This window comes from Deltaproteobacteria bacterium, assembly GCA_009692615.1.
In the GTDB taxonomy this organism is placed as follows: domain Bacteria; phylum Desulfobacterota; class Binatia; order UBA9968; family UBA9968; genus DP-20.
On record SHYW01000028.1, the window covers coordinates 1 to 52483 of the forward strand.

General features: G+C 56.8%; 61 protein-coding genes and 1 pseudogene. 41 read left to right on the plus strand and 21 right to left on the minus strand.

Translation table 11 applies throughout. From position 1 onward, the window contains the following. The 10 genes from EXR70_08915 to EXR70_08960 form a co-directional block, all read right to left on the minus strand. Positions 1-482: hypothetical protein (locus EXR70_08915; protein MSP38596.1), on the minus strand; the 482-nt coding region annotated here is incomplete at its 3' end. 64 nt (positions 483-546) lie between these two features. Further along, a complete protein-coding gene (locus tag EXR70_08920; protein ID MSP38597.1) occupies positions 547-1692 on the minus strand; it encodes a hypothetical protein in 1146 nt (381 codons plus the stop codon). Continuing rightward, entirely contained in the window at positions 1671-2969 is a 1299-nt protein-coding gene (locus EXR70_08925; protein ID MSP38598.1) for a hypothetical protein, read from the minus strand. Before EXR70_08925 ends, EXR70_08920 begins: the two co-directional genes overlap by 22 nt. Further along, the gene (locus tag EXR70_08930) at positions 2951-3988 is read right to left on the minus strand and encodes a hypothetical protein (GenBank protein MSP38599.1); all 1038 of its coding nucleotides are present in this window, start codon (positions 3986-3988) and stop codon (positions 2951-2953) included. The genes EXR70_08925 and EXR70_08930 overlap by 19 nt, the downstream gene beginning before the upstream one ends. Positions 3989-4015: 27 nt before the next feature. Further along, positions 4016-5047: a hypothetical protein gene (locus tag EXR70_08935; protein ID MSP38600.1), complete on the minus strand. Its 1032-nt coding sequence runs from the start codon at positions 5045-5047 to the stop codon at positions 4016-4018. A gap of 20 nt (positions 5048-5067) precedes the next feature. After that, a complete protein-coding gene (locus EXR70_08940; protein ID MSP38601.1) occupies positions 5068-6108 on the minus strand; it encodes a hypothetical protein in 1041 nt (346 codons plus the stop codon). Positions 6109-6139: 31 nt separating this feature from the next. Beyond that, on the minus strand, positions 6140-7186 hold the full coding sequence (locus EXR70_08945) for a hypothetical protein (protein ID MSP38602.1): 1047 nt from the start codon (positions 7184-7186) through the stop codon (positions 6140-6142). A gap of 30 nt (positions 7187-7216) precedes the next feature. Continuing rightward, positions 7217-8272, minus strand: coding sequence for a hypothetical protein (locus EXR70_08950; protein MSP38603.1), 1056 nt, complete (start codon positions 8270-8272; stop codon positions 7217-7219). Positions 8273-8552: 280 nt separating this feature from the next. Beyond that, positions 8553-9086 (minus strand): hypothetical protein, encoded by a 534-nt coding sequence (locus tag EXR70_08955; protein ID MSP38604.1) that lies wholly within the window; start codon positions 9084-9086, stop codon positions 8553-8555. After that, a complete protein-coding gene (locus EXR70_08960) occupies positions 9058-10080 on the minus strand; it encodes a hypothetical protein (GenBank protein ID MSP38605.1) in 1023 nt (340 codons plus the stop codon). The genes EXR70_08955 and EXR70_08960 overlap by 29 nt, the downstream gene beginning before the upstream one ends. A 146-nt stretch (positions 10081-10226) precedes the next feature. Here EXR70_08960 and EXR70_08965 point away from each other — a divergent pair, with 146 nt between their 5' ends. The 14 genes from EXR70_08965 to EXR70_09030 all read left to right on the plus strand — a co-directional run bounded on the left by EXR70_08965 (position 10227) and on the right by EXR70_09030 (position 22081). Continuing rightward, positions 10227-10943, plus strand: coding sequence for an acyl-CoA dehydrogenase (locus EXR70_08965; GenBank protein ID MSP38606.1), 717 nt, complete (start codon positions 10227-10229; stop codon positions 10941-10943). Continuing rightward, positions 10944-11423: a hypothetical protein gene (locus EXR70_08970; GenBank protein ID MSP38607.1), complete on the plus strand. Its 480-nt coding sequence runs from the start codon at positions 10944-10946 to the stop codon at positions 11421-11423. 103 nt (positions 11424-11526) lie between these two features. Further along, positions 11527-12648, plus strand: a complete 1122-nt coding sequence (locus EXR70_08975) for an acyl-CoA dehydrogenase (protein MSP38608.1) — start codon at positions 11527-11529, stop codon at positions 12646-12648. A gap of 247 nt (positions 12649-12895) precedes the next feature. After that, on the plus strand, positions 12896-14047 hold the full coding sequence (locus EXR70_08980) for a thiolase family protein (GenBank protein ID MSP38609.1): 1152 nt from the start codon (positions 12896-12898) through the stop codon (positions 14045-14047). Continuing rightward, entirely contained in the window at positions 14047-14466 is a 420-nt protein-coding gene (locus EXR70_08985; GenBank protein MSP38610.1) for a Zn-ribbon domain-containing OB-fold protein, read from the plus strand. The genes EXR70_08980 and EXR70_08985 overlap by 1 nt, the downstream gene beginning before the upstream one ends. A gap of 120 nt (positions 14467-14586) precedes the next feature. Continuing rightward, positions 14587-15579, plus strand: coding sequence for an ABC transporter substrate-binding protein (locus EXR70_08990; GenBank protein MSP38611.1), 993 nt, complete (start codon positions 14587-14589; stop codon positions 15577-15579). 205 nt (positions 15580-15784) lie between these two features. Continuing rightward, positions 15785-16216, plus strand: coding sequence for an endonuclease domain-containing protein (locus EXR70_08995; protein ID MSP38612.1), 432 nt, complete (start codon positions 15785-15787; stop codon positions 16214-16216). Further along, entirely contained in the window at positions 16213-17202 is a 990-nt protein-coding gene (locus EXR70_09000) for an ABC transporter substrate-binding protein (protein ID MSP38613.1), read from the plus strand. The genes EXR70_08995 and EXR70_09000 overlap by 4 nt, the downstream gene beginning before the upstream one ends. A 12-nt stretch (positions 17203-17214) precedes the next feature. Then, on the plus strand, positions 17215-18114 hold the full coding sequence (locus EXR70_09005) for an enoyl-CoA hydratase/isomerase family protein (protein MSP38614.1): 900 nt from the start codon (positions 17215-17217) through the stop codon (positions 18112-18114). Between the two features lie 269 nt (positions 18115-18383). Continuing rightward, positions 18384-19535 carry a DUF2235 domain-containing protein gene (locus EXR70_09010; GenBank protein ID MSP38615.1) on the plus strand — a complete coding sequence of 384 codons (1152 nt, stop codon included), beginning with the start codon at positions 18384-18386 and terminating at the stop codon, positions 19533-19535. Between the two features lie 78 nt (positions 19536-19613). After that, a complete protein-coding gene (locus tag EXR70_09015; GenBank protein ID MSP38616.1) occupies positions 19614-19985 on the plus strand; it encodes a hypothetical protein in 372 nt (123 codons plus the stop codon). Positions 19986-19997: 12 nt separating this feature from the next. Then, a complete protein-coding gene (locus EXR70_09020) occupies positions 19998-20330 on the plus strand; it encodes a hypothetical protein (GenBank protein ID MSP38617.1) in 333 nt (110 codons plus the stop codon). Between the two features lie 222 nt (positions 20331-20552). Then, complete coding sequence (locus tag EXR70_09025; GenBank protein MSP38618.1) at positions 20553-21611, plus strand: ABC transporter substrate-binding protein; 1059 nt, start codon at positions 20553-20555, stop codon at positions 21609-21611. Positions 21612-21661: 50 nt separating this feature from the next. Continuing rightward, complete coding sequence (locus EXR70_09030; protein MSP38619.1) at positions 21662-22081, plus strand: HIT domain-containing protein; 420 nt, start codon at positions 21662-21664, stop codon at positions 22079-22081. Positions 22082-22089: 8 nt separating this feature from the next. Here EXR70_09030 and EXR70_09035 read toward each other — a convergent pair whose 3' ends face one another. Then, positions 22090-22677, minus strand: coding sequence for a stage II sporulation protein M (locus EXR70_09035; protein ID MSP38620.1), 588 nt, complete (start codon positions 22675-22677; stop codon positions 22090-22092). 106 nt (positions 22678-22783) lie between these two features. Here EXR70_09035 and EXR70_09040 point away from each other — a divergent pair, with 106 nt between their 5' ends. The 26 genes and pseudogenes from EXR70_09040 (at position 22784) to EXR70_09165 (ending at position 42294) form a co-directional block, all read left to right on the plus strand. Further along, positions 22784-23875, plus strand: a complete 1092-nt coding sequence (locus EXR70_09040; GenBank protein ID MSP38621.1) for a mandelate racemase/muconate lactonizing enzyme family protein — start codon at positions 22784-22786, stop codon at positions 23873-23875. A 129-nt stretch (positions 23876-24004) separates the two neighbouring features. After that, a complete protein-coding gene (locus EXR70_09045; GenBank protein ID MSP38622.1) occupies positions 24005-24961 on the plus strand; it encodes an ABC transporter substrate-binding protein in 957 nt (318 codons plus the stop codon). A 33-nt stretch (positions 24962-24994) separates the two neighbouring features. After that, entirely contained in the window at positions 24995-25459 is a 465-nt protein-coding gene (locus EXR70_09050; GenBank protein ID MSP38623.1) for an MOSC domain-containing protein, read from the plus strand. Next, the gene (locus tag EXR70_09055; protein ID MSP38624.1) at positions 25450-25671 is read left to right on the plus strand and encodes a hypothetical protein; all 222 of its coding nucleotides are present in this window, start codon (positions 25450-25452) and stop codon (positions 25669-25671) included. Before EXR70_09050 ends, EXR70_09055 begins: the two co-directional genes overlap by 10 nt. A 3-nt stretch (positions 25672-25674) precedes the next feature. After that, positions 25675-25842 carry a hypothetical protein gene (locus EXR70_09060; protein ID MSP38625.1) on the plus strand — a complete coding sequence of 56 codons (168 nt, stop codon included), beginning with the start codon at positions 25675-25677 and terminating at the stop codon, positions 25840-25842. A 126-nt stretch (positions 25843-25968) separates the two neighbouring features. Beyond that, positions 25969-27117 carry a hypothetical protein gene (locus EXR70_09065; GenBank protein ID MSP38626.1) on the plus strand — a complete coding sequence of 383 codons (1149 nt, stop codon included), beginning with the start codon at positions 25969-25971 and terminating at the stop codon, positions 27115-27117. A 90-nt stretch (positions 27118-27207) separates the two neighbouring features. Then, a complete protein-coding gene (locus EXR70_09070) occupies positions 27208-27831 on the plus strand; it encodes a hypothetical protein (GenBank protein MSP38627.1) in 624 nt (207 codons plus the stop codon). Beyond that, a complete protein-coding gene (locus EXR70_09075) occupies positions 27831-28304 on the plus strand; it encodes a hypothetical protein (GenBank protein ID MSP38628.1) in 474 nt (157 codons plus the stop codon). The genes EXR70_09070 and EXR70_09075 overlap by 1 nt, the downstream gene beginning before the upstream one ends. Further along, complete coding sequence (locus tag EXR70_09080; GenBank protein MSP38629.1) at positions 28301-30010, plus strand: hypothetical protein; 1710 nt, start codon at positions 28301-28303, stop codon at positions 30008-30010. Before EXR70_09075 ends, EXR70_09080 begins: the two co-directional genes overlap by 4 nt. Positions 30011-30021: 11 nt before the next feature. Beyond that, positions 30022-30333 carry a hypothetical protein gene (locus EXR70_09085; protein ID MSP38630.1) on the plus strand — a complete coding sequence of 104 codons (312 nt, stop codon included), beginning with the start codon at positions 30022-30024 and terminating at the stop codon, positions 30331-30333. Next, positions 30330-31256 (plus strand): hypothetical protein, encoded by a 927-nt coding sequence (locus tag EXR70_09090; GenBank protein MSP38631.1) that lies wholly within the window; start codon positions 30330-30332, stop codon positions 31254-31256. Before EXR70_09085 ends, EXR70_09090 begins: the two co-directional genes overlap by 4 nt. 449 nt (positions 31257-31705) lie before the next feature. Further along, positions 31706-31939 (plus strand): hypothetical protein, encoded by a 234-nt coding sequence (locus EXR70_09095; GenBank protein ID MSP38632.1) that lies wholly within the window; start codon positions 31706-31708, stop codon positions 31937-31939. A gap of 9 nt (positions 31940-31948) precedes the next feature. Beyond that, on the plus strand, positions 31949-32155 hold the full coding sequence (locus tag EXR70_09100) for a hypothetical protein (GenBank protein ID MSP38633.1): 207 nt from the start codon (positions 31949-31951) through the stop codon (positions 32153-32155). A 14-nt stretch (positions 32156-32169) separates the two neighbouring features. Then, positions 32170-32562, plus strand: a complete 393-nt coding sequence (locus tag EXR70_09105) for a hypothetical protein (GenBank protein MSP38634.1) — start codon at positions 32170-32172, stop codon at positions 32560-32562. Positions 32563-32579: 17 nt separating this feature from the next. Then, positions 32580-33020, plus strand: a pseudogene (locus EXR70_09110) (EamA family transporter). Between the two features lie 114 nt (positions 33021-33134). Then, a complete protein-coding gene (locus tag EXR70_09115; protein ID MSP38635.1) occupies positions 33135-33617 on the plus strand; it encodes a DUF937 domain-containing protein in 483 nt (160 codons plus the stop codon). 131 nt (positions 33618-33748) lie between these two features. Beyond that, positions 33749-34225: a hypothetical protein gene (locus EXR70_09120; GenBank protein MSP38636.1), complete on the plus strand. Its 477-nt coding sequence runs from the start codon at positions 33749-33751 to the stop codon at positions 34223-34225. A gap of 2 nt (positions 34226-34227) precedes the next feature. Next, entirely contained in the window at positions 34228-34740 is a 513-nt protein-coding gene (locus EXR70_09125) for a DUF1648 domain-containing protein (protein ID MSP38637.1), read from the plus strand. A 14-nt stretch (positions 34741-34754) separates the two neighbouring features. Next, positions 34755-35369 (plus strand): DNA-3-methyladenine glycosylase I, encoded by a 615-nt coding sequence (locus EXR70_09130; GenBank protein MSP38638.1) that lies wholly within the window; start codon positions 34755-34757, stop codon positions 35367-35369. After that, positions 35366-35956, plus strand: coding sequence for a carbonic anhydrase (locus EXR70_09135; protein ID MSP38639.1), 591 nt, complete (start codon positions 35366-35368; stop codon positions 35954-35956). The genes EXR70_09130 and EXR70_09135 overlap by 4 nt, the downstream gene beginning before the upstream one ends. 441 nt (positions 35957-36397) lie before the next feature. Continuing rightward, positions 36398-36928 carry a pilus assembly protein gene (locus EXR70_09140; protein MSP38640.1) on the plus strand — a complete coding sequence of 177 codons (531 nt, stop codon included), beginning with the start codon at positions 36398-36400 and terminating at the stop codon, positions 36926-36928. Positions 36929-36939: 11 nt separating this feature from the next. Beyond that, entirely contained in the window at positions 36940-37497 is a 558-nt protein-coding gene (locus tag EXR70_09145) for a pilus assembly protein (protein ID MSP38641.1), read from the plus strand. A 27-nt stretch (positions 37498-37524) separates the two neighbouring features. Further along, the gene (locus EXR70_09150) at positions 37525-39027 is read left to right on the plus strand and encodes a VWA domain-containing protein (GenBank protein ID MSP38642.1); all 1503 of its coding nucleotides are present in this window, start codon (positions 37525-37527) and stop codon (positions 39025-39027) included. 142 nt (positions 39028-39169) lie between these two features. Beyond that, positions 39170-39769: a DUF2238 domain-containing protein gene (locus EXR70_09155; protein ID MSP38643.1), complete on the plus strand. Its 600-nt coding sequence runs from the start codon at positions 39170-39172 to the stop codon at positions 39767-39769. A gap of 42 nt (positions 39770-39811) precedes the next feature. Beyond that, entirely contained in the window at positions 39812-40141 is a 330-nt protein-coding gene (locus EXR70_09160; GenBank protein MSP38644.1) for a hypothetical protein, read from the plus strand. Positions 40142-40239: 98 nt separating this feature from the next. Beyond that, the gene (locus tag EXR70_09165; protein ID MSP38645.1) at positions 40240-42294 is read left to right on the plus strand and encodes a hydantoinase/oxoprolinase family protein; all 2055 of its coding nucleotides are present in this window, start codon (positions 40240-40242) and stop codon (positions 42292-42294) included. 166 nt (positions 42295-42460) lie between these two features. On the opposite strand, the gene EXR70_09170 is transcribed toward EXR70_09165, so the two are convergent. The 10 genes from EXR70_09170 to EXR70_09215 all read right to left on the minus strand — a co-directional run bounded on the left by EXR70_09170 (position 42461) and on the right by EXR70_09215 (position 51122). After that, complete coding sequence (locus tag EXR70_09170) at positions 42461-43684, minus strand: extracellular solute-binding protein (GenBank protein ID MSP38646.1); 1224 nt, start codon at positions 43682-43684, stop codon at positions 42461-42463. Between the two features lie 14 nt (positions 43685-43698). After that, on the minus strand, positions 43699-44814 hold the full coding sequence (locus EXR70_09175) for an extracellular solute-binding protein (protein MSP38647.1): 1116 nt from the start codon (positions 44812-44814) through the stop codon (positions 43699-43701). 161 nt (positions 44815-44975) lie between these two features. Continuing rightward, entirely contained in the window at positions 44976-46088 is a 1113-nt protein-coding gene (locus EXR70_09180; protein ID MSP38648.1) for an extracellular solute-binding protein, read from the minus strand. After that, a complete protein-coding gene (locus tag EXR70_09185) occupies positions 46085-46393 on the minus strand; it encodes a hypothetical protein (protein ID MSP38649.1) in 309 nt (102 codons plus the stop codon). Before EXR70_09185 ends, EXR70_09180 begins: the two co-directional genes overlap by 4 nt. Beyond that, complete coding sequence (locus EXR70_09190; GenBank protein MSP38650.1) at positions 46390-47244, minus strand: DUF692 domain-containing protein; 855 nt, start codon at positions 47242-47244, stop codon at positions 46390-46392. The genes EXR70_09185 and EXR70_09190 overlap by 4 nt, the downstream gene beginning before the upstream one ends. Before the next feature lie 459 nt (positions 47245-47703). Then, positions 47704-48153 (minus strand): TIGR04222 domain-containing membrane protein, encoded by a 450-nt coding sequence (locus tag EXR70_09195; protein MSP38651.1) that lies wholly within the window; start codon positions 48151-48153, stop codon positions 47704-47706. Positions 48154-48352: 199 nt separating this feature from the next. After that, positions 48353-48907: a nucleotidyltransferase domain-containing protein gene (locus tag EXR70_09200; protein MSP38652.1), complete on the minus strand. Its 555-nt coding sequence runs from the start codon at positions 48905-48907 to the stop codon at positions 48353-48355. A gap of 59 nt (positions 48908-48966) precedes the next feature. Continuing rightward, positions 48967-49155: a hypothetical protein gene (locus EXR70_09205; protein ID MSP38653.1), complete on the minus strand. Its 189-nt coding sequence runs from the start codon at positions 49153-49155 to the stop codon at positions 48967-48969. 117 nt (positions 49156-49272) lie between these two features. After that, positions 49273-50289: a hypothetical protein gene (locus tag EXR70_09210; GenBank protein ID MSP38654.1), complete on the minus strand. Its 1017-nt coding sequence runs from the start codon at positions 50287-50289 to the stop codon at positions 49273-49275. Between the two features lie 116 nt (positions 50290-50405). Beyond that, a complete protein-coding gene (locus EXR70_09215) occupies positions 50406-51122 on the minus strand; it encodes an RluA family pseudouridine synthase (protein MSP38655.1) in 717 nt (238 codons plus the stop codon). Positions 51123-51349: 227 nt separating this feature from the next. Between EXR70_09215 and EXR70_09220 the strand changes: the two genes are divergently transcribed. Next, positions 51350-51994, plus strand: coding sequence for a DUF374 domain-containing protein (locus EXR70_09220; GenBank protein ID MSP38656.1), 645 nt, complete (start codon positions 51350-51352; stop codon positions 51992-51994). The last annotated feature ends 489 nt before the right edge of the window (positions 51995-52483 follow it).

The following is a 52483-nucleotide window of genomic DNA, read 5'->3' on the forward strand; positions in this document are numbered from 1 at the left end:
CCCGTGAGGTTCCCGCCCGGCCGCGCCAGGCTATCGATCAGCCCAATCACAACCGGATCACCCCCACTCGTAAAAACGATAGGAATCGTCTTGGTAGCGTTCTTGGCGGCCAGGGCAGCGGGCGCCCCTGTCGCGACTATGACATCAACTTTGAGACGGACCAGTTCCTCAGCCACGGCCGGGAGTTGGTCGAGTTTGCCCTCCTCCGGGAATCGATACTCGAAAGCGATGTTTTTTCCTTCGATATAGCCAAGCGCGCGGAGGACATTTTTGTATCTCTCGAACTGGGCTGATCGACCAGGACTGGATGCGAGCCAGCCGATCTTAATTATCTTCGCCGGCTGCTGCGCCTCGGCCACAGTGCCACACAGCGCGAATGCGACAACGATGGCGACAAGCCCAATCAATTTTAGATTTTGGATTTTCGATTTTAGATTGTCGGAAAGAAAATTCTGAGTTCTCGCTGAATACGCATTGGCCATGATTTGCCTCCCAATCCAAAATCCAAAAGCGGCCCCGCAGACGAAAATCCAAAATCGATCTGATCTAATTTCCCAACACCCACTTCATCCGCTCGATCACTTCTTTGGGTTGATTGATAACCTCTTTCGCTAGCGTTTCAAGCTCGGCGCCGGTGTGCGGATCAACCTCCCAGGCGCGTTTGGCGGCTTCGGCGAGCAGCCCGGGATCTTTCATGGTCTTGGCGTAGGCATCGCGGAGAATTTGTACTAACTCGGCCGACATGCGCGGCGGGCCGCCGATGGGGCGGCCGAGGTTAGCGGCGGTCAAGACGACTTTGGCGAGACGGCGGCTGGCCTCGGGGGTTTTGTATTGCTGCATCAATTCATTCAGCGCCGGCACATCCTTCAGCCGTTCGTCGCGCTTGTTGCCGGTCTGGACGACGACGCGGACGAATCCGGTTTTGTGCCAGCGCTTGTACGGCTCGCGGCCGAAGTAGGTGGCGATCAGCGGTGTCCAGCAGACTATTTCATTGCGTTCGACGGCGAGGTCGATTTCTGAACCGCCTTGATAGCCGGTGACCTGGGTGGTTTTGATGCCGAGCGCGTCTTCGAGCAGTCGAGGAAAATAATGCGCGGTGGTGCCGCCGCCAGTGCTGCCGCATTTGGCCGGTTCCTTGGCGTTGCGTAGATCGTCGATCGATTTGTACGGCGAGTCGGCGCGAATGTAATGCAACGCGTCATTTTTTTCCGGCGAACCGATCCAACTATATTTTGTCCAATCGAACTTGCTCTCCGGCTTGCCGACCAGTTGTTCGAAATAGAGCGCGGGATTGAACGCGCCGAGGGTCAGGCCGTCGGGCTTGGCCATGCCATAAATAAAATTTCCGGCAACCAAGCCGCCGGCGCCGGGCAGGTTTTGCACGATGACGCTTGGATGACCAGGAATATGTTTGCCGATATGCTGAGCGAGTAGGCGTGCCCATTGATCGTAACCGCCGCCCGACGCCGAACCGACGATGATCTTGAGAGTTTTGCCGGCGTAGAAGGGGGTCTGGGCGCGAAGCGGAGCGTGTAGCAGCAAGAAGATAATCGCGACGAGACGAACAATTGGAGTGATGGAGTGTTGGAGTAATGGAGTGATGGTTACTGACGAGATCCGATTCCGAAAACCCATTACTCCAACAGTCCAGTACTCCATCATTCCAACTCCTATTCCCGTCCGAGCACCCATTTCATGCGCTCGATGATTTCTTTGGGCTGGGTCATGACTTCTTTCGACAAGGCTTGCAGCTCTTCGCCTTTGGTCGCATCGACTTCCCAGTTTTGTTTGGCGGCTTCGGCGAGCAGTTCCGGATCGGCGATCGCTTTGGCGTAGGCGTTACGCAGGATTTTTACCCGGTCAGCGGGAACGCCGGGGGCCGCGCCGATGGGCCGGCCTAAGGTTGCCGCGGTGAGAATTACTTTGGCGAGACGGCGCGCCGGCTCCGGTGATTTATATTGCTGCATCAATTCATTCAAAGTCGGACTGTCTTTCAATCTCGGATCGCGCTTGGCGCCGGTCTGCACGATGACGCGCACGTAGCCCGATTTATGCCAGCGCCGGTAAGGCTCGCGGCCAAAGTAGGTCGCCAGCAGCGGCGACCAGCAAAACACTTCGCCGCGCTCGATGGCGAGTTCGATATCCGGCGCGCCGGGATATCCGCTGACGATTTGCGTCTTGATGCCGAGGGTTTCTTCGAGCAGACGCGGAATGTAGTGGCCGGTGCTGCCGGTGCCGGTGCTGCCGCAGCGCGCCGGTTCTTTGCTGGTGCGCAGATCGTCAACGCTTTTAAACGGATGGTCGGCGCGCATGTAGTAGACGACGTCGTTTTTTTCCGGCGAGCCGATCCAATTGAATTTCGCCCAATCGAATTTCACTTCGGAGCGGCCGACAAGCTGATCGAAATAAAGCGCCGGATTGACCGCGACCATGGTCAGGCCGTCGGGCTTGGCGACGCCGTAGACGTAGTTGGCGCCGACGATGTTGCCGGCGCCGGGCATGTTTTGCACGAGGATCGATGGATTGCCGGGGATATATTTGACCATGTAACGCGCCGTCAGCCGCGCCCACAGATCGTAACCGCCGGCGGCGGTGGAGGCGACGACCATGGTAATCGTCTTGCCTTGATAGAAATTCGTTTGCGCGAATGCTCGTTCAAGACTTGCGCTCCAAAGTTCAAGGACGGAAAAAATCACAAGGCCGAGAACTTTGATCAATTTGCGCCTGAAACGTTTGCACGAATTAAGAAAATCACAGATCATCAACAGCCTCGTACTTAACGCACATCGAATTAAACTGTCAAATTCTTGTTGGGTCATTCCGGCGCAGGCCGGAATCCAGGAGCGGCGGTGGTCTTTTCGCCGTTCTGCTGAAAGCAGAGATGGACACCGGCCTACGCCGGTGTGACGGAATTTCTCGTTGTTGTTAACGTTAATCGACAGTCTTGAGGTTAGTTCCCCAACACCCATTTCATTCTCTCGATCACATCTTTGGGCTGGGCCATGACTTCTTTGGAAAGTTTCTCCATCTCCTCGCCGGTGAGCGGGTCGATGTCCCAGCGTTGGCGTTTGGTTTCGGCGATGAGCTCGGGGTCTTTCAAAGTTTTTTGATAGGCGTCGCGCAGGAGTTTCAAGCGCTCGGGCGCAATGCCCGGCGTCGCGGCGATGGGCCGGCCGAGTGTGGCGGCGACCAAGATCACCCGAGTGAGCCGCTTGCCGGCTTCGGGAGTTTTATGCTGATCCATCAATTCATAAATCGTCGGCACGTCGGGCAAGCGCGCATCGCGCTTGACGCCGAACTGTACGACGAGTTTTACGTAGCCAGTCTTTTGCCAACTGATGTAGGGTTCGCGGCCAAAGTAGGTTGCCACCAATGGCGACCAGCAGTGCACCTCGCCTCGCTGGACCGCCAAATCAATCTCGGCGCCGCCGGGATAGCCGCTGACGATGGTGTGCTTGGTGCCCAAGACTTCGTCGAGCAAACGGGGAATGTAAAATCCCGTGGTGCCGGTGCCGGAGCTGCCGCAGCGCGGCGGTTCTTTGGCCTTGCGGATGTCGTCGATGGATTTGTAGGGCGAATCGGCGCGCATGTAGTGCAGGATATCGTTCTGCTCCGGCGAGCCGATCCAGGGAATCTTGGTAAAATCGAACTGGACTTCTTTGCGCCCGACCAGTTGATCGAAATAAGTTGCCGGCAACAGCGCGCCGAGGGTCAAGCCGTCGGGCTTAGCGATGCTGTATAAATAATTGGTCGCGACGATGGACGCCGCGCCGGGCATATTTTGTACCAGGATCGTCGGATTGCCGGGAATGTACTTGCCGTAGTAGCGCGCCAAGACGCGCGCCCACAGATCGTAGCCGCCGCCAGTTGAGGAGCCGATGACGATGCGAATGGTTTTGCCCTGGTAGAAGGGCGTCTGGGCAGGCAGGTGATTGTAGAGTAATAGGACCGATATGACAGATAGGACCAGTGGTAATTTAAGGCGCATGTTTTTTCTTCGCGTCCTGGTTGTGAGTTACATGCCGATGAGTTTCTTTACCTTCGCGACGATGTCCGGTGTCGCGGTCATGACTTCTTTGGCCAATGAGTCGAGTTCTTCGCCAGTTGCCGGATCGATGTCGAGTCGGCGCTTTTCCGCCTCGGCCAAGAAGGCAGGGTCGTTGATCGTCTTGTTGAAAGCGTCGCGAATGATCTTCACCCGGTCGGCGGGAACTCCTGGAGGGAAGACGATCGGACGGCCGAATTCATCGGCGGCCAGCACCACTTTGACCAGTCGCCGGACGCTTTCAGCGGTCTTGTACCTGTCCATCAATTCAGTGAACAGCGGCACGTCCTTCAATCGCGCATCGCGCTTGCTGCCGGTCTGATAGAGCACGCGGACGAAATTTTTCTTGCGCCAAGTAATGAATGGCTCGCGGGAGAAGTAGGCATTGATCGTAAAAGCCCGGCACTGAACTTCGCCGCGCTCGACGGCGAGGTCGATATCCGACCCGGCGACATAACCCGAGACAATTTCGAATTTGGTGTCGATAGCGTCTTCCAAGAGTTTCGGCATGTAATAGGCGGACGAGGTTACGCCCGTGGCGCCGCACTTCGGCGGAGTGGTTGCGGTACGGACGTCTTCGATGGTTTTATACGGGGTGTCGGCGCGCATATACATGTGACTGGTGGAACTCACCGTGCTGCCGATCCAGATGAACTTGCTCCAGTCGAATTTGGCTTCGGCGCGTTTGGCGAGCTGCTCGAAGTAGAGCGCCGGATAAATCGCGCCGAGGGTTAGACCGTCGGGTTTGGCGAGATTGTAAACCTGATTGGTGCCGATCAACCCCGCCGCGCCGGCGACGTTTTGAATGATGATGTTCGGGTTTCCGGCAATGTGCCTGGACATGAATTCGGCGACCAGGCGTGGGTAAAGGTCATAGGTGTCGCCCGCCTTGGCGGCGGTGATGATGGTGATCGTCTTGCCCTGGTAAAAGGGCGTCTGAGCGTGGAGCGCTGAACCGGAGAATAAGATCGTCAGAATAGATAGGACAAATAGTTTTTTCATCGCAATCTCCTTTTTACTGCTTAGCCATCACCTAATAGTTTTTTCATGCGCGCGACAACATCAGGCGGTGTCGCCATCACGTCTTTGGCCAGCGACTCCATTTCCTCGTACCAAGTTGGGTCGATTTCCAATTTGCGTTTTTCCGCCTCCGCCAGGAACGCCGGGTCGGTGAGTGTCTTGCGAAAAGTGTCGCGCAGCAGTTTCAATCGGTCGGCGGGAATACCTGGTGAGGCGACGATGGGACGGCCGAAATCGCCGGAGGCTAAAATGACACGAACCAGCTTGCGCGCGGCGTCGCTGGTTTTGTACTTGTCCATCAGTTCCTGCATGGTCGGCGTGTCTTTGATTCTCGGGTCGCGCTTGACGCCGGTTTGAATCAGAACGTTGGTGAAGTTGCGTTTGCGCCAGGAAATAAACGGTTCGCGGGCGTGATAGGCTGTGATCGTGAACGCACGGCATTGCAACTCGCCGCGCTCCACCGCCAAGTCGATGTCTTGACCGGACTGGTAACCGGTGACGACATCGAACTTGGTGCCGAGAACCTCTTCCATGAGTTTGGGCATATGGTAGCCGGTCGAGGCGATGCCGGTGGAGCCGCACTTGGGCGCGACTTTGGCGTTGCGCACATCTTCCACCGATTTGTACGGCGTGTCGGCGCGCATGTACAAGAGATAGTTCGACGTCACGGTACTGCCGATCCACGGCATTTTCGCCCAGTCATATTTCGCTTCAGGTTTCTTGAGCAGCTGATCGAAATAGAGGGCCGGATAGATGGCGCCGAGGGTGAGGCCATCCGGCTTGGCGTTATTGTAGACCTGGTTCGCTGCGATCAATGACGCCGCGCCGGGGACATTCTGAATGATAATGTTGGGACTGCCGGGAATAAATTTACTCCAGTATTCGGCTACCAAGCGCGGGTAAAGGTCGTAAACATCGCCGGCTTTGGTGCCGACGATGATGGTGATGGTCTTGCCTTGATAGAAGGGGGTCTGGGCGTGGAGCGGCGTTCGGGGAAGGAATAGGACCGATAGGACCGATAGGACGAATGTCGTTTTTTTCATGTTGGCTTCTCCTGTTTCTGGGTGTGACTTCCTACTCCAAAATTTTCTTGACGCGCTTGAGCACGGCGGGGGGTTGATTCATGACTCGTTTTGCCAATGTTTGCAACTGTTCACCGCTGACCGGCTCCATGTCCATGCGAGATTTCTTTGCCTCGGCGATGAGCTCGGGATTATTCATCGATTTGACGTAAGCCTCGCGCAGGATATTCACCCTTTCGATGGGCGTGCCTGGGCCGACCAGCATGGGGCGGCCAAAGTCGCCGCCGCGCAAAATTACATCGGCGACCCGCCGGCTCTCATCGGCGGTATTTTCTTTTTCGAAGATTTCGTAAAGTGTCGGCACGTCGCCCATGCGTGGGTCGCGCTTCTCCGCGGTCTGGACGATATGGCGATCGAAGTTTTTTTTGTGCCAACTGTCGAAGGGCTCGCGGCCAAAGTGGGGTGCGATGGTCATGCCGCGGCACAGCACTTCGCCTTTCTCGACGGCGATGTCGATCTCGCTGCCGCCGGCGTAGCCAACCACCGAATTGATTTTCACCCCGAGTGTGTCTTCGAGAACTTTGGCGATCAGGTAATCGGCGCTGGCGGTGCCGCTGGCGCCGCACTTGGGCGGCTCGGCCAGCTTGCGCATCTCTTGTACCGTCTTAAACGGCGCGTCGGCGCGCGCGTAAAGCACTATATCGCTCTTCTCCGGCGAGCCGATGTAGAACATCTTGGTGACGTCGAAGCGAACTTCTTTGCGCCCCGCGAGTTGGTCGAGATAGACGCCATAGTTCGGCATCCCGAGGGTCATGCCGTCGGCTTTGGCGACGCCATAGACATGATTCATGGCGATCATCGAACCGGCGCCGGCCATGTTCTGCACGATAAAGTTGGGATTGCCCGGAATGTAAAGTGGCATGAAGCGCGCCAGCAGCCGTGCCCAGCGATCGTAAAACCCGCCCGGCGTCAGGCCGACGACGATGCGGATGGTTTTACCTTTGTAAAATGGTTCTTGGGCCTTGAGGTCGCCGGCGTCGAGGAGATTCCAAGCCAGCGCGCCGCAGAGAATAATAGTTCCGATCTTTGCCGATGTCATCGAGGCCTCCTTAGCATCTAACTAATTAGACTAGTCCGCGAGAATTTTCTTCACCCGGTCGATCGCTTCGCGCGGTTGGTTGAGCAGATCCTTCATCAAGTTTTGCAGATCCTCGCCGGAGGTATACTCCATGTCCATCTGACCTTTTTTCGCTTCTTCGATCAACGCTGGGTCGCGCATCGCCTTGGCGTAGGCGTCGCGCAGCAGTTTGATTCGTTCGGGCGGGTTGCCGGGGCCGGCGAGCATGGGCCGGCCGAAATCGCCGCTCGCCATGATGATGCGCGCGGCGCGGCGCACGGCGTCGGAAGTCTTGTATTGATCCATCAATTCAAACAGCGTCGGCGCATCGCCCATGCGCGGATCGCGCTTGGGGCCGCTTTGCAAAATATGCCGGTCGAAGCCTTTCTTATGCCAGCTATCGAACGGCTCGCGGCCGAAGTGCGGCGGGATGTCCATGCCGCGGCAGACGATTTCACCGCGTTCGGCGGCGATGTCGATCTCGCTGCCGCCTTGATATCCAGTGACGGTGGTCATCTTTGCCTTAAACGCTTCATCCATGATTTGCGCGAGTAAATACCCCGTGCTGGCGGTGCCGGTGGAGCCGCACTTGGGCGGTTCTTTGGCGTTGATGATATCGGTCAAAGTTTTAAATGTACTGTCGGCGCGGAAATAAAGCATCGTCGGAGTCTTTTCTTGACTGCCGATGAATTCGAACTTGCGCATGTCGAACTTCACTTCTTTGCGTCCCACTACTTGATCGAGATAGAGGCTATTGATCGGCACGAGCAGCGTCAGGCCGTCGGCTTTGCTTAGGTTGTAAACATAATTGGCGGCGATTACCGAACTGGCGCCGGGCATATTCTGCACCAGAAAGTTGGGGTTGCCGGGAACGTATTTCGGCATGTAGCGCGATAACAAACGCGCCCAGCGGTCGTAGAAGCCGCCGGGAGTGAAGCCGATCACGATGCGCACGGTCTTATCTTTGTAGAACGGTTCGCTTTGCGCTCTTGCCAGGGAGCCGGCGCAGCTCAAGCAAGCGAGGACGACAAATGCCGACAATCGGCAAACAGCTTGGTGCTTTTCCATGGTCGCGGTCTCCGTGTGAGTTAACGCTCGCAAAACTGAATAACCTTCGGCTCCAAGTCGAGAGGGTGCAGAATGTGCCGACTGGAAGTCGGCTGATTGAGCGACAGCGCCGGGATCGTTAGCTTCAGCCGCGTGGGTAAAGTCATCAAGATGACCTGCCGATTAAAATCGCTACCCGCGGCGGGCTGTGGTTACGACTCTAATAAATGAGCCCCCCGCAGCGCTTGACGTGAATCGCGCGCGCGGGCGTATTGTCGGCCAGGCTGATTTTCGCTTCTGACTAAGCCAAACCCAACCAGGTTTGAATCATTCCGTCTGGGAAAGGCAGGTTGAGCAATCTCACAAACAGAGAATAATAAAAAAGGAAAGCGACCGCGGTCAGAGTCGCCGACAGCCAAAGTTTCTCTTTGCCGTGGAAATACATGTAAGAGAAGACGATGACCGGGACCGTGATCGAAAAGCCGACAAACCAACAGCCGAAGAAAAACCCAAAGAACCAGGAGAACATGTTGACCGTGCGCCTAAACGCGATTGCCGGTTCGACGGTTTTCGTCGCTTGAAAATCCATCGGCGTGACGTTGTCATCCGGCTTATGTTCGATGCCTTTCAAATCCAGGATGACCTGAATGAGGGCGAGGATAATCATCGGGATGCCGATCGTGAAGGGATACAGCCGGGCTTGCATGCGCCACTCCTTGGCTTCGTAGACGAACACGCAGAAAAAGATTAAAGCGCAAAAACTAAAAATGGCCTTCGGGGTGATTTTCAAGTGAAACTCCTTTCGCTTAATTCCAACCGTAAAGTCGGATGGCATTATCGCGCATGATTTTATTTTTTTGTCCGTCGCTAATATCTTTTCGGCCTTTGACGGTGGCCGTCATGTAGGGAAAACCGCCGTCCCAGTGGGGATAGTCGGAAGCGAACAAAATGACATCTTCGCCGAGCTTTTCCAAACAAAAGGGCACTGTGCTCTCTTCCGGTTCGGCGGCGAAGAACCAGTTGCCGCCGGTGATGTAGGCGCTGGGTTTTTTCTTCAACAGCGGCGCCTCGGTTTGGCGTTTCTCCCATTCCTCGTCCATGCGGTCCATCCAGTAGGGCACCCAGCCGCAGCCGCACTCGAGAAAGGCGACGCGCAATTTGGGGAATTTCTCCGGCACGCCGCCATAAACCAATGCGGCGCAATCTAGCAAAGTTTCAAAGGGCCGTCCAACGGTATGGCGGAATAAGAAGGTGTCGAAGCGGATTTCGCCGGCCGGTCCGTTGCGTGAGTTGTGGACCAACAGTGGCGCGTTGTATTTCACCAGCTGCTCATAGATCGGCCAGTAGGCCGGCTGACCGATATGTTCCTTCATGCCGAAGGTGCCAACCGCCACGCCAACGAGACCGAGCTTGCCAATGGCGCGGTCGATTTCCTTGCACGCCGCGTCGACGTCTTGGAACGGCACTAGCGCCACGCCTTTGAGCCGCGGACTCTCGGCGCAAACGCTGGCGATCCAATCGTTGTAGCCGCGGCAAAAGGCGGCGGCGTAATCTTTTTCCGGCAACTGGGTGACGCTGAAACCGCCGGTGGGAAACAAGACGGATATATCGATATGTTCAGTGTCGAGATCGCGGAGCCGGGTAGCGAGGTCCGGATTCGGCGTGTCGAGTTTGCCATACATGCTGGAGTCCCAAACATCGCTCGGCAACAGCGAGCCCCGGCGCCGACAGAACGGCTCGGCGATAAACTTGCGCAAATCGGCATCGCGGTCAAGCACATGGCCGTCGGCATCGATGATGTTGACGTTGGCTAAATTGACACCGGGCATCGGACCTCCAAAAAATTGGCGATTGAATAGGGCATTTCGATTGTTGATCGAATTACCACACGGGGGATTCGACGGTCAATGGTTGCTATCTGTTTTTTTGTCCAAGCAAGCTGTGATAAAGGGGCGGAGGGAGTTATCGTCGCGCCATGAATTTTAGTGTGTCCGCTGAAGAAGAAAGTCTTAGCTGGCGAGTCCGCGAATTCGTCGCTGAAGCGCTCTTGCCGCTGGAGCCGGAGTTCGCCCACGCGCCGGATATTTTCGAAGGCAGCCGCTGGAAGAGCCGGGTGAAGTCGAGTGCTGACGCGGAGATTCAGCGTTACCTGAAGATCATGGAAGATTTGGAAAAGCGCGCCGAGGAAGCCGGTCTGTGGCATCTCGACGTGCCCAAGGCCTACGGCGGCATGGAAGTCAGCAACGTGGCGATGATCGCGGTGACTGAAGAATTGGAGAAGTCGGCAATTCCCTTCGAGTTCGGCAACCATGTGTCGAACATTTTGTTTAATTGCCAGGGCGAGCAGATCGACAAATATCTTTGGCCCTGTATCCGCGGCGAGAAGACTTCGGCGTTCGGCTTGAGCGAACCGGCTTCCGGCGCCGATCCCTCGATGATGCAGACCACGGCGACGCCGGACGGCGATTATTTCGAGATCAACGGCACGAAAATGTTTCCGACCTTCGCCGATGTCGCCGACTTCGTGCAACTCTTCGCCCGCTTGCCGGGCACAAAGGGGCGCGAGGGCGTGACTTGTTTTCTGATCGACACCGGCACGCCGGGCTATCGCGTCGTGCGCAGCATCGCGACTATCGCCGGCACCGAGCCCTGTGAGTTGGTCTTCGAAGACTGCCGCGTGCCCAAATCGTAGGTGCTCGGCCAGGTGGGCAACGGCTGGGCGCTCAATCAATCCTGGCTCGGCGCGCGCCGCTTCCAAGTCGGCATTCGCGCCCACGGCATGGCCCAGCGGGTGCTGCGCGCGGTGGCCGAAGCGATCCGCCACGATGCCCAAGAAGTAAATAAATATGCCGGCGCCATCGGCCACTTTCTCGGCGAGCTCGAAGCGTTGAAAACGCTCACCTACACCGCATCCTGGCGCGCCGATCAAAAACTCGACGTGCGCGTCGACGCGGCGAAAGTGAAACTGTTCGGCACCGAGCTGGCGCACAAGGTCATCGACTTCGCTCTAGAAGCGGTCGGCCCGTCGGCGATGCGTAAAGAACATGTGATCGCCCGCGCTTTCCGCCACGCCCGCGCGCGCCGGATCATTGACGGACCGTCGGAAGTGCAGCGTCATATCATCCAGCGCGCGCTGTTCCGCGAAGGCGCGGGGTTGTTGGAATTGCAGTAGTGAAGATGCGAAAGAAGATTATCACCACGAAGGACACGAAGATCACGAAGTTCGGAGTTCTAATTGTTCGAAACCTTCGTGTCCTTCGTGGTGCGATAGAATTATGGATCTACGACTCACCGAAGAAGAACAGCTGATCAAGAAAACCGCGGCGGAGTTCGTCGACCGGGAACTGCTCGCGCGCGAGGGCGCGTTCTTAAAACAAAGCGAACCGTTTCTGCCGGCGGGGGCGCCGGTGCGGCGTGAGCTTGACGGCGCAACCCGCGCCGAGTTGATTCAGAAAGCTCGATCCATTGGCTTATGGTGCTTGGAGTTGCCGGAAACTTTCGGCGGCGCGCCGATGAGCGCGGTCATGCGTGTGTTGATCGAGCGCGAATTTGGCCGCACGGTGTTGCCCTTTGCGCCGGTGACGATTCCCGAATTCATGTTCGAAACCAAATACGGCCAGCAGCTTGCCGACGGCACCCTGACGCTCGCTTTCGCCTTCGACGAAGCGCACAAAACCGGCAATCTCACCCAGCTCAAAAATCTTTATCGTCAAGAGGTCGAAGGCGCGATCTTGCAAGATGCGCGCGGCGATCTGTTCGATTGCCACGCCGATTTATTTTTGTTTCCCGCCCGGGAGCCTGGCACGCAACGGCTGGGCTTGTTCGTCATCGAGCGCGACACCAGCGGTTTGACCATCGCCGATGAAGTCGACTTGACCACCGATGCCACAGTGGCTCGCTTGTCGCTCCATCTTTGCCGCGTGCCCAACGAACAACTGCTCGGCTACGAATACGAAGCCGGCGCGATCATCGCCGCCGAGCAATTGACAATCGCCGCGCGCTCGTTGGGCATCGCCATGCGCTGCCTAGCGGCATCCCTTGAACATGCGCGTAACCGCGTCACCTTCGGCCGGCGCTTGGCCGAGCGCCAAGCAATTCAATGGATGCTCGCCGATCTGGCCATCGAACTGCGCACTTCAACCTGGCTGACGCTCGAAGCGGCGTGGCGCGCCGATCACGGTGAGACCTATTTCGACGAAGCGGCGTTGGCCAAGAAGCGCGCCGCCAAGATGGCCTTCCAAGCCGCCGACACGGCGATTCAAATCCACGGCGGTTACGGCGTCTGCAAAGAATTTCCCTTCGAGGGTTTCTATCGCGAAGCGCGCATGATGCGCTTGCTGTATGGACGGGAAGAGGAAATGAATCGGGCGGCGGGGGAGAAATTCGTGAGGCAATAGGCAATGGGCAGTAGGCAATAGTAAATCACAAGTTGAAATACCTAGCAGTGTCAAATCCGAAATTCGAAATCCGAAATTCGAAACAAATTCAAATGATCAAAAACCAGAAAATTCTAAACTAGAAGGATCGGATTCGGCATTTTGAATTTTGCCAGTTTGGGATTTAGTTGGCCGCGTATTGTTTCGGTCCGCGGGGCATCTTTCGATATTCGAATTTCAAATTTGCAGGGATCAGAGGGAGAAAGAGATGAGACGTAAGAAAGTTTGTTTTGTCGGTTACGGTTCGACGGAGTATTCGCGCCAGTCGGAGGAATCGCAGCTCGGCCACTACGCGACGGCGATTCGCGCGGCGCTCAATCAGACGGGGCTCAAGAAGAAAGACATTCACGGTCTGTCGATTACGACTCAAGCGAGTCCGGATACCGCGCCGCACGTGGCGGAGCAGTTAGGCTTCGAGCTCGATTGGGTTTTGAACGCCGACTACGGCGGCGCCGGCGGCGTCGGCGCGGTGCGCCGGGCGGCGGATGCCATCGAGTGCGGCCATCTCGATGTCGCGCTGTTGGTCGGCGGTAACTCTTTCGACCGCAGCGTCTCGCACCAGCGGCCGTTGGAATATCAGCGCGGCAACTTCGTCGATGTCTACGGTTACGGCGGGCCGAATTCTTTGATGGCGCTGATCCAGCGCCTGCACATGGAAAACTTCGGTACGACATTAGAACAAATCGGCAAGATCGCCGTGGCCCAGCGCTTCAATGCGATGAACAATCCCCAGGCGCTGTTTCGCGCGCCGATGACGATCCAAGATTATCTGCTGTCGCGCATGATCTCCGATCCGATCCGCCTGTTCGACTGCGTCATGCCCTGTTCCGGCGCCGAGTGTTTGATTCTCGCGTCCGAAGAAAAGGCCAAACAGATTTCCGACAAGCTAGTTTACTTAGTCACCGACGCCGAGAAGGTTCACTATCAGGTCGCCAACATGCTGCCGGAGAAAACCACCTTCGGCATGAAACTCGTCGGCGAGAAGATTTTCTCGGAAGTGAAACGCGAGGATATCGATCTGTTCGAGATTTACGACGACTATCCGATCGCCGTGATGATTCAGCTCGAAGACTTCGGCTACTGCAAGAAGGGCGACGGCGGCAAGTTCGTCGATGCCCATGATTTGACCTACAACGGCGATTTCCCGCTCAACACCGGCGGCGGCGAGTTGTCGGTGGGCCAGGCCGGACTGGCCGGCGGATTTCTCCACGTCGTCGAAGCGCTGCGGCAATTGCGCGGCGAAGCGGACGGGCATCAAGTGAAGAAAGCCGAGCGCGCGCTGGTCACCGGCATCGGCTGGCTCAACTACGGGCGCAACCTCGGCACAACGGCTGCGTTGGTTATGGAAAGGAGAAAGTAATGGCTGAAGCAAGAGCACCGCAAAAAAGTTTACCCAAGATCAATCCCGTCGACAGACCTTTCTGGGAAGGCGCGGCAAAAAATAAATTCCTGCTGCAGAAATGTAACAGCTGCGGCAAGGTGCAGTTCTTTCCGCGCGTGGCCTGCGTCGATTGCTTCGGCGAAGTCAGTTGGATCGAAGCGAAGGGCACCGGCAAGATTCACACCTTCACGCTGGTGCGCGTGCCGCGCAATCCGGCGTTCAAAGATGAGGTGCCGATTTTCTACATCAATGTGATTCTCGACGAGGGCGTGATCATCGAGAGCCGCCTGCTTGGCGACAATAAAGAGAAGGTCAAGATCGGCGACCGCGTCAAAGTCCGCTACGAGCAGACGCATAATCCGGAGATCAAGCTGCCGTGTTTTGAGTTGGCGGGGTGAAGAGCCCTCACCCTTCCCTCTTTCAAAGGGCGAGGGTGGAGACGGGGAGATGAAAATGGAACGGGTTCAGTAAATTGTTCCCTCTCCCACTGGGAGAAGGAGAGGGCGAGGGCAAGCTCCATGCACAAAAAAATCACTAGACTGGCGCTATGCGCTCTACTGTTCGCTTATAGCTTTCCAGTTCAGGCGCAGCAGCCGCCGAAGATCCCGCGGATAGGATTTGTGTCATCAGGGAGCGGCGATCCAAAATTTCGCGAGGCTTCTGTGGAGGCATTCCGGCAAGGACTGCTAGAGCGCGGTTATGTTGAGGGGAAAAACATCCAGATCGAGTACCGCTACGCTGAAGGAGATCTTGACCGGGTGCCGCGCCTGATCGCTGAACTGGTGCAACTCAAGGTCGACGTCTTGGTCCCCGGACCCTTTGCAGGAGTCCTCGCGGCTAAGGAGGCGACAACGACGATTCCCATTGTCATGGTGAGCAGTGTAGATCCGGTTGCGTCAGGAATAGTTAAGAGCTTGGCACGCCCTGGCGGAAATATCACCGGGTTCTCTACGCTCAGCCGGGAGTTGAGCGGCAAGCGGCTGGAATTGCTAAAGGAGGCGGTTCCCGGGATGTCGCGCGTCGCCGTTCTTTGGGACGTGAACGCACCGGGGCCGGCGGTTGCTATTAAAGAGCTCAAAGCTGTGGGGCCGGCGCTAAAGATTCAGTTGCAATCGTTGGAGGTGCGCGGTCCGGACCCTGATCTTGACGGAGCGTTTCGAGCGGCGGTGAAAGGGAAGGCCAACGCGCTTTTCGTGAGCCAGAATCCACTGCTCAGTCGTTATCGAAAGAGGATTGCGGATTTAGCCATTAAGAATCGACTGCCGTCGATGTGCGAGGGAACTCAGTGGGTGGAGGATGGTTGTCTGATGACCTATGGAACGAACACGTCTGATCAGTACCGGCGCGCGGCATATTACGTCGACAGAATTCTTAAAGGCACCAAGCCCGCTGACCTTCCCGTCGAACAGCCGATGAAGTTTGAGTTCGTGATCAATAAGAAAACCGCCGATCAGATCGGCCTGACGATCCCGCAGTGGCCGCTGATGAAGGCGGATCGGATGATCAGATGATCGGTCAGGGGTGAAGGGTGAGGGATAAGGCGACGGAAAACAATTTAGAATTGATGCTGATTGAGTTCGCGGGTTGAAAGTCTGCCCTCACCCTTCCCTCTCCCTGGGAGCGAGGGTGAAGATGGGGAGATGAAAACGGGAAATGTCTTCGGAGATTCTTACTTCCTCTCCCTTTGGGAGAGGATAGAGGTGAGGGCACATACGAATGCTACCCTATCCAAATCATCAAAAGACTCACGCCCGTAAGCTGCGAAGAGAAATAACCGATGCGGAGAAAAAACTTTGGGCATGCCTTCGCGATCGCCAACTCTGTGGCGCCAAATTTCGTCGTCAGCATCCGATAGGATCGTACATTGCCGATTTCTGCTGCGTGGAGAGTTGCTTGGTGATCGAGCTTGATGGTGGTCAGTGCGCGGAGCAAGCCGCGGCGGATGACGCTCGGACGAAATTTATTGAATCGCGGGGATATCGCGTGCTGCGCTTTTGGAACAATGACGTTTTGACGAATCTTGCAGGGGTGGTGGAGCGGATCGTTGAAGTGCTGAAGAGCCCTCACCCTTGCCCTCTCCCGAAGGGCGAGGGTGGGAAGAAGGCATTGATTGTGAGTTCGGTAAGGCTAGTGAAGGAGCGGCAATGAAGAGATTTTTATTACTCTCGATTGGTTTTCTTCTCTCGGCAATCTTCGTTCACTCACCGGACGCGGATGCTCAATCTAAACCCATCCGCGAAATCACGGTTTCCTATCCCATCGGCGGATCGACGAGTTTTTTCTGGGTGGCGCATAAGTCTGGGTCGTTCGAGAAGAATGGACTGCGTCTACGCGCGGTGCATATCGGCGGCAGCGTGGCGGCGATACAGTCGTTGTTGGCGCGCGAGTTGTTCATTCAGATGGAAGGCGGACCGGCGGGCGTGCGCGCTTGGGCGCGCGGCGCGAAGGAGATGACGTTTATCGGCGCGGTGGGCAACAAGCTCGACTATCTTTTGGTGTCGATTCCGTCGATCAAGCGGCCGGAAGATTTGAAAGGCAAGCGCATCGGCGTTAGCGCCATCGGCGCCAGTTCGGATTTCATCGCGCGCCACGCGGTGAAACAGTTGGGACTTAATCCTGAAAAAGACGTGTCGATCATCGCCGCCGGCGCCATGGGCAACCGTTGGGCGGCGATCACCGGCGGCAATCTTGAAGCCACCGTAGTCCAGCCGCCGTTCACGCTATTGGCACGCAAGGCGGGCATGACCGTGCACGTCGATTTGTCCAAGCAAGCGTTTGAATACCCGATCTCGGCGGTGCTGACGACGCGGTCTTTTATCAAGTCGGACAACGAGACGGTGATGAACTACATGCGCGGACTGGCCGACGGCATGGATTTTTATCGCGACGAGGCGAACAAGGAAAAAATCTATCAATACTTGGGCGAATACTATCGCTCGAAAGCGCGCGATGAATTGGAAGAGACGCGCCGGGTTTACACTCAAATGACGCCGGGCTTGCCGCTGATTTCGGCCAAGTCGATTGAGAACTTGATTGTGAACGACAAGGATCTGGCGCCGCTGGGTCTAAAGCCGAGCGAGATGTTAGACCTGTCGTTTCTCGAACGGCTGGCGCAGGAGCGAAAAGCGAAATGATGTTAGCGCGTAATGGTTTCGGAGTATCTCCCGCAAAGGGGCGAAGGCGCAAAGACATATCTCAGATTCGACCGATCCGTCGAATCAGCTAAGCAAAGAATGAAAGGTAGAAACAATATGGCTTTTGAAACGATTCTCTTTGAAGTGCGCAATCAGATCGCCTGGGTGACCATGAATCGGCCCGAATCGATGAACGCGATCAATCGGCTGATGGCGCGCGAATTAGTCGACGCCTGCCAGCAGATCGAAGACGACGCGAATATTCGCGTGGCGATTTTTACCGGCGCGGGCGAGCGGGCGTTTTCCGCCGGGATGGATTTGAAAGAGCGGGCCGAGACTTGGTTCTCGCCGATCGAACGGCGCAATCAAAAATTGTCGCAGACGATTCACACGCAGTCGCGCGCCATCGGCGCCATGACCAAGCCGACTATCGCGGCGATCCGCGGTTACTGCGTCGGCGGCGGTCTGGAGATGGCGCTGGCGTGCGATTTGCGCGTCGCCGCCGACGACGCCAAGATCGGCCTCGCCGAAGTGCGCCGCGGTTTGATCCCCGGCGCCGGCGGCACGCAAAGGTTGCCGCGCGCCGTCGGCGTGGCGAAGGCGTTGGAAATTTGCCTCACCGGCGACAACGTTAGCGGCGCGGATGCGGAGCGATTGGGGTTGGTCAATAAAGCCGTGCCCGTGGCCGAAGTGAATAAAACGGCCGAAGATTTAGCGAATCGAATTCTCAAAGGCGCACCGATGTCGGTGGCCTTCATCAAAGAAGCGATCAAGAAGGGCATCGAGTTGTCGCTCGAAGAAGGATTGCGCTTGGAAGCCGATCTCTCGGCGATGGTGGCGACCACCGAAGATAGCAAAGAAGGCCCGCGCGCGTTTGCCGAAAAACGCGCGGCAGTGTGGAAGGGGAAATAGGCATTAGGCAATAAGCAGTAGTAAGGGCGCAGCATCAGCTAAGGCTGATCCGTCCTCCGGCGGATGCGGCGCCCGTCTTTCGGCGTGCCGCAGGCAACTTGGTTGTCACTTGTGTAAACTTCGTTTCCCTGTTCTGCTGCGATCCTCGTGTAAGGGTTCTTTAGATTTGCGTCCAATTACAATGCTTGTTCTTTTGCCAGTTGCTGCCGGCGTGTGGCACTGCGATTGCTCATTACTTTATCGATCACAAAACTTGCGGAGGTTGAATCATGTCTAAGCAAATTATTTTTTGCGCTGACGGCACATGGAATGGTCCGGATAAGGACGACGACGGTGACAAGCAGCCGGATGTGACCAACGTCTATAAACTATTTTTAGCCCTTACCGGTTCGCTGAGCGTGGATACGATCCGGGATGCCGACGAGCAGGAAAAGGTTTTGAGTGATGGCGCGCGGCCGACTCAGGTGGCGAAGTACATTCATGGCGTCGGCGACTCGCGCAATCCGCTCGTCAAGCTCATGGGCGGCGCCTTCGGTTCTGGGATCATCACGCGCATCGTGCGCGGCTATACATTTATCTCGCGCAACTACGAGGCGGGCGATGGGATCGTGATCACCGGCTTTAGCCGCGGCGCCTATACCGCGCGCGCCTTGGCCGGCTTGATCGTATCTCAGGGATTGCTCGCCAAACCGCTGACTCAAGACAAAACCGCAGCGTACCGCTTGGGCGCGCGGGTTTGGTATCGCTATCGTCAACAATCGAACGCGCCGCAGAAGCCGACCTTTCTCGCCAGGCTGGCGGAAGCCGCGGCCGATTTGCCGGGCTTCTTATCGAGAGATGAGGTCGATGCCAGTCAACTCATCGCGGTGGACAAGCTCAAGTCGGTAGCGGTGTGGGATACCGTCGGCGCCATGGGACTGCCGCTGTACATGAACGACAAGCGCATCGACGCCTTCAAGTTTACCAACACGAGTTTGAGCACAAAAGTTGAAAACGGTTTTCACGCGGTCGCGCTGGACGAGCAGCGCGGCGATTTTATGCCGACGCTCTGGGACCCGGCCGCGAATGTGAAGCAGGTCGCTTTTGCCAGCGCCCACGCGGATGTCGGCGGCGGCTACACGACCAATAATCACGAGAGTGAATTGTCGGACATCGCGTTGGAGTGGATGGTCGGCCAGCTCGAAAGCGTCGGCGTGAAGTTCAACCGGCCAATTTTTACGCGGTTCAGCCCCAACCCGGAGGGCACCGCGCATAAGCCGTGGACGCATCCGCCCTTCAACGCCGGCAAAGCCGAGCCGCGCAAGTTCGCTCGCACCGGCGTAACTGAACATCCGTCGATCGCGACGCGGATGAAAGCCGCAGCGGTAGTGCACGAGCCCAAGGAAGCGCCGGCGCCGTATCGGCCGACCAATCGGCCGTGAGGGATTTTGAAGAATCGACAAACCAGGATGTCGAGTTTGAAAAATATTCATTCCTAGACAAATTCCAAGGAGGGAAATATGGGAATTCGTAAAAATCAGAAAAACATGACCAATGCGGAGTGGACGGCGTTTATCGCCGCGGTCGATGCGATTCACGGCACGACGGCGGCGGCGCCGGCGTACCGCCGCTTCGTGTCGCTGCACGTCGACGCGATGGACATGTCGCACATGGACTGGAGCGTGCACACGATGAGCATGGGCTCCGGTCTAATGCGCGGCAAAAACTTTCTTGCCTGGCATCGACGGTTCGTCAAGTTATTCGAGGAGCGATTGCAAAAGGTCGATGCCAACGTAACGGTGCCGTACTGGGACTCGGTCACCGACCGAAATATTCCGGCGGCGCTCAATAGTCCAGCGCTTGTCGCGCGCTGGTCGGTGACGCGCAACTAGAACGCTTCGCAGCTGGCGGCGGCCAGCGATCTGAACGCGGTGAAAGGGTTTACCGGAACCTTTACGGGATTTCAGACGCTCCTGGAAGGAACGGTGCATAACGGCACGCATCGGGCGGTTGGAGGGAGTATGGGCGGTGGCGCGTCTCCGACGGATCCGTTGTTTTGGTTGCATCATTCATTCATCGACAAGCTGTGGGCCGATTGGCAGGCAAGTTCCAACGGAAAAAATCCGCCAAATCCAAGTGAGACACTCAAACCGGCGACGATACAAACAGGCGTACCGTTCGGGGTTAAAGTTTCCTCGCAGCTCAAGATATCGACGCTTGGCTATTCGTACGTGTAGCTAAAGTGGTTGCCAGTGATGCGGTTCCCTTCGGTCACCGCATCTTACAATCGCATTGTAGAGGCGGGTCGTGACCCGCCCTCGCCTGGATTCTCGCCGTCGCAGAGATGACGGAAGGGATTCGAATGCGAATCGATAAAAAGCGCCGGTGTTTCTTCCATTGACCGCTTCGCGTTGTATCCCGTATAAATACGCCAGGGGAAAAAGTCTCTGGAGCGGTTCATGACTTCAACAGGAGCACTCGCGATCAAGTTCATTCTGCTTATCTTCGTTTCCATTCTTAATGGCGCGTTAGCGGCCCACGCCAATCCTTATCTCGCCAAACCTGGCGAGGCGGTGGCGCGGGTGCGCATCGGCACCTGCGCGGTGACCGGCGGGTTCATGCATCTTTACACCGCGCTCGATCACCGGCTTTTCGATAAATATGGCGTGCACGCCGAACATATCTTCGTGCGCGGCGGCAGTGTGGCGATGGCGGCGTTGGCAGCGGACGAGATCAGTTTTCTTTACTGCAACGCCGACGCCAACATCGGCCGTATCGGCAGCGGCATCGACGGCAAGTTGGTCGCCGCGCCGCTGGTCGGACTGCCGTACGTGGTCTTGGCGCGCAAGGACATCAAGCGGCCGGCGGATTTGAAGGGCAAGAGCATTGGCGTGACACGGCCCGGCGACTTCACTTACAAGCTTGGCAAAGAGTTCTTGAAAAAATTCAATTTGTCGGACAAAGACGTGACGTTGAATCCGGTGGGCGGCACGCCGGCGGAGCGCTACACGGCGCTGGCGCAGGATATTTTTCAGGCGACGGTGATTCAGCCGCCGCTCGATGCGCGCGGTAAGAAGGACGGCTTCAACGTCATTTATAATTTGAACGATCTCGGCTTCCCGTTCATTTACAGTTCGCTGTTTACCAATGCGCGAACGTTGAAGGATCGTCCTGCGGTGGTGCAGAAAGTCGTGGCAGCGCTGGCCGAGTCGGTGTACTTTGTCGAAAAAAATCCTGACGCGGCAATGGCCGCGGTCGGCAAAATTCTCCGTATCGACGATCGCGATACGTTGCGTTCCGCTTACGAGGCTTACGCCAAGACTCTCATCAACCGGCGCATGATCGTGCCGGCGAAGATGGTCGCCGATACTTTAGATGTCGCGCGCGAAGACGGCCTGACGATCCGCCGCAAGCCCGCCGAGATTTTCGACAACAGGTTTGTCGAACATCTCGATCAGAGCGGCTTCATGAAAGAGCTGTGGGGCGGTCCGATGCCGGAGGAGAGAAAGCGTTTTTGACCGTTACGGGTCGCGGGTGTTTAAAGCTGGGAGCAGGGATGCAAGAAGTGATGAGCGGATTCTCGATCCACCCGCAGCTGTTGAGCGATTGCCATTTGATCGGCAAGTTCGATTTCTGTTGGTTATTGCTGCACAAAAATAGCGCGCTGCCTTGGTTCATCTTAGTGCCGCAAACCGAAGTGTCGGACTTGCTCGATCTGCCTCCGGCTTTGCGCACGACGGCGATGAACGAGGCGGCGCGGCTTTCAGGCTTCATCAAAAAAACTCTCGCCTATCCAAAAATCAATTTCGCGGCCATCGGCAACGTCGTGCCGCAACTGCACCTGCATGTCGTCGGACGAACGCCGGGCGATGCTTGCTGGCCGGCGCCGGTGTGGGGCCATCTCGGCGATGCTTCAGAGTATTCGCAGACGAGAATTGCCGAGATCAGGGCGCTATTGGTCGATCACTGCGGATTGATGCAGCTTTAAGGCTTGTTCTAGCGGGTTGCCAGTTCGGCGGTCACGTAGGCTTCGACGAGCGCGGCGACGAATAAGAGCGGCACGATAACATTGTAAAAGAATTTGAAGGATTGACTCAATTCAGCGGTGAATTTCATTGGGCGCTTGCGGAAGAGTTTGCCGAGCACCGATACGCCGAGCATGATGCCGCTGGCGGTGCCGAGAAAAACCGCGCTGAGCTCGATCACGCCGTGGGGCAAGACGCTCAATAAGGACTGCCACAGGCCGCGCGACTGCGTCGATAGACTCATGACGACGCCGAGGGCCATACCGTTGACGATCAGAAAAAAAGTCGGCAGCACGGCGAACACAGTGCCGAGCAATATCGCCAGCAAGGTTTTGAGAGTGTTGTTGATGAAGATCGCGGCGAACAGGCCGAACTTGGGCAGGCCGCGAAAGTTCTTTACGAAGCTGGCGAGGGAGGTTTCGAAGCTTTCCGCCATTTGCGGAAAACGGTTGACGATCATCAAGGCGATCGCGAAACCGACGCCGAAGAACACCACACTGGCGATCAGGTAAGGGCGGAGCCGAGTTAAATAGGCGCGAATTTCGCTAAGCGACATCATGACGATTTAACGACACTGTAGCAGATGCGTCCGACGACGTATATGAGCATGACAATGGGCGCCCGACGCGGTTGTTTTCTCCACCGGCTTGAGGCAAGAGAGACAAATGAAAATCAAATCGATCAAGTCGCAAGTCGTCCGCTTGCCCCTCGACGAACCCTTGGCCGATGGGCCGGCCTACAATCGTACCCATAACATGTTCGTGACCGTCGAGCTGGAAACCAGCGACGGCATCGAAGGCCTCGGCGCCGCGTTCTTCGGCGGCGCGCTCAGCAAGACGCTCAAGCATGCCATCGATGAGTTGGGCGCGCTTATCATCGATGACGATCCGCTTTGCATCGAAGCGCTGACGCAGAAATTGCGCAACGCCGGCGCCAGCGCCGGTCCGGGAGGGATTCTCACCCTGGCGATTTCGGCTATCGACATGGCGCTATGGGATATCAAAGGAAAGTTTCTCCGCCAGTCATTGGCGACCATGCTCGGCGGTTTGCGCGAGCGCGTGCCGGCCTATGCGAGCGGCGCGCTGGTGCGCGCCTATCCACTCGACCAGTTGTTGAAGAGTTGCCGAACTCTCGCCGAGCGCGGTTTCAAGCAGATGAAAACTCAGATGGCTTTGCCAGGGGAGACGAGCCCGGCGAAGGAAGCCGAGCGCGCCCGCCTGACGCGCGAAGCGGTGGGTCCCGATGTCGATCTGATGTGCGATATCAATCAGCGCTGGTCGGTCAATCAAGCCATCGATATCGGCCGGCGCGTCGAAGATGTGCATTTTTTCTGGCTCGAAGACGTGACGGTGCATGACGACTATTCCGGCTTGGCCCGTGTCGCCGATGCGTTGGCGACGCCGCTGGCGAGCGGCGAATGTTTGTACGGCATCACGCCGTTTCGCCACATGATCGAAGCCCACTCGGCGGACATCATCATGATCGATCTGATCCGCGTCGGCGGTATCTCCAACTGGATGAAGGTCGCGGCCATGGCCGAAGCGTTCAATTTATCGGTGGTGAGTCATCTGTTGCCCGAGATTCACGTGCACTTGATCTCGGCGATTCCCAACGGCTTGACCGTCGAATACATGCCGTGGTCGTTTCGTTTGTGGCAAGAAGTCCCAGCGCCGGTGAGGGGTGAACTCGTTGTGCCGACCAAGCCGGGGCTGGGGTTAGAGTTCAATCGCGAATTGCATCGCTACGTGGTGAGTTAAGTGAAATTGTCTTGTCGGTCTGGAAGAAAATCCCCCTCACTCCCACTTTTTGAAAGGGGGAAGAAGAATAAATTCCCCTCTTTGGAAAAGAGGGGCAAGGGGAGATTTGGTTCGGTTGCGGTCTGGCAATTGATTGGCGCAATTTGTTTTGTCGCTGTTGCTATCGTCGAGGGAGTTCACGCCGCCGATCTCGTGAAAGTTTACGCCGGCTACGGCGGCATCGCCGGTTACCAGATGCCGCTGTGGGTGAATAAAGAAGCCGAGATTAGCAAAAAATACGGCATCGATCTCGAACCGCTGTTGATCAGCGGCGGCGCGCTGGGGATGCAGGCGCTGGTTTCCAACAGCATTCAACTTAGCCAAAACTCGGCGTCGGCGGCGATCGCCGCAGCCTTGCGCGGCGTGCCGGTGGCGATGATCGCCACCATCGAGAACCGCATGGCGGCGCAGATCGTTTCCCGGCCGGAGATCAAGACGCCGCAGCAGCTGATCGGCAAGAAGATCGGCATACTGCGCTTCGGCGGTTCCAACGACACCGGTATTCAATGGGCGCTGCGGGCGTGGAAAATCGATCCGCGCCAAGTCACGGTCTTGCAATCGGGCGCCACCAACGCGCGCCTACTGGCGCTCACGCTTGGCCAGATCGACGCGACGATTCTTTCTTATCCGGAGATTCACATCGCCCGTAAACGCGGTATGAACGTGCTCGCCGATATCGGCGATTTCGCCGCCTATCCCAATACGTCACTGATGGTCACGCGCGCGTTCATCGAGAAGCAACGGCCGCTGGTAAAAAATTTCTTGCGCTCCGAGATCGAGGCGATTCACTATGTGCGGACCAACCGCGAGGGGAGCATCAAGATTCTCAAAAAATATCTGCGCGTCGACGAACGGGAGTCCGAGGCGATCGCCGCGACCTACGACTATTTCTCGCGGCGCACCGATTCGTTTCCCCGTCCCAATCTCGAAGGGCTTAAAACTATTATGAAGGAGTTAGGCTCGCCCCAACGCGACCCCAATGAGTTTCTCGATATCTCGCTGCTCGACGAGATCGAAAAAGAAGGATTCATGCAGCGCTTTCGCTAAGCGCTTGCCTGGCACAGCATACTAAACTTACCCATGGCACGGCTCGAAGCGATCTGGATCAAGCGCGCCCATCGCGGGCCGATGGATGCGGTGACTTCGGCGCGGCTGATCGCCAACAAAGGCTTGCTTGGCAGCGCCGACCAGGGCGGTTCGCGCCAGGTGACTTTGCTGGAACAAGAAGTGTGGGACGAGCTGATGACACAGTTCGCTTCAGCAACGCCGCCGAGCGCGCGGCGGGCGAATTTGTTAGTGAGCGGCGTCGTGCTGGCAAATTCCCGCGGCAAGATACTGCGCATCGGCAGCGCGCGGCTGCAGATTGGCGGCGAGACCAAACCGTGTGAGCGCATGGACGAAGTTATTTCCGGTCTGCAAGCGGCGCTGTATTCTAATTGGCGCGGCGGCGCCTATTCGCGGATAATTTCGGATGGCGAGATTAAAGTTGGCGATGCGATCGATTGGGAACCTAGCGGACTTGTCCGTGACGTTTTATGCGCCTGAAGAGCAGCATCAAGCTGTTGGACGAGCACCAAGGCACCGGCGAGCCCGCCAAAAAGGGCGACGCGGTAATTTACAATTGGCGGCTCTTTCGCAACAAAGGCGATGAGATTCCGCTCAACGAGCAACAAGCGGAGCGTGTGCCCGCTGAGATGATTCGAAAAGTCGATGGCTATCGTTTCATCGATCACAGGACGACTTTGGGGAGCCGGTAAACGATGGCGGGCGTGGAATATTCACTTTACGGAATGAAGCCCGGCGGCTATCGAAAGATTCGCGTCAGCCCGCATTTGGCTTATCGCGACAAAGGGTTGGGCGATTTGATACCGCCCAATGCCGTGTTGATCGTCAAGCTGTGGTTGCGAGCGATTTTGCGAACCCGATGAATACGTGAATAAGCGGACTGGCTGCCGGCCAACGGTTGACAGAAGCGGACGGCAAGAGTTATAGGCGAGAGCAACGTAATGCAGTAGATTTTGGTGACCACGCTGCTCGCACCGTGGAACTTTTAAATGGCGCTTATCATAATCTTATCGATGGCGGTTTGGACGCTGCTGTTGATTCGCCTATTCGCCGTGGGCGCGACCCTGAGCGAGCGCACCGTGTTAACCTACCTGGCACTCGGTGCGCTGATGGCGCTTACGGCTGCGCCGCTCGCCGAAAAAATTATTGTTCCTTATCCTTTGCGCGAATACGGTTATAACTATCTGGGCGCGCTGCTGCCCATGACCGTGCGCAACCTGGTGCTCTTGGCGCCGGTCGCGACCTATCTGTTGGTAAGACGTAATCACCGCCTGGTCAGCGTCGCTGATGCTTTTCTATTGGGCTTTGCCATCGGCTTTGGCTACGAAATGGTCGGTGCCGTGCTGGGATCGAGTGTTGCGGTGGAGTCGCTCAGGGGAGTGACGCTGCTGCCGCCGTGGCAAATGACCTGGGACAATCTGCCGCCAGCGCATTTTACGGGAGGCGTCCAGCAACGGGTGCCTATCTTCTCTATGTTCCGCGTGTCCAGTGCGTTCGCGATCGCGGGGGCCGCCTACAGCGCCGGTTTAGTGGTGCTGGTCTTTGTGGCCGTGTGGAGGTTCTGGGGAAAATTGTCGAGCGCGATCGTTGCCAGCGCCGTGCTTTTGCTCTTGTTGACCGCTCACGAAGCACTTTGGGCCAATCAATTCATTACTGTTGGAGCCCATCGTCCGGGCGCAGGACTGCCATGGATTTTCGACCTGCTCTTGCTCCATGGCAAACTCATCGCACCGGCGGCATTGGCGACTCTTCTATACTGTACCGTTCGAGAGTTCGCCTGGGTGGCCGCCGCCACCGGCGACGCAGGATCGCCGAGAGCCATGTTGATCGATGAGTTTCAGAATTTGATCGTGGTGTTCCGGCGCGAAGGATTCGCTGGCTACCGGCGCGCCAGCGCCGAGTCGCGGTTGCGGCGCCAGATTGAACTGGCAAAGGCCGAAAGCCAGCGCGCGCAAGCGGATCGCGAACTGTTTCAGACGGTTCGTCTGTTGGAGATTAAACAGAATGAGGATATTGCCAAGCGAGCTACCGGCCATCGGGAGTCAGGAGTAATCGCTTCGGTAGACATGCGCATCGCGTGGGCGGCGTGGAGCGGGCTCGCCCTCATTGTCGTGTTGATACCGTGGCTGCCGTCATAGCTGCCGGCGTATCTTTGGAAGTTTCCGCTATTCAATTTCTCGCTGTTTTACTTCCCGCTGTTTTTTCTGACTCTGACACCGGTTCAGGTCGTGCTCGCGGTGGCGTTGTTGAGATGGTATCTGCAAGGGCCGGTCCAACTGAGCGCGCAGTGGGATGCCGAAGAGACTTGCCGCTTCCATGGCCAAAACGTGATTTCGTACGCTGCCATGGGGGCGGCGCTGCTGGTGCTCTTTCAAGTACCGCTGAATAATTTCTATCCGCCCTACAGTCCAGTGACATTTTTCAATAGTCTGAAATTCCCCGCATTCGATGCTTCACAAATAGCGGTGCTGATTCTGCTCTTGGGTCTGATTGCCAGTAGCCTTGGGTTAAATGCCTCGGCTCACTGGCGGAGCGCGGCATCGGCGCAAGAACGACGGAGCGCCGTGATACGTAAATCGATTATCCTGGCCAACGCGGCGATCTTCATGTGGATCAGTTTCAAGCTTTATTACCCGATGCTTGCGTCATTGCAAATAAACTGGGGTCCTACTTTCTTCACCGTCTTTGGTAATTTCGGTAATGTCGCCTTGGCGTTGGTGATAATTCTGATGGTTTTTGCCATGAGTTTAGTAATCGGCTACGGCCTTCGTTTGGCATCGCAACGGGTCGAACGATTATTACTCGGCGACGAGGACGCTGAGCCTATAACGAAACTGTCAGGAAGAGTTTGATGGCAGGAGCGATGACAAAATTGGCCGACGTAGCGCTACGCGTGAGCGCAGCGCTCTGTGCGAGCATTTCGCTCGTCGCCCTGCTTTCGCATTTATTTGGCCCGCTACCGATGGCGTATTTTCTGACCTTCTTCGGTGTGCCTTCGGTACTACTGCTGTTCACCTTGGCGGCATTCGCCAACTGGATCAATGCGCAGGTATTGCTCAACGCTCTGGTCGTCGGCGTGATCGGCGGTCTGATCGCGACGATCGTTTATGATTTGGTGCGCTGGGCTCTCAATCTCACTCTGTTCACTCAATATCACAGCTTCAAGGCCATTTATATTTTCGGTAGCTGGATCACCGGCAAAGATGTTGGGTCGGCGCAGGCGGCGGTTGCCGGTTGGATTTACCATTATTGGAACGGTCTCTCGATCGCGCTGTTTTACGTACTGACCTTCGGACGGCGCCGTTGGTACTACGCGGTGGGTTGAGCGCTGTTCATGGAGGGATGCATGCTCGGGCTTTATCCAATGTTCGTTCAGGTGACCGACAAATGGGACTTCATCGCTTTGAGCATGACCGGCCATTTCGCTTACGGCGTTGTCTTAGGATCGATCGCGCAGAAGTACGCGCGCAGTTGGCAGGACGCATGAAAATTCTACGCCGCTATTCACAACGCATTTGGTTCATTTGTTATTTTTTGTTCGGCTTCGCCGCGGTTGGCGCCGCGCACGACTGCAGCAGCTGGTATGATTGCGCCGTGATCCCGCCCAACGTCGATATCGCCACCGGCATCGCCGCTGTTGGCGCGGGCGGCGCCATCGGGTGGGCTCTGGTACGACAGCGTATCGGAAAACCGCGCTCGCCATGCCAAGAATTGCTTAACGAAGTCGCCGCGGGCGAGATGCGCCTTCGCAAGCTGGAAGTGAAGGCAGGCGAAAGTGCGGGAAATATAACAAATGGCTTGCAAGCCGCGGCGGTGGCTCTAGAGGCTGAGCGAGGCGCTCAAGCGAAGCGCATCGCCGCCCTGACGGAGTGCGAGAAGGGGGTCGAAGGGTTCAATCCGCTCTCAATTGAAGACCTCATGCGCGCGCTAGCCGACGACAAAGCCGAGTTTGAAAAACTGCAAGAGCAGTTGCGCGACGCCGCCCTCGACGAACTTCGCAAGACCCGCGAATTTGTCACGAACTACAACGGTAAGTGGGCCGAGGCAATGGGCGCTCTCGATGACTATCTACAACAACAGCAACACCTGCTGCCCGACTTAGAGCGAATCTGGGAGCAGTTTAGTCGCCGCGAGGAGGCGCGCCGAATTGCCGAGGCGCTCGATGAGGCGGTTGGAGCGGTCAGCATGGGCGTGGGGCTCGTCCGTGGCGCGGCAGGCGGAGCCTTTCGCCAGGCCGCACGCGCTGCGCGTCAGGCTGGTGGCCGGCTTGAGGCCGCAGCCGCACGGCAAGCGGTGAAGCAAGCCGTAGAGCGCGAAGCTGCGGAACGCGCCGTTATAGAAACGGCGGAAAGACAAACAGCGCAACGCGTAAGCCGAGAGTCGGCGGAACGTTCGACCAGCGCAGCGGCCCGGCGCGAAGCCGCTGAGCGAGCTACGCGCGAGGGAGTCGAGCGGAGCGAGCGGGAAGCGCTGGAGCGCGCGCGTCGCGACGTCGATGCGGCCGAACGAAAAATTGCCGCAGGGCAGACACAGGAAGCGGCGAGACAAAAAGCGGAAAGAGAAGCTTTGGATCGGGCACGGCGAGACGTCGATGCCGCCGATGCGACAGCGCGCCGGGCGCAAGCTGAGGGCGACGTGTTGAGGGATATCCAAGGAATTAATCCTTCAGGCCACAAGACGAATTGTCCTTTCACGGCTCATGCGACCGAAGAAACGTTAGCCGGCCGAGGGCCGGTGATGGCTATCCCCGAACAACGGCTGGGCGGCACGAAATGGCTGGAGGGAGTGTACGGAGACAAGTTTCGCAACGTCGGGACCGGCGCTGCCGGCAGGGCGCGCTTAGAGCAGCTGCTTCATGGAGCGCCGGATGCGCGCGGAATCGTGTTGGTCAATTGGAACAGCGGTCCGGGTGCTCATGTCTTCAATGCGGTGAATCGCAATGGCGCGGTGCTTTTCCCTGATGCGCAAATCGGCCGCATGGCCAATTGTTGGGACAACGTTCGTAATATTTGGTTTTTGCCAACACATTGACGGAGAAACTGATGACCAAAGCAGAAGCCCAGGCGATTGCCCAAAAAGAAATCGAGAGACTGATCCAAGGTCTCAACGTGGAGTGGCTTTTCCTCGATGAATTCACCAAGGAGGAAGATTTTGGTTGGGTGTTCTTTTATGAGTCGCGCAGATTCGTCGAGACCCAAGAGGTGTCCGACCGGCTTTTGGGTAACTCTCCCATTGTTGTCGACCGATGGGGCCGCTTACATCATGTTGGCACCGCCGGTCCGGCGAGCGTTTTGATCGAGCAGCTTAAGCTACAAGGTGCTTTTGATCCACCCGCAGACGGAGGAAAATCATGAGCCCTCAATCCGACGGTTTGCCAGTGCCGTCCGGGACGACTCTCGAACCAACCGAGTACCAACCTTCGCCGGATCTTCGTTCCGGCACGACGAGGGATAGTCTTTACTGGATGCGATCGGGAGCTGAGCTGCGCACCGCTCCGTGGGGCGATGCGGTGGAGATGCGTGCGCAGGTGGGCGGCGATCCTACTTTTGTGCCCTTTCGCGGCACCGGCGCCGATGCCTTCGGCGACGTGCAATCCGAGTTGGAGCGGATCATGTTCGGCGACACCGTCGACACCGGCATATTGCGTGCTCTCGGTGGCGGCATGTTCGCCACCCTGACCTCGCCAATTTCCACCGTGACCGATCATTATCAAGTGGCGCGGATCAGGGAGTTGCAACAAGAGTTCTTTAAAAACAACGCTGATGTCTTGGTCGAGCTGAGCGACAAAATGGGCACGGCAAAGCGTTTGATGCGCGAACTCGCGGAGATGATGGGTTCGGCTAGGCTGGAGGCCCGAAAACTCGCCGACCTAATGGAACGCAAGCGCCGGGTAGGAAATGCTACGCTAGAGAAAATCGACGAAAGCCTGGCCCGAAGGACCGATCCGGCTGAGCGAGCGCGGCTCCAGGGACTAAAAGACGAAATGACCCGTTGGATGACCCAACGCGACGCCCGCATCGCGGCGGAACAGGCGGAGGTGCAGGATCTCAATGGGCGCCTAAACGGACTCGATGCCGAGATGTATCGCCAACTCGGGCGGATGGAAAAAGCTGCTCATTCAGAAAGCCCAAGAACCGACACCAGCGGGAGGGGAACCGCCGATTTCAAAGTGATCGGGACTACGCATACACAACCCGATGCCATCGTGCATGCCGCAAGTCTCAAAGATCTTTTGCTAAACTCCAAAGTAGGATTTGATCAGTACATCGCTCCCTAGAAGGTGGTTCCGCAGCGGGTGCCCGTTCCGGTCAAGATCATAATCTCCGGTGTTACGGAGTGCTGATTCCGACATCGCACCAAGAGCGATTCCAAAGAAAGCTGCGATAATATCGTTCCTGCCGCCGAATTGGATCACTCGGTGAATACCCTGGCGTCATGCTTAACTTGTGAAGCGCTGGAAGGTAAAGTCCATTGCTTCAAGGGGAGCGTGTTGAAAATACGATGAACCGTTCAGTTCGAATCGTTTGGCTAACTTTAATTTGTTTCTCGGGCTGTGTTATTCAGACGCGGCCGGAAGGCGGATCACGCTATTTTACCTCGCCGCAAGAATCGGTCAGTCGCATCAGTGAGCTGCTGCGAAATAGACAGTGGGCGGTTCTAAGCGAATATTGCGACCTAGCCGGCTCGAATCTGAATCGACAAAAGCTCCAATCGGAGGAGTTCTTCATGCGCACGGAGCGGCCGGCGAACGCCGATCCAGCCGGCTTTTGGCGTTACCGCCATCCGTTTCCGCCGGGATTCGTTTTCCTTACCGAACGGCCGGCGAATGAACGTAATGTTGCAACCATCGTGGTTGTGCGTGAGATCGATCAGGGCGGCGGGCCGGCGCAAAAGGTTCTTGCTGAATTTCAAATGCGCAAAAGCGCGCGTGGCTATCAGCTTTTGCCCCCTAGCGATTAGATCGTCATCATGGAATCTTGCTTAACCTGTGGCGCCGACTGGAGCCAAGGAAGATTTTCTGAATCCTGTCCCGAATGCGGCGGCGGCGCGCTCGAAATTGCCTGCCCTGTTTGCAGCGGTAAATGCGGCGCGGTCTGGATGCGCGCGGTGATGGATTCCAACGATAGCGGCATGGGACATTTCGTCGGCGCGTGCCGGTTGGCCGATGTAACCTGAAGCCTTTGCTATTTATGAAAAGCGGCAAACAGAAACGTGCCGAGATCATTGCTGCGAGAGCAAGGCGCGGTGAAAAGCGCAAGGAGCGTGCGCAAGCGCACGAATTCAAACACGCGCCGTATCGTTTCGTTGCCGTGAACGAACAAGCGCTCGCGCCGAACAACAGCTACGGTGCCCCCGACTTCGTCATGCGCGGCTATTACCTCGATCGGCCATTTCGCTGTGCCTATTGCGGGAAAGCTGAAGTGTGGACAGGGACGCAGCAGAAGTGGTGGTATGAAGTAGCGAAAGGGTTTGCGTATACGACGGCGATTCGCTGCCGACTGTGCCGGCGTAAGAAGCGTGAGCAGAGCGCCGCGTCGCGTCGCGTTCATTTAGCCGGTTTGGAGACAAAGGCGCGGCGGTAATCGAAAGGATTAGAGTAATGACCGTTGCCTCGACGCAGTCCTGGTTTTACTGGGCGCTTCTGTCGGCGGTATTCGCGTCGCTGACGGCGATCTTTGCCAAGATCGGCCTCGACGGCATCGATTCTGACTTCGCGACGTTGATTCGCACCATGGTGATTCTTTGCGCCATCGCCTGGTTCGTTTACTACACCGGCAAGTGGCGCGATCTTTCGTCGCTCAGTTCGAGGAACTGAACTTTTCTTACGCGCTCCGGCTTGGCCACCGGCGCGTCGTGGCTTTGCTACTTCCGCGCCTTGCAGATGGGCGAAGCCGCGAAGGTCGCGCCGGTGGATAAATTGAGCGTGGTCTTGGTGGCGATTTTTGCTGTGATATTTCTCGGCGAACGGCCGGCGCTCAAAGATTGGTTCGGAATTATTCTCGTCGGCGCCGGCGTGGTTGTGCTGGCGCTCAAGCGCTGAGCCAAACCCACCTGGACTGAAGAGTTACCGCGCTGCCTTGCGACCGCGTGCTGACCTAGGATAGTATCCGCGTCATCGTAAAGTTTGGCAGTGACGGCATAAGGAGAATTTATCATGGGTCTTTTAGACGGCTTGTTAGGCAATGTGTTGGGATCGGTGCTCGGCGGCAATCAGGGATCGCAACAAGGAGAGAATCCGTTGGGCGCGATTCTCAGCAGCCTTACCGGCGGTAGCGGTGGTGGTGGCGGCAATATGTTGCTGCAGTTGGCGATGACCATGTTGCAACAGAACGGCGGGCTTGGCGGCGTGTTGGGAAAATTTCAACAGGCTGGCCTCGGCGCGCAGGCGGATTCCTGGGTCGGCACGGGGCAGAACGCCAGCATCTCCGCCGATCAGCTGCAGCAGGTCTTCGGTTCGTCGGCTATCGGCGACATTGCCGCGAAGCTTGGTTTGTCGCACGAGCAAGCGGGTGCAGCGATGTCTCAGGCGCTACCTGAAGTGATCGATCAATTGACGCCCCAAGGCGAGGTTACCGAGGACAGCAACAACGCTCTCGCCGAAGGTTTTGAAGCGTTGACCAAAAGTTTGGGCCGCTAGTGTCAAGTTGAAATCGTCATCGCTGATGGCGCACCAATGGCACCGACGATGACGTTTCTCCTCTCACCGCTGTGTTCGCGCAACTATATTGTTGGCGTGTAGGCCGTCTCGCTCTGCTTGTCGGCGTCGGCTTGTTGCTTCGCTGCACCGTCGTCAGCGCCGCCGAGATCGATTCCGTTACGTTAGCGAGTTTGCCCGATGAAATTCGTCAAGCTTTTGAGAAGAGTGCGCAGGCAAAGCGCTACCAGCTATCCGCGCATATCAATCCATTTTATCTCCACGGTGATTTCGACGGCGACGGCCGCGCCGATACGGCATTGTTGATCAAAGAAAAGTCGAGCAGCAAAAACGGCATGGCGATCTATCACGGCAAATCCCATCGCTTCAGTATCGTCGGCGCCGGCGAGGACTGGGGCAACGGTAGCGACGACTTTCCCGGCATGGACGCTTGGCAGGTTTATCAGCGTGGCCCGGTGAGCAAAGGCGCGGATGGCAAGCCGCCGCCAAAACTGCGAGGAGATGCGTTGCTGGTGATCAAGACCGAATCGGCTAGCGCTTTGATTTACTGGAACGGCAAACGTTACGCGTGGTACCAACAAGGTGATTAGTTATGCAACGAGATAATCCTGCCAGCGCCTTGATTACTTTAGTTTGTCTCACCGTGTTCGCCGCCGTGTTCGTGATCTACACGACGCGCTATCTGCCGGACATCGTGGCGACGCACTTTGGCGCGGGCAATCGTGCCGACGGTTGGATGAGCCGCAACGGCTATTTGCTTTTCATGCTCAGCTTCATGATCGGCGTGTCGTCTTTCGTCAGTTTTATCGTCGGCACCTTGCCGCGCAAGTTTCCCCAATGGACCAATGTGCCAAACCGCGATTATTGGCTGGCCCCGGCGCGCCGCGAAGAATCATTGCGCTACTTAAATGCCCATGGTAAACGGCTGGGCTGTTTGATTGTCATGATGATGCTCGGTATGCACTACGTGATTCTCAAGGCCAATTATGTGCAACCGCCCATGCTGCGGTTGTCGAGCTTTACCGCGATAATGCTCGGATTCTCGGTAGCGCTGATCTGGTGGATCGTACGGTTGTATCGAAGGTTTCCCAAACCGTCATCATGAAAGGCTTTGAAAATATCGATCGTTGCCCTTGGGTCGACATGAGCAAACCGGATTACGTCGAATATCACGATCTTGAGTGGGGCGTGCCGGTGCATGACGATCGGACGATCTTCGAATTTCTGACCTTGGAAGCCGCGCAAGCGGGGCTCAGCTGGTACACTGTGCTGCGCAAACGCGAAGCTTACCGCCAAGCGTTCGCCGATTTCGACGCCGAAAAAGTCGCGCGCTTCGGCAAAAAGCAAGTCGACGCTCTGCTCGGCAACGCCGGCATTATCCGCAACCGCTTGAAGGTGCTCGCCGCTATCAACAATGCCGTTAAGTTCTTGCAAGTGCGCGACGAATTCGGCAGTTTCGAAGGGTATGTTTGGCGTTTTGTCGGCGGCGAGCCGATCGTCAATCGTCTCAAGACGCTAGAAGATTATGTCGCCACCAGCCCGGAGTCCGATGCCTTGAGCAAAGATTTAAAACAGCGCGGCTTCAAGTTTGTCGGCTCGACCATCGTGTACGCCCATATGCAGGCCACTGGCATGGTCAACGATCACGTCGCCGGCTGTTTTCGCCGCCGAGCGATTATAGAAAAATATTCACGAGAGGAAGCTGGCTTTAAAAAAGCCATAACGGTCAAATGAAATTCTTAGCATCACTTTTTGCCAACAACCGCGCCTGGGCGGAAAATATCAAGGCTGAAGATCCGCTCTACTTTGAACGCCTGAGCCAAATCCAAACGCCGGAGTATCTTTGGATCGGTTGCGCCGATAGCCGGGTGCCGGCCAATGAGATCGTCGGTCTGCGCTCGGGTGAGTTGTTCGTGCATCGCAACATCGCCAACATCGTGCCGCCCTTCGACACCAATGTGCATTCGGTGTTGCAGTACGCGGTCCAGGCGCTGAAGGTCAAACATATCATCGTCTGCGGCCATTACCGCTGCGGCGGCGTGCTTGCCGCCTTGCGCGATTGGTCCGGCCTACCGCTGGAAAATTGGCTGGCCCATGTGCGCGCCGTGTACCGCGCGCACAAAGAGGAGTTGGATGGCGCGCCGAGTGAAGACGTGCGCTGGCGCCGGCTGTGCGAGCTTAACGTCATGGCCCAGGTCCACGCTGTGCGCGAATGCGAAATCGTCAAAACCGCCTGGCGCAACGACCAGCCGGTGATGGTGCATGGCTGGATTTACGATCTGCGAGAAGGACTGCTGCGGGATCTCGACATGAATGAGTGACGGCTCCGATTTTAGCGAAACTTCCGCCAACATTTACCTACTCTTTTTCAGTGTGTCTCTTCGCTACGCGTTTGTTAACGCGAACGTTCATGAATGTTTTAGGCGCACGCCAATTGTGCGCTTGTAGTCAGTCTCGCCTTTCGTTACCTGACCATCCCGCCGCAGCGCGTGGAATCTCCTGTCCGTGCTTGTCCTCGATCGCGTCATGCGTTTGCTCATTTGCCAACTGTGCGAAGTCGTGAGTCATTGATCTTCAGTTGCAAACTTTGGCACTGGCATCGAGACTGCTCTAATCAAGCTTGAACAATTTTGCTCCGCGTTGCTGTGGTGTGCATCGTCGGCGCGAACACTACTGTCACGCATCCGTGCTATGCCGCTGTGCCCAGCCATTACTACACCCTGTGAAAGACCCAGAGGCTTTTCTTCGCGGAAAGGAGTGCTATGGGCTCGATTATTAAAATTGTAACTAGTGTCATTCGCTGGCGCAGCTATGGCGAGCGCAGACGACGTTCGCGCGGCCAAGCGGCGGTGGAGATGACGTTCGCCTTCATGCTGTTTTTCTCGATCTTCATGGCGATCGTCGAGTTTTCTCATCTGCTCTACGCCAAAGTGACGCTGCAGCACGCGCTACGCACCGCCGGACGCTACATGGTTACCGGGCAAACCACGAAAGACACTTTTGGCGTAAACATTCCAAGAGATCAGAAAGTGCACGACATCTTTTGTGCCCATGTGATCGCCGCCGGTGTGGTTTGTCCCGCTCTCGGTCCCAGTTTTGTTTTCAAGTGTCCTGAGCTGCCGCTGCCGAGCAATTGCACGACGCCGGGGGGCGCGGCTGACCAGACCGTGCTCGTCACCGTGACGGTCAAGAAACCGGCGCTGTTTCCGTTTTTCAATCGCTTTTTTCCCGCTGGCGGCATTCCCTTCGTGCTCAATACCACGTGGAAGAATGAACCGTTCGTCAATACCTAGCCAGGTTTAGCATGGAGAGAAGAGCGATGTTGGCAAAGATTTATTCGAAAAAGGGCCAAGCGATATTGGAGCTGACCTTTATCGTGCCGATCCTGTTGGCGTTGGTCTACGGCTCGGTGGAGATAGGTCAAATGATCAGCGCCTATCTGACAGTCACGCATACGACGCGGGAAGGGGCGAACTTGACCTCGCGCGGAACCGTTCCCAACACTGCGTTGGACACCGTGATTAGCGCGGCCACGCCGCTTATCCGGAGCACCAATTTACCTCAATGGCGGGTTATCTATTCAAAGATAACTCAGCAGCCGCTTCTTCCGTGTCCGCCCAAGCCGTGCCACTACCGGGTGGAAAGTCAGATTCTACGCGGCAGTTTCAATCAGGGGAGCAAAATCGGTTTGCCGGATGGCAGCGATGTTATCATTCCCGGCATCGCCGACGTCGATCCGGAGCAAACTTTTCACGCCGTCGAGGTGTTCTTCGATTACACGCCCAATGTTCTGACCTACGTCGGCACCCAGTTCATGAATAAGAATTTTTATGAGCGGACAATTTATACCAACGTCAACTGACGGGGCGCGCCGCTCGATGGCGAAAAAATGGTCGGAGGTTTTATGCTTAAAGTAAATCAGCGCGGATCTCTTGTGGTTTTTCTCACTCTGTCCTTCGCTCTGCTTGGCACCTTTGTCGGCTTCGCCGTGGACTTCGGCCGGGCCTATTTGGAAAAGGCGCGGATCTCACGTTTAGTCGATGGCGCCGCGCTCGCCGCCGCCAAAGCGTTGAAGGGCCAAGTGGGCCTTGAGAACGCGGCAACGCGGGCCGCCTGCGACTCGATGGTTATGAACGGCGCCAAGGTCGTGTACGGCGGCGGCAATAGCTGCTCGGCCACCGCTGGTAGCAATGTTAGCGTGGCGGTTACGTTTTTCGATAAGGTCGTCGGCGGCGGCGCGCCGATACGATTTGTCCGGGTTTCGGGTAGCGAGCCGGTGAGCACGACTGTTTTACGCTTCATGAGTGGTTTGCTGCCTGGAGACTATTCGACCATCAACGTCAACATGGTCGCCGAAGCCGGCCCGGAACGGCCCATCGATTTGATGATGGTTTTGGACCGATCCGGATCGATGAATATCGTCGATGGCTCGGGTCAGACTAAGATCGTCGCGCTGAAAACCGCGGTGAATACTTTTTTGAATAACAATTTTACCGTCGACGATCACATCGGCATGAACAGTTTCGCCTATCGCGGTTGCGGCGGCGGGCCGACCACGGGCGATGTCACCACCAACGGAAATTGCACGGCGGAAAAGGCCCTGGGCAGTTCCATCGCTTCGATTCTAACCGCGGTGAACGCTTTAGCTCCGAATAACGGCAGCACCAACACCATGGAAGCACTGCAGGTGGCCAACGCGCAGATCACCACTGCCATCGCCGACCCCACCCGCTCGGCGACCCGAAAAGCAGTTTTGCTCATCACCGACGGCCGTCCGACCAGCAGCCGGCGTACCGGCGCGGCGTGCAATACGGATCCGATTTCTGGCACGACTCTCGGCATTACCACACCGCCGACGGATTGCATTCATTCGGTCTTCACCTCGGCATACGACAAAATGTACTGGAACAATCTATTTGGCGAGCCACCGATAGGCACGGGCTTTCCGGTCAATCCTCCCACGGCGCGCAATGTCGCCGGCGCTACGTTCTACAAAAACATTGTCAGGTACGCCCGCGAAACCGCGGTGACCGAAGCCAATACGATTAGAAATCTGGCGAGCAAAAGCGTCCTGATTTACGTCATCGCCGTGGGCCGGCCCGAATCCGCCGTCGGCAACAGTCTCGACGACAACGCCAAGTGTTTGCTCGGCCGCATTGCCAACGATCCCAATACGGTCAATGCCAGCTGTCCCAGCGTTGCGACCACGCTTAACGATGGCGATACCTATCCTGATTTACTGCCATGTAAACTGGATCCGACCAGTTGCATCGACAACATGCAACAAAAAGGCAAAATGTTTACCGTCGATCTAAACGGCAACGTGCAGGCGCAACTCGACGCGGTGTTCAATGAAGTCGCGTTGTTATTGAAGCTCCGCCTGACGTTGTAATAAGCCGGCGCTACCATTTTGGCGCGGCCGGCCTTCGGGTGGCCGATCGCGCCGGTTTTTCCTGAAAAGAACCGCGCCCAAGCGGTGGGAAAGCGGCGCATGTCGCGCTATAGTTTGCCGCAGCCGATTTGGCGGACTCTTCATGAAGCTGTTCATTTGGTTGGCGATCTATTTCGCCGCGCTCCTCTGGTCGGTGGTCGCGCCGCTGGATTATTTCACCTGGATTCTCGAAGCCGCGCCGGCGTTGATCGTGTTCGCGATTCTGATTTGGACTCGCAAAAGTTTCCCGCTGACATCGCTCGCCTATACGCTGATTCTAGTTCACTGTCTGATCTTGTTCGTCGGCGCGCACTATAGCTACGAGAAAGTCGACACATTCAAGTTCATCCGCGATTTTTTCGGCTGGCAGAGAAATAATTACGACAAACTCGGCCACTTCGCCCAGGGCTTCGTACCGGCAATCCTGGCGCGGGAAATTTTGCTGCGGCATGCGGCTGTTAATGGCCGCCGCTGGCTCAACCTGTTCGTGATCTCCATCTGTTTGGCATTTAGCGCCTTGTACGAGCTGTTCGAATGGGCCATGGCGGTGACCACCGGCGACTCCGCGAATAGTTTTCTCGGCAGCCAAGGCTACATCTGGGACACCCAGTCGGACATGGCGATGGCGCTCACCGGTGCGGTGTTAGCCTTGGTGTTTCTAAGTGGACTTCATGATCGCCAGTTAGCGTCGCTCGAGAAGTAGCGTCTCTCGGAGTTTTCAATGAACGAAGAAATGAATGCGCCAATGACTACCGCGAAACAGGCGGTTATCGATGTGTTGCGCCGGCCGGTGAACAAAGCCCGCTTCATGACCGAAGTTACAGCGGCGTTGCGGCGCTTCAATCTTGGTAAAGATGAAATGGAGCAGGCGCTGAGCGAGTTGCAATCTGAAGGCGTGTTAATCGTGCGCGCGAATTTCTGCGCCGATCCCCATCTGGCCAACGTCGACCTCCGTGTGGCGGCACTGCTTGACGAGGCGGCAGGGGCGGAGGCGCACGCGCTGGCATTGCATGAGATCGATCTGGCGTGGAATAAATGGCTGGGTGAGTATCTGGCGAATCATCGGTGCGGCTAGGCCTTCGGCATTACAGATTGCAAATCCCAGATTCCAAAAAGATATTAGCGGATTTGAAATCTGGAACTGCAATTTGAGATTCTGGGCGGAGCGAAGAAATGCGTGTAGCAGTCGATATAGGCGGGACATTCACCGACGTGGTGGTGTTCGATGAAGGGCGGCGCGATCTGTCGCTGGCTAAAACTTTGTCGACGCCAACGGAGTTGGCCCGCGGCGTTCTCGATGGCTTGATCAAAGCGGCGGTGCGCTTCGAGGAGATGACGACGTTGATTCACGGGTCGACTGTCGTTGTCAACGCGGTGATCGAGCGCAAGGGGGCGAAGACGGCGCTGGTGACGACCAAAGGATTTCGCGACGTGTACGAGATTGGCCGGATCAATCGGCCGGAATCTTTCAATCCGCGCTTTCGCAAGCACCGGCCGCTGGTGCCGCGGGAAGATGTTTTCGAAGTGAGCGAGCGCATGCTCGCCGACGGTTCGGTGCGCACGCCGTTCGATGAAAACGAGGCGCGGGAAGTCGCGCGAATTATTAAAGAGGAAAGCTTTGAGGCGGTGGCGGTTTTGTTTCTCCACTCCTACCGCGCGCCGGAGCATGAGCTGCGCATGCGCGAGATCCTTCTCGCCAGCGAGCCGAAGTTGTTCGTCAGCGTCTCGCACGAGCTGTCGCGCGAGTATCGCGAGTACGAGCGGACTTCGACGGTAGCGGCCAATGCCTACGTCGGGCCGATTGTCAGCCAATATCTCGGCGATCTTGAGCGGCGTTTACACGATAAAAAATTTGCCGGCAACTTGATGATCATGCAGTCCAACGGCGGGTTATCCGACGTCGAGATGGCGCGTCGGCAATGTATTCAGATGATGGAATCGGGACCGGCGGGCGGCGTGGTCGGCACCATGGCGCTGTGCGAGTTACTCGATCTCGAAGCGGCGATCGCCTTCGACATGGGCGGCACGACGGCCAAGGCGTGCGTCATCAGGCGCGGCGAGCCGAGTTTGTCGCCGGATTATTTTATCGGCGGCTACAACGAAGGCTTGGCGATCCGCATTCCCGTGCTCGACATCGTCGAAGTCGGCACCGGCGGCGGCAGCATCGCGTATTTGGATGAAGGCGGCGGGTTGCACGTCGGTCCACGCAGCGCCGGCGCCGAGCCCGGTCCGGCGAGTTACGGCCGTGGCGGTAGCGAGCCGACGGTGACCGATGCCAACGTGATTCTCGGCCGGCTGTCGCCGGAAAATTTTCTCGGCGGCGAGATGCGTCTCGATCGCGCTGCGGCGGAGAAATCTTTGCGCGATTGTCTCGCAGTGCCACTGAATGTTTCGTTAGAACGCGCCGCGGCGGGCATGTTGCAAGTGGCGACTTCGGCGATGGCCAACGCGGTGCGCCATGTGACTTTGGAGCGCGGTCTCGATCCGCGCGACTTCACGCTGGTCGCTTACGGCGGCGGCGGGCCGCTGCATTCGGCATCGGTCGCGAAGGAATTGTCGATTGGCAAGATCATTATTCCCAACGCGCCGGGTCATTTCTCCGCGCTCGGCATGCTCATGGCCGATTTGCGCCGCGATTATGTGCAGACGCTGTTCGAGCGCATGGACGATCTCGATATGAGCGCGCTGGAAGCGCAGTTTCAAAAACTCGAAACCGAAGGGCGCAAGGCGTTGGAGGAATCCGGCATCTCCACCGATCGCATCGTCTTTGAGCGCGCCGCCGATATGCGCTACGTCGGTCAGGAACACGCGGTGGCGGTGCGCATGCCGGCGTTCGTAGGTGACGAAGCGGCGCGCGCCGAAGTGAAGCGGCGCTTCGACGAAGCCCACGACCTTCGCTACAGTCATAGCGCACCGGAAGAGTCCGCCGACATCGTCAGCCTACGCGTGTCGGCCATCGGTCGATTGAACAAACCGGAGTTTCCGCTAATCGCCAAAGGTGAGGTGTCGCCGCCGGCCAACGCGCGGCGCGGCGAACGGGCGGTGAATTTTGAAGGCGTCGGCGCGCTGGCCGCGGCGGTATTCGATCGCGCGCAATTACTTCACGGCAACGTTATCCACGGACCGGCGATCATCGAAGAGGTGGCGTCGACGACCATCGTCGAGCCCGGCGATAAAGTTGCGGTGAATAGTTTTGGCCATCTGGTGATGGAGCTGGGCGAATCTTAGTCTCGTACCGCAGCGGCGCGAGGTCGGAAAAAAGAAGAGAAGGGGAATAACCACGAAATACACGAAAAGCACGAAAGGAAGAAATTTAGATTCTTAACCTTTTCGTGGGTTTCGTGTTTTTTGTGGTTAAACGTCTTCTCCCGTAGGGGCGAAAAATATTTCGCCGCTAATGCAGCAGGTCATTGGCGAGCTTGATCGCTTTGGGCCAGAGTTGGGTGAGCACTTCTTCGCTGGAGTTTTCTCGCTTTTGATTTTCTTCGAAGCTCAAAAAATCTTTTGACGCGCGGGTGCCGAATTCCATCAGCCACTTGGTGTCGACGTCGAGTCTCCTGGTCGCTTGGCCCATCGCTTTACCGTAGGTCTCTTGACCTTCTTTGCTGAGCAGCCAATTGACAATAACTTTGGTGGCGTTGGGATGGCTGGAATTTTTCACCACCGATAACGCGCCGCTGCCGCTGCTGGTATAACTGCCTTCCTTGGCTTCCGGCAGCGGTTTGATCGGCAGGTTGGCTTTGATGAACGGCGCCAGCGTATAGTAGGTGAGGCCGATGGTGATGGTGTAGCGCCCCTTGGCGAGGCCTTCGCCAAGTAGCCGCTGGTCGCGCGATAGCGTCAGTTCTTGGCCCGCCAGTTTGCGCAAAAACTCTTCGCCCTTCACTTTGTAAAAGAAACTCCAGCTCGAGGTGCCGCCGCCGGCGGAGCGCGGGTCGAGGATGGCGATCTTGCCTTTCCATTTCGGGTTTAGTAGATCGTCGAAACCGCGGTATTCGTCGGCTTTCAACTGCTGCGTGTTGTACCATGAGTTTTCCGACTGATAGGCTTGAAACGAGTAGAGAAATTTCTTGGCGTTGTCGGCCCAGACATGGCCGCCGTACCACCGTTTCGCTTCTTTAACTTCCGGTAGGATCAGCAACGGTTCGATGGCTTCGAGAATTCTCGCGTTCAACAGATTCAGCGGCGTCAACGAGCCGCTGACGAGCAGATCGAAGTAGCGCACGCCGGCGGCATGTTCGGCGGCGATCTTGCCGGCGTTGGCCGGCCCCCGACCGGTGGCGAGTTCGATTTCGATGCCGGGAAAGCGTTTGCTGAAAGTTTCATCGAGCGCTTTGCGCAGCTCGGCGCTGGCGGGAATGCCGGCGACGACTCTGCCTTCCTTCCTGGCCGCCTCGACGGTTTTGTCCCATTCGGATTGCCCAGCCGGTTTGGTTTCGGCGGCGAAGAGTTGATTGGCCAGCAGCGCGGCAAGAAATAGGATTGTGAAAATAAACATTGTCGTTCGCATCATGGGATTACCTCGTCCGTCATTTTCGCCGTCGCGGAAATGACGGGGAGGGCGGACACATCGGTCCGCCCCTACAGGAGAATCGTGAATGGCGAAATATGCGAGCATGTGGGCATTGTCTGCTACTTGAGAAAATCTTCGGCGATTTTTCGGCTGCGCGCCCAGTATTTGTTGACGGTTTCTTCCGTGTAGTTTTCCATGCGGTTACTTTCTTCGGCGCTGACGAAGTCTTTGCTGGCGCGGGAGCCGATTTCCGCCAACGCTTTGGTGTCGACATCCAAGCGCCGCGTCGCCTGGCCCATCGATTTGCTGTAAATATCTTGGCCTTCTTTGCTGAGCAGCCAGTTGATGAAAATTTTAGTGGCGTTGGGATGGAGCGAATTCTTCACCACGGTGAGCGCGCCGCTGCCGCAACTGGTGTAGCTGCCTTCTTTCATGTCGGGCAGCGGTTTGATCGGTAGTCCGGCTTTGAGAAACGGCGCGAAGGTGTAATAGGAGAGACCGATGGTGACCGGCACTTTGCCTTTCGCCAACATGTCGGCGAGCTGGCGTTGGTCGCGCGACAGCAGCAGATCTTGCCCGGCGAGCTTGCGCAGGAATTCTTCGCCTTTGATCTTGAGCATAAATGCCCAAGTAGCGCTGCCGCCGCCGCCGGAGCGCGGATCGAGATAACCGATCTTGCCTTTCCATTTTAGCAGTAACAATTCGTCGTAGGAGCGTAGGTCGTCGGGATTCAACATTGTCGTGTTGTGCCAAAAGTTGTCCGACTGAAAGGCTTGGAAGCCGTAGACGAAACGTTTGAGGCTGTCGAGCCAGACATGGCCGCCGAACCAGCGCTTGGGATCTTTGACCTGGGGCAAAATAAACAGCGGCTCGATGGCATCGAGAATGCCGGCGTTGAGCAAGTTGAACGGTGTCGACGTGCCGCTGATCAATAGATCGAAGTCGCGCACGCCGGCGGCATGTTCAGCGGCGATCTTGGCGGCGTTGGTCGGACCGCGCGCGTTGGACATTTCCAGTTCGATGCCGGGAAAGCGCTTGGCGAAGGCCTCGCCGATATTTTTTCGGGTGTCGGCGCTGTTGGGTAACGCCGCCACTACTTTGCCTTCCTTCTTGGCCGCTTCGATGGTTTTGTTCCATTCGCTTTGCCATGCCTGTTGCGCCTCGCCGGCTAACAGCTGTTGCGCCGAGAGTGACAAGAGGCAGGAGAGCGCGAAGGTCGTTATTATGTGCGACATGCTTTCTGCCTTTTTTTGTCAGAGTGTCCCACGACGAAGGCGCGAAGGACACGAAGGTTTTTCTCGGAAGGGCAAGGCACGCCTTGCCCCTACTTCGTGCTCTTCGTGCCTTCGCGGTGCAAAGAATTCCTGAGAAAGTTGAGCGATGTCATATTAGCTGACTATTTGAATACTTCCTCGGCGATCTTCGCCGACTTGGCCCAATAGGTGTTGATCGTGTCTTCGCCGTAGTTTTCCAAGCGATTGTTTTCTTCGACGGTGAGAAAATCTTTCGATCCGCGCACGCCATGGGCGACCATCCATTTGGTGTCGACATCGATACGGCGCGTCGCTTGGCCCATCGCCTTGCCGTAGATTTCTTGGCCCTCTTTGCTGAACAGCCAGTTGATAAAAACTTTTGCCGCGTTCGGATGGGATGAATTTTTTACGATGGATGTAGCACTGCTGCCGCAACTGGTGTAGGTGCCTTCTTTCATGTAGGGCAGCGGTTTGACCGGCAGGCCGGCCTTCAAAAACGGTGCGAAGGTGTAATAGGTGAGGCCGATGGTGACGGCGGTTTTGCCTTTGGCGAGGCTGTCGGCGAGTTGGCGTTGATCGCGCGACAAGAACATTTCCTGGGCGGCCAATCTTTTCAAAAATTCTTCGCCTTTGATCTTTAGAAAAAATGCCCAGGTCGCCGTGCCGGCCCCCGGCGAACGCGGATCGAGAATGCCGATCTTGCCTTTCCATTTCGGATTCAACAGATCGTCGTAGGAGCGCACTTCGTCGGCTTTCATCAGCGTCGGGTTGTGCCAAATATTTTCCGACTGGTAGACCTGAAAGGCGTAGATATACTTTTTCGCGTTGTCGAGCCAGACGTGGCCGCCGAACCAGCGCTTGGGATCTTTGACTTCGGGGAGAATCAGCAGCGGCTCGGCCGGTTCGAGAATCCCGGCGTTGGGCAGATTGAACGGCGTCGAGGTGCCGCTGATCAAAAGATCGAAGTCGCGCACGCCGGCGGCATGCTCGGCGGCGATCTTGGCGGCGTTGGACGGCCCGCGCGCGTTGGTGAGATCGAGTTCGATGCCGGGAAAGCGTTTGGGAAATACTTCTCCTATAGCTTTGCGCAACTCCGCGCTCGCCGGTATCGCCGCCACCAACTTGCCTTCTTTCTTGGCGGCTTCGACGGTTTTCTCCCACTCAAGTTGCCATGGCGCTTTGGTTTCGGCGGCGAATGCCTGGCTTGTGCTAAACCATGTCGCAGCGATTACAACTAGCCAGCTTGCTTTCATCATGATCGTCTCTCGCTCCCTTCGATAATCTGCCGAGATAAGCCGTTTCTAGCGCAGAAACAGTTTCGGCGAAACCACTGGGACAGTCGATAGGGAAGGCTATTAATGATGCGACCGGCGCGCTTCTTGGCGTAACTGTCGCTGGCTAGTTCGAGGCCGACGAGGTCGATAGTTTCAAGTGCTATGCAATCCGCTTCGCTGAGCCCGGCGTCCATCGCTGCGCCACGCGGATTGTCGAGAAACCGTTGACGCGCTAGTTCGTCGACGTAGAGCTGGGCCAAGAAGGCTTCCAATCGTTGCGGACTCATGCGGCCTCCGTTGTTATCTCGTTGCGAGCCAAGGCTAGGACATGCCGCGCGCGGTTGAGTTGTGTCAGCAGTACTTCGATGGGTGGATAGCGGCCGTCACGTTCGAGAATGACGGTCAGCTCGTGATCGGCCCGACGACCGACATGGGCTAAGAGTGCATACCCTTCATCGGGAACGTCGTGCAAATGATCGTCGAGCAAGCGGCGCTCATGAGTCGATTTTGCCGTGATCCAGCGGCCACCGGCGAGATGAATGGCGTGAATGCGTTCTTGGGGTAAACGGTCTATGTAGTCGTAGGCATCGAAACCGAAATTAGCCGAGTTGGCATAAAGGTTGTGCAGGTCGAGAAGCATAGGACAGTTCGCAGCCGCGAGAACCTCAACTGTCCAATCTACTTCGCTCAGGGCGCTGCCTGGCGGATCTATCAAAGTCGCGATGTTTTCGACCATCGGTGCCGCGCCGGTAATCGATTTCGCCATTGCTAGATTGCCCGCGGCGCCAGCGATGGTCGCCGCGGTTCGAGGCGGCGCGGCGAGATGGCCGATCTCTATGCTGCCGCCGCGCACGAAGGCCAGATGTTCGGACCAGAATTCCGGCTGCACTTCATCGATGAGTTTGGCGGTTCGTTCCAAACGTTGCCGTTCAACTGGCACAGCCGAAGCGAGACCTAATGTGACGCCATGCAGCGCCACCGGGACTTGCTTCGCCAAAGTCGTCAGCGCCCGGCGGATTTTTCTCGGCGCCGCGAAATAGTCGTCGGCGATCACTTCGACGATATCGATCTTCTCGAGATGGGTCAAAATTCCCGCGGCAAGTTCCGGCCGCCAGCCGAAGCCAAAGCGATCTTTCATGATTTAGCTACCGCCGCCACAGCCACCTCCGCCACCGCAGCCGCTACCACCCCCACCGCAGGAGCTGCTAGAGCATGATGAAGAACAGCCATGACCGTATCCGTGAGAACCAGAACCTGTCGTAGACGAAGACCTGCGCCGTTCTACAAATTGACGCGCGGCGGAAAACTTCGTGACTGGCAAAGCGCTAATGCCAAATACCGCCATGAGCAAAGCCGCTTCACCAGTCGCGCCGCCGGGCATGATCATGGATGCGCGATTTTTCAACGACTGGAAGAGCGTCTGAATGTCGGCCAACAAGACATCGCCACGGGCAGTGCGGAAAGGGTTATGTTGTTTGACGGCTAGGTAGCAAAAGAGCGCGGCAAGAAGCGCGAGAAAGAGTACGTTGTGTCGTCCTCGTAGCGCCGCAGCGCCGATGCTACCAAGGGCGAAGCTCAGCAATACCGCTACCGCGAACTAGAGCAGTAGCTTGCGCGTTCGAGCAATATCTTTATCCGGGAGTAGGTGAAGTTGCTCAAGGGTTTGCTTGTATTCGGTTGTGTTCTCTCTGATTGTGCGACTGTCAAAAAAAACGGACAGGCCGGTCGCTGCTTGGGCTCGGCGCAGTACTGCGGCCTCTACTGGGCGGCGAACCAAATCGATGGCTTTGTCGCTCTCTAGACTTATGTGATAACCGTCAAATTTTAAAAGTCGACGGTCGATGAGTGAGACCACGGCAACCCGCATCGTTTCGATCTCGCCGCCGCGCAGGTATGCGAGCAAATAGGGATCGGAGTAATCAATCCGCGGCGACGGTCCGGATTCGACGAATCGCCGTAGGAGATAGTGGCCGAAAAGGACGACGGTGCCGACCATCAGGTAAAAAACTAAGAACTGCGGACCGGTAAGCTCGAAGGGGTTGTCCATTAGGTTATCCTAATCGACCGATTTCAATCCGGAGAGCAGCGGCGATTTCAATCAAGCGCAGCAGTGTGATGCCGGCGACGCCTGGGGGCAAAAGTCGTGATTCGCGCGCCTCAGAGAGTCGTGACAACACTTCATTCCATTCTTTGTGCGGCGAATGCTTGATAACGTTTTCGAGAGCTTCTTTGCCGGACTGGATCGACTAGCCTTGTAACTCCAGCAGCGTCGCTGCGGTGGAGCGTAGCGGTCCCGCCGCTTCGGCTACGGCTAGCGCCAACTGTTCCTCGCGCAGGCCACGCATGACATAGGCTTCGCGCAAGCGCAGAACCAGATTCAAAAGCACCTGATCGAGTCGCGCAATGACGACTTCGCGTGGAATCGTGATGCCGACAAAGGGGTCGGTGCCGAATAGGATCTTGCGGCGGCGCAGAATGTCGGAGAATTTTTCGGCGAAAGCAGTAACCGCGGCCGGCAGCTCGGAGTCGGTAATGAACATCGGACTCAAGCGGATCGCCGCTTGGGCGACCCGCAGCGGTTGGCGCAGGGTTTCGGCGCGGCTGGCATCGAATGTTGTTAGCAGGAGCATGACGTTGACATCGGAGGTTGCGCGCAGTCGACCCTCGGCGGCGCTGCCGAAAAGAACGATCGACTTGAGATCTTGCGCGAAGACGGATTGCGCCGCTTCAATGAATTCCTTCAACACGCTGGCAACCTGCGCTGGAAGAAGGGACAACGGATCGGATTCGGTTGTAACCACGACGTGCCTCCGTAAGGTGTAGCTTTTGCGAGGAATCTAGCAGAAATGAAATTGCCTTGTCATCCCCGCGTGGCGTTCACGCCGCCGGGTTTTTTGAAGCGGCGCGAGTGGCGGCTCCAGTCGCAGCCGCAACTTTTACAGTACCATTCGGACATGCCTTCCCATTCTTCGCGGTCGGCGATCATGGCTTTTCCTTGCTCGATCGCTTTTTGTTGCGTCTTGGTCGGGATGCCGTGGATGATCGGCACGACGGAACGCGATTCGCACTCAGGGCAGAGCGGAAGGTGCTTCGGCGATTTTTTCCTAGCTGATTTACGAGCCATCGAGGCGAATCGTTCGATGATGGAGTTTTACTTTTATCGCTGTCAGAGAGTCTTCCGTACCTCATTCGCCACGTCGACGAGCAGCTTTGCTTTAGCGTTGGCCAGTTCTCGCGTGATCGTCATCAAGCCGCAGTCGGGTGCGAGCCAGAGATTTTTCGGTTCAATGTATTTCAACGCCGTGCGCACGCGGTCGGCGACTTGCTTGACCGACGGCAGCGGCGCGTCGCTAGGATCGACGCAGCCGAACATGACGATGCGGCCCTTGGCGATGCTCAGCACTGCCGGATCGTAATTACTGCGGGCGAACTCGACGCCGAAGCCGCCGATCCTGGTTTTCATCAACTCTTCCAACAACTCGGGATATTCATACTCATGCTGCCGATTGGGGTTGCCGCCGGGATAGCCGTAGCAGAGATGAACCATCGTCGGTATCGTGATCCCTTCGAGACAGCGGTCCAGCGCCTTGGCGCCGTAGGCGAAAACTTTTTCGTGATAGCGCGTCATGGCCGGCTCGTCGATTTCCAACACATCGCAGCCGGCGGCTTGCAGGTCGCGGAGTTCTTCGTTGATCGCTGCCGCGGCATCCATCGCCATCGCCGCTTCGTCGCCTTTGTAGAACTCGTCCAGGGTGCTGTCGACGATCGTCATCGGTCCGGGCACGTCCATCTTGATCGGCTTGTCGGTCTGCGCCTTGGCGAACTTAACGTCCTCGACGATGGCTGGTTTACGCCGCTTGATCTTGCCGACGATGCGCGGCACCGGGCGCGGTTGCTCGCGCCGGCGATAAATCGTCTTCACCGCTTCATGTTCGAGATCGATACCGTCGAAGGAAGCGAGCACATGATTGATAAATCCCGTGCGCCGCTGTTCGCCATCGGAAAGCAGGTCGAGGCCGATGCGCTCTTGATTGTGAATGCTCAGCACCGTGGCGTCATCCTGCGCTTGTTTGAGTTCCGCCCCTTCGATACGAAACACGGCGCGGCTGCGGTCGTTCTGCGCCAACCAACTGGGGCGCGGGAAGCTGCCGATGGTGGTGGCGGCGATGGGCGGAAGTTGCATGGGTGACCTCCGGAAAAATTTGTCCTCAAGCTACACAGGGCGGGGGGGAAAGACAAGTTGAATTCGGGACAGGAGTCAGAATGCAGAAGTTGCGGAGTGGACAGAATATGTCTTGTTCACACGCCAGGTGTCGTCTCCCAACGGCCGACTAGCGTTTCAAAAAATGGCGGTACTTTCGTTTCGCACGTCATCCGCTCGCCCGTGAAGGGATGGTTGAATGAAATCGATCGGGCGTGCAGCGCTAGACGTTGGTGGCGTTTGGGTTCTTTCCCATATCGATCGTCGCCGACCACCGGATGGCCGATGCCGGTGAGATGCACGCGGATCTGATGCTTGCGGCCGGTCAACAGATTGATTTCCAGCAACGAAAAGTCTCGGGTCTCTTTGATAACTTTGTAAGCGGTGTGCGCCAGCTTGCCCTTACGCGGGTCTTTGGTTTCGTACACGCTATAAGCTTGGTTCTCCGCCAGATAGGAACTAAGGGTTCCATCGCGTTTCTCGCAGCGGCCATGGACGATGGCGAGATAGGTTTTCTTGGTGTCCGACCACTGGCTCTGCAATTTAAATTTCACCTCTTCGCTTTTGGCAAAGATCAGCACGCCCGAAGTCTCGCGGTCGAGCCGATGCACGACGAAAACCCGATTGCGAGATTTCGCCACGCCCTTGCGAACGTAGTCGTTGAGAATGAAGTGCGCCGTGCGCGATTTCTCGCGATCCGTGCCGATGGTCAACAGGCCCGCCGGTTTATCCACCACGATAATATCTCGGTCTTCGTGAATAAGCGCGAGTCCTCCCGGCAGAAGTTTGCCACTCGGCCTCGTGTGTCTACGCATCTTCAGTCTTAGTCTGTTGTATTAGATCGGTTAACCAGACGCTACAACCCTGGATATTCGCGCCATGCGCAAACCCTAGTCGAGCCCAATGCCTTCAGTCAAGAAAAAATTAGTATTGTGTCCCCGGAATTCTCGTCAGCGTGCGCAAGGCGCGGAGCATGGAGTAATGAAGGAGAAAACAGTCTGGCGTGTTGAATTAAACTAATGTAGCCGTTAAGGATACTAACGTGACTCGTTTGACATTTCTTACTCACTTGCTCGGAATCAGCACAGCGCTGCTGCGCACAACCTTGCGCGTCGAGCTGATAAACAGCCGGTACTATTCGGATCTGAAGGCCCGTCGCGTGCCTATTCTCTTAGCCCTTTGGCACGGCCGCATGTTTCTGGTCATCGATGCGCATCGAAACGAAAACATGGTCACCATGGCTTCCAAGTCGAGGGACGGCAGTATCATCGGGTGCTGGCTTGAAAGCCACGGTTATATAGTGACGCGCGGGTCGACTACACGCGGGGGAAGCGAAGCTTTGCGCCACATGGTCCGCAAGGTACGCTTGGGGCATAACGCGGCTCTCACCGTGGACGGCCCTCAAGGACCCGCCCGAGTCGTTCAGGCCGGAGTCGTACGGCTAGCGCGGATGACCAAAGCCTGGATTCTGCCGATCAGCTTTTCAAGCTCACGGCCATTGTTTCTGAGATCCTGGGACCGCTATCTCGTGCCAAAACCTTTTTCCCGCAACGTTGTTGCCTACGGCGCGCCGTTCGCGGTTCCACCGGAAATGTCGGACGAAGTAGCTCTCGCGAAAATTCGTGCGGCGCTCGACGCGGTCACCGCTGAAGCCGACCGGAGCGCCGGCGCCCGTCCTCGGTCATGATCGCGTTGCCGACGTTCAATTAGATTCGCAAAACATCACGCAACGGCGCGGCTGGTCCTGGAACGATTTGAACGCTTATGAGTTATTGAACTATTGAACCTTGAACGCATGAACCGGTGGAATCCTTGACGCACGCTTGGTCCGCGGCTCGACAAGAGCGGATTTATCGATCGGTTGTAAATGGGGAACCGAGACAAATTGAGTTAGTAGAGTTAGGCAAGTCAGACACCGGAACTTCCGGATGCGGATTGTAAAGCCGCCGAGCAGCGGCTAGCGTAGCGCTTTGTTAGCGATCGAACGGCGTGTGGGTGAAGTTTGAGATTGATGCGGATAGATTTTCCGTGATGGCGACAGCGCAATGCGGCTTCGTAGCCGCTTGAAAACGTGTGAGGCTTGATAGATAAGAAAGTTGTGCGACCAGGGGATCAATCATCCTGACGCGATATAGACCAGCTTTAAAACCTCAGACTGTCTCGTCTGTCAAGCCTG

Bases quoted from the DNA above. Each gene is read 5' to 3' on its own strand.
- EXR70_09195 (MSP38651.1), bottom strand. From the start codon at position 48,153: ATGGACAACCCCTTCGAGCTTACCGGTCCGCAGTTCTTAGTTTTTTAC.
- EXR70_09210 (MSP38654.1), bottom strand. From the start codon at position 50,289: ATGCAACTTCCGCCCATCGCCGCCACCACCATCGGCAGCTTCCCGCGC.
- EXR70_09005 (MSP38614.1), top strand. From the start codon at position 17,215: ATGGTTTCGGAGTATCTCCCGCAAAGGGGCGAAGGCGCAAAGACATAT.
- EXR70_08975 (MSP38608.1), top strand. From the start codon at position 11,527: ATGGATCTACGACTCACCGAAGAAGAACAGCTGATCAAGAAAACCGCG.
- EXR70_08990 (MSP38611.1), top strand. From the start codon at position 14,587: ATGCACAAAAAAATCACTAGACTGGCGCTATGCGCTCTACTGTTCGCT.
- EXR70_09095 (MSP38632.1), top strand. From the start codon at position 31,706: ATGCGCACGGAGCGGCCGGCGAACGCCGATCCAGCCGGCTTTTGGCGT.
- EXR70_08935 (MSP38600.1), bottom strand. From the start codon at position 5,047: ATGAAAAAACTATTTGTCCTATCTATTCTGACGATCTTATTCTCCGGT.
- EXR70_09100 (MSP38633.1), top strand. From the start codon at position 31,949: ATGGAATCTTGCTTAACCTGTGGCGCCGACTGGAGCCAAGGAAGATTT.
- EXR70_09180 (MSP38648.1), bottom strand. From the start codon at position 46,088: ATGATGAAAGCAAGCTGGCTAGTTGTAATCGCTGCGACATGGTTTAGC.
- EXR70_09165 (MSP38645.1), top strand. From the start codon at position 40,240: ATGCGTGTAGCAGTCGATATAGGCGGGACATTCACCGACGTGGTGGTG.
- EXR70_09175 (MSP38647.1), bottom strand. From the start codon at position 44,814: ATGTCGCACATAATAACGACCTTCGCGCTCTCCTGCCTCTTGTCACTC.
- EXR70_08985 (MSP38610.1), top strand. From the start codon at position 14,047: ATGGCTGAAGCAAGAGCACCGCAAAAAAGTTTACCCAAGATCAATCCC.
- EXR70_09145 (MSP38641.1), top strand. From the start codon at position 36,940: ATGGAGAGAAGAGCGATGTTGGCAAAGATTTATTCGAAAAAGGGCCAA.
- EXR70_09135 (MSP38639.1), top strand. From the start codon at position 35,366: ATGAAATTCTTAGCATCACTTTTTGCCAACAACCGCGCCTGGGCGGAA.
- EXR70_08945 (MSP38602.1), bottom strand. From the start codon at position 7,186: ATGACATCGGCAAAGATCGGAACTATTATTCTCTGCGGCGCGCTGGCT.
- EXR70_09055 (MSP38624.1), top strand. From the start codon at position 25,450: ATGCGCCTGAAGAGCAGCATCAAGCTGTTGGACGAGCACCAAGGCACC.
- EXR70_09025 (MSP38618.1), top strand. From the start codon at position 20,553: ATGACTTCAACAGGAGCACTCGCGATCAAGTTCATTCTGCTTATCTTC.
- EXR70_09030 (MSP38619.1), top strand. From the start codon at position 21,662: ATGAGCGGATTCTCGATCCACCCGCAGCTGTTGAGCGATTGCCATTTG.
- EXR70_09075 (MSP38628.1), top strand. From the start codon at position 27,831: ATGGCAGGAGCGATGACAAAATTGGCCGACGTAGCGCTACGCGTGAGC.
- EXR70_09050 (MSP38623.1), top strand. From the start codon at position 24,995: ATGGCACGGCTCGAAGCGATCTGGATCAAGCGCGCCCATCGCGGGCCG.
- EXR70_09015 (MSP38616.1), top strand. From the start codon at position 19,614: ATGGGAATTCGTAAAAATCAGAAAAACATGACCAATGCGGAGTGGACG.
- EXR70_09190 (MSP38650.1), bottom strand. From the start codon at position 47,244: ATGAAAGATCGCTTTGGCTTCGGCTGGCGGCCGGAACTTGCCGCGGGA.
- EXR70_08940 (MSP38601.1), bottom strand. From the start codon at position 6,108: ATGAAAAAAACGACATTCGTCCTATCGGTCCTATCGGTCCTATTCCTT.
- EXR70_09085 (MSP38630.1), top strand. From the start codon at position 30,022: ATGACCAAAGCAGAAGCCCAGGCGATTGCCCAAAAAGAAATCGAGAGA.
- EXR70_08965 (MSP38606.1), top strand. From the start codon at position 10,227: ATGAATTTTAGTGTGTCCGCTGAAGAAGAAAGTCTTAGCTGGCGAGTC.
- EXR70_09040 (MSP38621.1), top strand. From the start codon at position 22,784: ATGAAAATCAAATCGATCAAGTCGCAAGTCGTCCGCTTGCCCCTCGAC.
- EXR70_08995 (MSP38612.1), top strand. From the start codon at position 15,785: ATGCTACCCTATCCAAATCATCAAAAGACTCACGCCCGTAAGCTGCGA.
- EXR70_08955 (MSP38604.1), bottom strand. From the start codon at position 9,086: ATGCCATCCGACTTTACGGTTGGAATTAAGCGAAAGGAGTTTCACTTG.
- EXR70_09150 (MSP38642.1), top strand. From the start codon at position 37,525: ATGGTCGGAGGTTTTATGCTTAAAGTAAATCAGCGCGGATCTCTTGTG.
- EXR70_08925 (MSP38598.1), bottom strand. From the start codon at position 2,969: ATGGGTGTTGGGGAACTAACCTCAAGACTGTCGATTAACGTTAACAAC.
- EXR70_08930 (MSP38599.1), bottom strand. From the start codon at position 3,988: ATGCGCCTTAAATTACCACTGGTCCTATCTGTCATATCGGTCCTATTA.
- EXR70_09010 (MSP38615.1), top strand. From the start codon at position 18,384: ATGTCTAAGCAAATTATTTTTTGCGCTGACGGCACATGGAATGGTCCG.
- EXR70_09090 (MSP38631.1), top strand. From the start codon at position 30,330: ATGAGCCCTCAATCCGACGGTTTGCCAGTGCCGTCCGGGACGACTCTC.
- EXR70_09060 (MSP38625.1), top strand. From the start codon at position 25,675: ATGGCGGGCGTGGAATATTCACTTTACGGAATGAAGCCCGGCGGCTAT.
- EXR70_09215 (MSP38655.1), bottom strand. From the start codon at position 51,122: ATGCGTAGACACACGAGGCCGAGTGGCAAACTTCTGCCGGGAGGACTC.
- EXR70_09035 (MSP38620.1), bottom strand. From the start codon at position 22,677: ATGATGTCGCTTAGCGAAATTCGCGCCTATTTAACTCGGCTCCGCCCT.
- EXR70_09155 (MSP38643.1), top strand. From the start codon at position 39,170: ATGAAGCTGTTCATTTGGTTGGCGATCTATTTCGCCGCGCTCCTCTGG.
- EXR70_09000 (MSP38613.1), top strand. From the start codon at position 16,213: ATGAAGAGATTTTTATTACTCTCGATTGGTTTTCTTCTCTCGGCAATC.
- EXR70_09105 (MSP38634.1), top strand. From the start codon at position 32,170: ATGAAAAGCGGCAAACAGAAACGTGCCGAGATCATTGCTGCGAGAGCA.
- EXR70_08960 (MSP38605.1), bottom strand. From the start codon at position 10,080: ATGCCCGGTGTCAATTTAGCCAACGTCAACATCATCGATGCCGACGGC.
- EXR70_09125 (MSP38637.1), top strand. From the start codon at position 34,228: ATGCAACGAGATAATCCTGCCAGCGCCTTGATTACTTTAGTTTGTCTC.
- EXR70_09065 (MSP38626.1), top strand. From the start codon at position 25,969: ATGGCGCTTATCATAATCTTATCGATGGCGGTTTGGACGCTGCTGTTG.
- EXR70_09160 (MSP38644.1), top strand. From the start codon at position 39,812: ATGACTACCGCGAAACAGGCGGTTATCGATGTGTTGCGCCGGCCGGTG.
- EXR70_09140 (MSP38640.1), top strand. From the start codon at position 36,398: ATGGGCTCGATTATTAAAATTGTAACTAGTGTCATTCGCTGGCGCAGC.
- EXR70_09170 (MSP38646.1), bottom strand. From the start codon at position 43,684: ATGCTCGCATATTTCGCCATTCACGATTCTCCTGTAGGGGCGGACCGA.
- EXR70_08920 (MSP38597.1), bottom strand. From the start codon at position 1,692: ATGGGTGCTCGGACGGGAATAGGAGTTGGAATGATGGAGTACTGGACT.
- EXR70_08980 (MSP38609.1), top strand. From the start codon at position 12,896: ATGAGACGTAAGAAAGTTTGTTTTGTCGGTTACGGTTCGACGGAGTAT.
- EXR70_09115 (MSP38635.1), top strand. From the start codon at position 33,135: ATGGGTCTTTTAGACGGCTTGTTAGGCAATGTGTTGGGATCGGTGCTC.
- EXR70_09185 (MSP38649.1), bottom strand. From the start codon at position 46,393: ATGAGTCCGCAACGATTGGAAGCCTTCTTGGCCCAGCTCTACGTCGAC.
- EXR70_08950 (MSP38603.1), bottom strand. From the start codon at position 8,272: ATGGAAAAGCACCAAGCTGTTTGCCGATTGTCGGCATTTGTCGTCCTC.